Below are 57,671 nucleotides of genomic sequence, written 5' to 3' on the forward strand. Positions count from 1 at the left end.
TTCTTCTGCTCTTCTACTTTCTTCTGCTCTTCTACTTTCTTCTGCTCTTCTACTTTCTTCTGCTCTTCTACTTTCTTCTGCTCTTCTACTTGTTTCTCCTTTTCTGCCTCTATCGCATCATTTAATTGTTGGTGAAGAGCCTGAATTTGTCCATCAATGGCTTGCAAACTAGCTTCTTTCACAATATAATCGCGCTTCTCTTTTATACTTTGAAAACCTTCATTCACATATACGGCCACTTGTTGAATCGATTCACTTTTATTCACTTTTAATTCTTCTTGTATTTGATTATAAGGAATTTCTATTGCAGTATATACATTTTGCAGCGCTTCCTCCTCAGAAGCAATTTTCTCACGTCCTTGTTGCCACACTACAATTGCCTGTTCAATTTCTTCTATAGAAGTTACTGCCAACTTCCCCTTCATTTCTCCATACTCATGCTCAATAAACTGTTTATGTTTCTCAGCTTCCTCTTTTAATGTATCAACTGTTTTTGGAAATATAATCGCTGTAGAAAAAGCGGCTTCCACTTTCGTTTCATGAATAAATGCAGCTTCTGTATACGTCATTATTTGAGAGCCTAAATAAAACGTAATGGAGCACATACAAGGCAATATAAGCATCTTTTTTAATTTGTGAGGTGTTTTCAGCATCTTAATCTCTCCCATCGAACAATATGTTCTTTATACAGAACGTTACTTTTATTATAATAAAGACCTGTAAAAAATGATAGCCATATACTAGAAAAATACGCTCCAATCAAACTATTTAACTATAAAAGGGGCTATCAAATTGATAGCCCCTTTTACAATATATTTATCTTTCTGTACCTTCTGTTTGTTGTGCATCAAACGTCCAAGTTAAATTTAGTTTATCGCCTTGGAATTGGTTTTGGTCTTTTTTATTATCAACAAACTCGAATTTCACTGTGAATTTATCAGATTTACCTGCTGAAATACCTTTTTCATCCCAGAACCAAGCAGCTAAATCATTATCTACCGCTGTAAGTGTGTCACCTTTCAATTTATCTAGCGTTGTTTCTTTTACAATTGTTTCATGCTTGTCTACATTTTTTAAGAATGTTACTTTAATATGTTTACCAAAATCATCTTTATTATCTTGCTTCACATCATCTACATTATAATCTGTTTTCAATAGAACCTTTTTAATATCTAAAGATCCTTTATTTTCTAGTTTAAAATCTCTTTTAATTGTATCGCCAGGTTTTAAATTCGATACATTAACAACTGTTGTTGGATTGATCGCTAAATCAAGTGTACCAGACGCAAATGTATTGTTTGACACTTCTTTATCACTGAAAAATGCAAATGTTCCTCCACCAACTAATGCTGCCCCTAACACTGCTGATGCGATACCCATACCTAATTTTTTCTTTAAAGTCATGTCCATATCCCCTTAATCTATATATTTGTTAACTTCCTAAACGGAATGTATAACCAAACGAACTAGACGGATTGTTCTACTTTTTTCTCTTTCTTTTCCCCGTCAATACTACGAATCGCGCCAAAAATAGAAATCGCGGAATAGCCTAGTAAAAAGACCCCTGGAATAATAAGAAGCAATGCGGCTCCAGCCTTTGAACTAGCATAATTTAATGCATATCCTGCATAAGGAACTGTAATATCCGCATATTTCCCAATGACATTCTCCGCAAGTACTGGTTCTAAATCAGCACCGTTGTTGTTATCCCCTTTTGTTTCATACATTACTTTTCCATTTGTATCTTTCACACCGATAATACGGTGAGTGATAATTTTTTCATCTTTCTCTTTAAAGGTAATAACATCGCCTTTTTGATATTTAGAACCATCTTTCGTCGGCTCTATCGCAATGATTGATCCTGTTAAAAATGTCGGTTCCATCGATCCTGATAACACTGATTTAAATTGATATCCCATCACCGTTGGATCCCCACCACTCGCTTTTGAAGAAATAACTACAAAAGCTAAGCAAATCATCAATGCAAATAAAACAAATGAGATAACGTTGCTAATCACCTTCCAAATTAATTTCATCGTTTCTCTCCCTCTCCGTTGTTTTATATTATTTGAAGTATGCAATATTCACCTTCGTTCTTTAACAAGAACACAACTAAATAATATAACGAACAATACATAAATGCAATAAGAAAATTTACAATTATTAGTTATTTTAAACATATAAAAAAGGCTGTTACAAAGTCTCTTCACAGCCTTTTAACTAGTATTTTATTTTTCTTCTGATTTCATTCCTTTTGTATTTCGGCGTAGCACTACAAATAAAATTGCTCCCAATAATACAACGGCACCTATCCCAATGCTTATTATTTTCACATTTGATTCATTTACTTCAGGTTCAACCGTATCTTTTTTAGGCATCGCAAAAGTAACATCTTCTTTAGAAAGAACATTTACCGTCGCAATTGTTTGATTATTTTTCGTAATATCAACTGCCCCAACTACTTCACCACGATGAATTCCTTTATGATATAAAGAATCTTTATCTAATGAGGCCGCACGGAAAATCGTCCTCACATTTTTCCCTTCATCTTTCTTAAGCATAAGCTCTGCACTTTTTTCAAGCTCGCTATCGATATCTTTATTTAAATACGTTGCCTTTTGATGCCAGCTATGTTTATCTAGTACAGTTTGCTTCACAAATTGACCGAAAGAATAGTCCGCCATCTGCTTCAAATCTTCATAAATTTCAGGTCTTTGAGAAGCCATTACTACATTTATAATACGATTTCCATCCTTCTCATTTAATAAAACGAGCGTATTGCGCGCTTCATTTGTAAAACCCGTCTTACCGCCAATACTATATGGGTTTTCAAAATAAGTAGACTTGTTAAAAATAGACACCGTCTGCCTAGATGTCGTAACTGTCGTTCTTTTCGTATTCATTGCTTGCAAAATTTCTGGATACTTTTGCACACCTCTCGTAATCATAGCCATATCAAATGGTGTTGTATAATGATTCGGATCATGCAATCCATTTGGTGTGACAAAGTGACTATCTGTAGCCCCTAATTGCTTCGCTTTCTCATTCATCATATGAGCGAAATTCTCAACACTTCCGCCAATACGCTCTGCAATCGCATATGACACATCATTCGCACTCAGCACCATTAAAATCATAAGCGCAGTATTACGATTAATCGTCTCACCAGGTTGAAACTCAATTTGATAATTACTCTTCTCTTGATCTAATGCTAATTGTGAAAACGTAAATTGATCCTCTGGCTTCGTATGCTCCATAAGTAAAATTGCTGTTAACACTTTCGTCATACTTGCTGGAAATGCGCGATGATGTGCATTTTTGTCATACAAAACATCTCCTGTTTTCGCATCAATCGCAGTTGCAAACTGACTAAAAACATTTGGTCCTTCCGCAGGTGGTGGTGCCACTTGCTCTGGATTCACTCCAATATTCGTCTCAGCACGTAACGTCATAGGTGTCAAAAAAAATAAACAAATAACGGTAAAAAAAGCCAAAATTTTCTTAAAATTTACCATATGACTCTCCCTTTTCACTATACTCTCACAGCTAAAAAACTGAATCTACCAATCCATATGTAATTTGTATTAAATTGGAAGAACATTCACTGTTTTTTACTATATCATACTTTTACGATGAAGAACATAAATATACAGTAAAAAATAAGAAGGAATTATTCTTTCTTATCCTTCTCATCAATCAATGAATCTATTAAATTTTGACTAGCTTCCTCGGGTGTAATCTCATCTGTCATCCCCATAAACGACCAGCCTTTAGAATCGACCCACTCAACAAACTCTTGTAAAAATTCATCATGTGTAACATCCACATCAAGAATCGAGCCATTAATCGAAATCGTTCTATTTCTAGATACGCGCATCTTGAACGTTTTCCTTACCATTACAATAATTCTCCCTTTACTTCTGAATAATTATAAAATAATCTTGTATCTCTGTTATACATGATTTTAAGTAAATTGTAAAAAGGATATATTGGCCAATTTGTATATTGAATCCAAAAACCTATCATCCTGCAAAAATAGCAAACGATATGTAAATGATCATAAATGACTAAATAAATCCACATAAAAAACAAAACAACTTACATTTTATCACACCAAATACAAATGACTTCAGTACAACAAAATGGAATATACTAGAAGAAACCTTACAATGAGGAGGAACCCCATGGCGCGTTGTACGTATTGTAAAACGAAGTGGACAATAACAGATGTATGGTCAATACTCGTGACATTTGAAAAAGATTGTCCATATTGTTTCGGAAGGCAGTATCTATCAAAGAAAACATTGAACGCTATGCCAGAACTTATTAGCTTACCTTTACACTTCTTATTCCCTTTTCTTGTTGATTTAAGTGATGAAGGTCCTTTAGATTGGCATCGAAAAAAATAATATAACCACTTTATTCGAACTCACTTTTCATTACATTCTCTATTTATATATTCCTTAATACACGACTAGCGCCATTCCAACTACTTTCCCTTCAAAAATTTAATATAAAAATATTGTAAAATTTCAGTCAATTATATATAATTACTTTAGCATAAAGATTAAAGATGCTGTTACATACGCATTTTTAAAGATCCCGTAGCTCAGCAGGGAGAGCGCCACCTTGACAGGGTGGAGGTCGCTGGTTCGAGGCCAGTCGGGGTCATAGGAGAAACCCCTTGATAATCAAGGGGCTTTTATTTTGTTTTTCTCAATTCTAAGGCCTTCGCAAACTCTCTGGTCACAAATTGGTCACCCTACCATCAAGTTGTTCATTTACTACCGCGCTTCGCTTGCTCCCCTTTACGAAATAATTTAGGACTACGTCCTAAATTATTTCGTAAAGGATACAATTCGGTTATTTATTCCACGGCTTTTTCCAAACTACAAATCCTATAACAGGGAACATAACTTTGCATAAAATGTGGTTTTATGCTTCCCTTGAGTTATTGTTTTTTATTTAATTAAAAGGAATACAAAACAAATTTAGTATAATTTTACGAAAAGTTATGGGGGATTGTTATGCGAATCTATGAGTTAAGTTCTACTTTGATAAAAATATAAAACGAAAATCTGTATATATATCTAAAGTGCAGATTTTCGTTTTATTATATACAGATTTATTTTTAGATATTTAACAAAGGCTTTCTAACCAATTGAATTGCTTGGACGGGAATTGAATCTAAATAAAGATGTTCTGCATATGAGTAATTATCAGTATCTTCATTATAATCTTTTATATGTTTAAAGTGTTCAACATATTTCTGTAAATTCCATTCTATATCCTTTTGACTTGTAGCCACTCCATCGAATATTTGATTGAGATAATGTTGATCAGATACATACATCTTATTAAGATCCAATTTCTCTGGTAATATACGGAATATATAAGCATTTCGATCCATCTGATTAAGTATAGAAGGTAAGTATCTATCGTAATAAAGGTAAATTGCTTGTTTTCTTGCTTGAACAACTTGATGATTTAAACCATATTTTCGAATGAACATTTTATCCAACTCAATTGTTCCGTCGTTGGGAAGTGAATTATTTAATCCATTATCATAAATTGATAAAGCTTTATTCGGATCAAAGGTAAGATGATATAACATAAATAGCCCCCGATTTCTATATTCTAAATATTTTGAAACATATCAATTAACTTAGTCATAAGTTCAATATATTTTATAAAACTCACAAACAATAAGAGCGTTTCTGTATAATCTTTCTTTAAATCATTTGGATGGCTTACTTCGTTTCTTGTTAGGCGAATATATTCAGAGAATACATTTCTTGAAGAGGTATCTATACAACTTTTTACGTCCTTAGGATGGTTAATAATTGCATCATAAAATGTCTGGAAGACTTGGTATTTTTGAGAAATCATCCATGTGCTATCTACTTTAGTAGAAAAATTTAAATCAAGTGGAATATTAATTCCAGCGTTCTGTTTTATCTTAAGGTTCGCCTGATGTTTTTGTAAATAAGTTTTGAACGCATCAATCAAATTAAGAGTTAACTTTTCAGCGCTTAATCCTATCATAATAGTTGCTGCATGGTGACAATTTGAATTAAAACACCGCACTGCTTCTGTCATATAAGACTTTACCCATTCGTCAATCTGATTAATAGAATAGATCTTTTTTAAATAGCCATCTATATCATATGGTAATATTTCTTTTGTGTCTAGGCATGTTAATCCATGTGGAGTAACGTGAAAATAAGGTAAATTTTCGCTTTCACCAAATGCCCCTGGAGCAATAATATTCTGATTGAGGAGCAACCAAAAACCTTCAAATAGCCCTTGGATTTCTTGAGGCATAAAATTTGTGTTGCTCTGTGGATAAAGTTTACGCCCTTCAGCTCCCCATGCAATGATAGGAATCTCCACCGTTTTTTCTATAAGTCCATGCTTAATAGCTAAAAGCTCTGTAATTGTATACAGGTTTCTTTGACTTCCACTATATCTATATTTTTTAAAATTATCATCGTCTAAACCAAGGTCATTTTCTTTATAACCAAGTGCTTCAAGCATTAAATTCCGAATAACTAAACTGCTCAATGGTCTTTTGGAATCAGTCATAATATCGGCTCCTTAAAATTAATATATCAATTTTAGCATTTATTTATTTGGAAGAGGTAGAAAAGTGTACATAGAATAATTTGAAAAGTTGAATGATTTTTTATAACTTTCTGTAGAGTTATGCTTCCAATATATACTTTCTGCAAGTTTATAGGTTATTTCAAATTAGAAGTTTTCTATATTTGTGCTAAAAATTCGCGTTTTTATGCAAAGTTATGGGTTATTCACATGCAACTTTATGACTCAAGCTATAAATCCTTTAATTTTTACATTACGTTATTACATTTCTAATTCTAATACTTATTTATCATTTTTATTTTTTTAATTCAATCTCTTTCCAACCATTAAACTCATAATAAAAAAGTTCAGGATTATATGCCCTAAGATCATACATAGATTTAGCATCTAAACGTTTATATAGATCCAAATGAAACCCAACATATTTCTTCTTAACAGGATATAAAGGATATCCCATAATAAAAGCAAATTCTTCCCAATCAATTAAATTATTTTTATTACCACAACACATTTTTATATCTTCACATCTATAAACACTCTCACACTTCGTACAATAGCAATAAGACATCAATAATCTCCTTCTAATGCTGTTGTTCAATCGTCGTTTCACCCTTAAATAAACTCTTGAAATGCCGGATTAGATTCCCACTTCTGATCACTTATTAATTCTATGAAATAACGTATTACTTCCATATTATTTTTATTGCGAATGAATCCAATAGGGTCATTATCCTTCAACAATTCAGCAATTGAATTAAGCAAAAGAAAAGCAATTTTTTCGTTAATTAAAAAGTCCTCTGTATCTTTTTGAATAAACCCTACAGGCAACTCATCAATCAAAAGTTTTATTGCCTTAATACCTGATTTCCATCCTTCATTTTGAATGTCATCATCTTGAATAACAACCCTTATATCCTTGCCTTCAATAAAATTAATTGGCGTATTTTGTTTTAATAAACCATTTAAAATATTTTTCTCCATTTTAAACATCCTCCTGTAAAATAACTTAAAATATTAGATCATTTATTTTATTTGCAGTTTCAAGTTGCATACTCGGTAATACATGACTATAAGTATCTAATGTGACACGTATATTTGAATGCCCCAGCCGTTCTGCAACCACTTTAGGATGAACACCTTCTTTCAATAACAAAGTTGCATGTGTATGCCTTAAATCATGAAATCTAATCTTTGTTATATCTATTTTCTCTATTAAGCTATAAAAAGACCTTAATAAATTTCTAGGTAAACATGGTGTCCCAATATTTGTGCATACAACAAGATCATGGTTTGTATATAAAATCCCTGCCACTCTTTTTTCATTATCAATGGTTTCTTTATGCTTTACTAAAAAATTTATTGTTTCATTAGGTAATGCAATGCTTCTTTGTCCAGACTTTGTTTTTGCTCCTGCTATTATTTTGTTCCCTGCATGATTTAAAGTCTGCTTAATTGAAAGTGTATTATTATTAAAATCAATATCTTTCCATCTTAGAGCTAATATCTCACCCTGTCGCATTCCTGTAGTAAGTGCCAAAAGGAATGCAATATAATATCTACTACTTTCTGCTACCTTTAGAAAACTCTTAACCTCTCCTATATCCCAGACTTTCAATTCACTTTTATATGCTTTAGGTCTATCAACCAAAGAAGCAACATTGCGTTTTATTAATCCCCACCTTTCAGCTTTTTTTAAAGAATCATTTATTAAAGAATGTATTTTTTGTACATTCTCCCTTGATAATAAATTATTCTTTATTATCTCATTATACAATTTTTGGATATCTATAGGTCTTATTCTGGAAATTTCTATATTTCCTAGATTAGGAATAATATATTTATTTATTAACCAACTATAGGTTTTAAAGGTGGATTCTTTTATAAGTATCTTTTTATCATCAAGCCAACTATTTAAATATTCTCTATACAACATTTTAGACGGTTCACTAAATGTACCATCTTTTAAAAGAGCATGTTCTGCTTCAGTCAAAGCATTTTGTGCTTCCTTTTTTGTTTTAAAGCCTCTCTTCTTTTTTTGCCTTCTCTTCCCGTTTACTTTCCCTAGTTCTAGTACATAATACCAACTGTTACCGTCTTTTTTTACAGAGCCAGCCAATTAATTTCCCTCCTTTACATCGCTACCTTCTAGCCAAGATATAAAGACAGTCTTTAATACTTTAATTCTTCTTCCTATTCGAACTGTATGAAAATCTCCAGAGTTAGCTAATTCATAAGCTTGCCTTCTTCCAATTCCTAATATTTCTTGAATATGTACAACATCTAATACTGATGGGTATTGTTCTAATGTATTCATAAAATCCTCCTGTTTTAGCACGAATGAGTTGATAGAAAGCGCCTATTCCTTTGTATTTTTTCTTGATCAAAAGTAGTGTTTTTCTTATTTAACTTCGATTCAGTCCATCTCTTTGCAATTTTAGTAGTAACCTCTAAACTATCATGATTATTTAAGGCTCCCACTGAAATAAGTAAACCAGCAATTTGATCTAATAGCTGTTCTGTATTCCCTATTTTCACTTTTTTTCTTATAATAGGAGAAAAATTTTGTGTTAAATCTGCTTTTTGAACGATAGTCCACCTAGGATCTAGCGGCCACCTAGTTTTATTTTTATCTGATAATGGAACCTTAAGGGTTAACCATTCCATTGTTAAGTAAGACCAAATGTTATTTTCCTTTAGAATAAAATCTTCTATAGAGCTAACTCCAAATTCTTTTAGACATTTTCTTCTAATTTGAAATTCAACCCTCCATACAGATTTTATTTCATCCCATAAATGTTCTTTCCACAAATCATAAAACCAAATTTTTTGAGATTTTTTCACTTCAAGCGTTTTATTATATATACGTGCCAACAATGGATCGCCACGCCCTATTGTAAAACCACTAAATTCACTTCCATTGTAATATTCATCATTTACAAAATGATTTACTTTCCCTCTTGCTCTAGTTACTACTTTCTCCAAATCATATTTAGTAAAAGGAGTTTCATCACTATCTACACATACATCAATCCTTGATAACTTTGTATCTGTTATAGAGACTCCAAAACCACTTAACCAATTAAGAAATTCTTTAACAGCCTTTTCAAAGCCAAGTGACCATAAATAAGATGCAAGAAACCGTACCTTAATCGGTGACGTATTTTTTACTTGCTTATCCATAAAGTACATTAGAAAATCATTACATGATACCTTATAGGAATAGAAAGGAATCCCATTTCTATGTACTTTTAAACTAATTCCGTTTATTTCAACTTCATACTCTTTGGATTCTTCTTGAGCTTTAGATTTTAATAAATCTAGCATATCTAATGTGCTTTTAAAAGATTGAAAATAGTCAAAGACTTCAACTCCAAATTCAACTGTATCAATACCTTTAATAATCAATATATGTTCCTCCTTACCTGATGTTGTAATTAGAACCCCGCATGTTATATGGTTGCGGGATTCTTAATCAATGAAACACTTCATTCCTAACATTGAGTCTCTGCAAGTCCCAGGCTAGCCCCAGGCCTTTAAGAGACCTTGGTCTAGCCAACTAACAACAGCCTAGTATGCCTTCCCTCTCCGAATTAAGATCTAGTTGATACTCTGCTTCGCTCCCTTTAGATATCCTCCTAAACCTTTTTTATTTTTTCACAAGTTTCTCCTCAACTTTCCGTTGAATTATTCATAATTTTTCTAACTACTTTTAATATTTTTCAACATCTTCTAAAAGCTATACACACTACTATAAAACATAAAATAACGAAATGCGTTAGTTTTACACCAAAAAATATAATATTAAATATAAATAACGGATTCAGTTAGATTATACTAACATGATCCGTTATTTTCAACCTTATTTTATATTATTTTTTCAAAATCCGTTAATAATGCTAAAATAGAATAGAAATAAAAAGGAATGGAGCGAACATTATTTATGAAAGAAAAAGAAATCCTCGAAAATTTTTCAATTGGACCTCAAATTAAGTTATTGAGAAAAGAGCGAAAATGGACTCAACAACAACTTGCAAAAAAACTTAATGTTTCCTCCCAAGTAATCTCAAACTGGGAAAGAGGTTATACAATTCCTACTGCAAATGATATAAAAAAACTTGCAACAGAACTTAATGTTGATTCGAATATGATTCTTACGGGGCATAGTACTGAAGAACTTACTAATTATGTTACGGGGACAATGGCAGTTAGTACATGGGTTCAAAGTTTTGCAGACAATTTTGGATACGAACTAGTAGCTCAATTCTTAAATAATGATTTAAATATTGAAGAACTATTAAATTCCAATGTAAAGGTCAATTTCAATGGACGAATTCTAACGGATTCTGATAAACAAAAAATCCTTAATCTTATTAATGTATTGTATCAATAAAACCCTTTTGAAAATAATATTTTTAGATCCAATTGTACCTCTAAATTTTTTGAGGACAATTATTATACGTTCTAATAATCACCCTTAAACACATTTTAATTATCATTTCTTCTTATAAAATCTATGGATATATGTGGAGAGACAATAGCGTTATTACATATATATTTAAAAGGAGATGTATTTGTGGATAAAGTAAAATTTTATAGCACCACAGATTTAGCTGCTAGTCATTATTTATTAAAAGCAGAAGACTTAATATTAAACTTTAAAGAAGACCAAGGACATACAATTAATGATATTCTGGAACTATATAATTGTACAATTTACATAGGAAATAAAATGTTTTTTGCTCAATGGTCAAATGAGCATCAAGAGCAGTTAAAAGGAATTTGTAAAAGTATAAAAGGCTATATTGCACGTTATTTTTCAAGTATTGATAAATTAAATATCGAGTTATTAGCTGAAACGTTACATTGGCAATATAGAGAAGACTTTTTAAAACTTTTTGTGCAATATCAGTTGAAAGATCGGATAGATGAAAATACTTTTGCTACTCTACTATCAAAGAATCTATTTTCAATCCCTCAAGTAAGTCAACAACTTCAACTTGTTGAGAATTATGGAACGTTGGTAAAACACTTTTTATTAAAAGATCCATCTAATATAGAATTATTATTTGATAAATATGTTATCGATGCTAAAACAAATAAAAAGCAGTTATATTTACCTAAATCGTTAACAAAAGATGAATTGAATGTGTTAATTAGTAATTATATTGACTCTCCAGAAGCGAATACTAGCTATTTACAGCTAATCATTAACAATCATAATACAAAAGATTTTTCCGTTACAGATGAACACAGATGGAAAGCTAAAAAAAGAAAAGAAAATATTGAGGAGTTACTGTTTAAAAATAGTTCTGATTTATCTACCACGTATACGTTTTTACTGCAAAAAGATGCACCTAAATTAGTAGAACAAAAATTAGATAGTACTGGGATTGAAATAGTATATAATAAAAACTATTTAGAAAAGGAATTAGAATATGAAACTATTTTAAATAATTTCATTTGGTTATTTGAGTTTATTGATAGTAATGGAAGAATTAACTTTGTAAATAAGGTATCTACTAGAACCTCATTTCTAGATATTATTCAATTAAAATCCAAAAGGGACTATCATGTTAATGCAAATTTCGAAAGTAATGAAATATTAACAGATGCTTCGCTAGCATTATATTATTCATTATTAAAAAATCAAAATGTTAGATTAGAAGCTGTAATCGAATGGTTTTTTAAAACTTATCTCAAAGACGATTTTTCCATTTCAGGCTACGTTTTTACAGCTCCTTCTGAAGGATCATCATATAAAGAAAAATGCAGAGATATTTTGCCAGAAATAGAATATGCATTACAACAATTTAAAAGCTATGTTGATTATGGGGTAATTAATCACGAAATGCTTTCATTATCATCCAATGGGATAACATTCGGTCAAGTACCTAGCTTAATAAAGAATAAATATATATATGCAAAGGATATTTTAACTCCAGTATTTTATCTTTTATTTTCAGACCAAACGCTCCTTGGATACTTAGGAAACCCACAGAAAGATAGTGAAAGATTTTTTGATTTGTTACAAAATCATCAAGTGGGGATAGATGAATTTGAAGACTATCAAAAATCAGAACTGCAATATCTTATAGATAATGATTACGTAGCTATTATTGATGGATTTTTAAGTTGGAAAAATCCTTTAAGAATAAAAATTCTTTATGAACTTTACCATTGTAATGTAATTAGTATGTACAGATTGTCTAATAAACTACAAGCGGAAGTAAAATTAATGCATAAAGAAAATAAAGTAGAATTCGAATCAACTTTATTTTCTAAATTAGAACAAGATATGTTTGATTACTATTTAAACAATAGTAAGTTTCAAAATGGTCCTCAACTAAGAAATAAATATGCACACGGTAGATTAGGGAATACAGCCAATAGCAATGAAGAAATAAACTATAGAAATTACTTACTGATTTTGAAATTATTAATTGCAATTGTAATAAAGATTAATGAAGATTTTGATCTTTATGAAATTGTCAATAAAAAAGAAGAATTAAACAAATAAAAATGTAGAAAATACCATATTATTCATTCCCCTACAATTAAACAACTTTAATATTACAAAAATGTAAAATAAAAAAAGCTAATCTTTTAAACATTTTTAGTAACCATTTATCTATCAGCATTCCAGATAAATGGTTACTTTATTTCTAAAAGTATAATTAGACGGCTTTTTTTCTCTATACACTCTCTAATACTCTATTATTAGCTTTTTGAATGATCTCTTCCATAATTTGAGTAAAACCAATAGGCCACTCTTCCTGAGATAGATCATCAATTAAATATCGGACATTCTTTTCATTCTTTTTATATGTAAGGTTCCCTATATTTTCACAGAATTTAATTAAAAACTTATCCCCCGGTACAACCTCATCTAATTTATTTTCCCACAGAGCATCAAACTCTTCGACAATGCTATCAATATCAACAGCTAAATCTAAATCTTCCCTCATTTTATTTCTTTTTTCATTAAACCATGCTTTTAAACCATCAACATCATCAACAGAATCCTTAGTATTTTTTTGGGGATATATAGCTTTCAAGTATTTTTCACGAATATACTTTCTTGAAGATTCTATTTTTATATCGGCATAAGTCTTTTTCATTATCTCTTCTATTTCATCTAATTCCCTAGTTTTTGTCTTATCTTTAGCGGTAATAAACTTATCTAAAACTACTGGGTTTAAAAATAGATTTTCAATGCAAACTCCTGGCCAAAAAACCAAACTACTTTTTTCTGGATGCTGACTAATCTTTCCGCTTTTTTCGTCTTGTGTTTTATAATCCGAATCTAAAATAAAGAATGTTTCTACACCACTTTTCTCAAAGATTTTTAATGATTCAGCGTTTGCAAAATATTTATATTTTGTTTCACCCTTCATATCAATGCAACCTATTTTAGATAACATATGAGGATGAAATTTTTGTAAGTATGTATCTACAATCACTTTATCTGTCTTACCCTCTACAAATATCAACATCTTTTTTATTAGCAATGCTTGAGCATTATAGCCTAATTCGCTAATAATCTCATCTAAGCTTTCTGAGTCTAATAATTGGATACTATTTTCTTTTTCTTCTTTTCTTTTAATCAAATAAACAGACTTGTCATGTGTCTCTTCTACAAATGCTGTTGAGTGGCTTGTAATAAATATTTGAGCATGTTTTGCTTTTAACTGTAGATATTCACTTAATCTTTGTTGGAGCTCAAAATGCAAATGAATTTCTGGTTCTTCAATCAATATAATTTGAGGGCTCAGGAGCTCTATATCCAATATAATTCTAAAGACTTCTTTTATTCCAGTACCATTAATATTTATCCAGTTATTACCAATGTCGATAATCGGCTGATTTTCCCTATTTAAAAAGACATCTATTTCTATATCTAATACTCTTCTACACATTTCTTTTAAATTCAACCAAACATCAACTGTTTCTTTTCTATTTTTTAGTGAAAAAATCCTTTTTGCATCTTCAAGATTTATTGCTTCTTTTTTTTCAGCCTGGAACATTGTCTTAATTCCGCTTATAACACCTTGATTAATTACAATATTTTCATTCTGATAACAAATAGTTTTAATGTTTATTTCATCCAAGTTATATTCCCATGCCATTTTTATTTCTTTTTCTACTTGCGTTATTTCATAAATTAAGCTCTCAATACTTTGGTCATACATATCTATCATTTCCTCTAATTTCGATATGATAAACTTTTGAATATTATCCATGTCAATGTTTTGCTTTTTCAGTAAAATCATTGTTTCATCTGATAAATTTAAATTGTCTTCTATATACTTATGAACATTTATAATTTCTTCCACCTTTAAATCTATTTCTAAAGATGAAACATACTCAATATCCCTTTTATATTTTTCTAATACTTTATTATGTATTTTGATTTGATGAATATATTCCAAGAATCTTTCTATATAATCACTATACAAATCAAATGATCTTTGATACTCCATAGGGATACCTTGAAGTTCCTTCTCCCCAAATCTAGGAGAATATATAATGCAATGATATGTATAAACTTCCTTATCTTTTATTTTACAACCTACACCTGCCACATACCATTGTCCGTTATTTTCCAAAACGCCCATTAATAGCAAATCTTCTGCAGCATTACCACTCATTATATCTTCTCTCTTTAGAATATCTTTCTTATATATACTTTGAGATTCTATAGCACTAAAAAAACAACGTACTGCTCTTAAATAATTAGATTTCCCTATATTATTTTTACCTATAAAAAGATTCACATCTTTTAAATTATCTATCCAAACATCTTTAATATTACGAAAATTTTTTATATACAAATGTTTTAATGTCATATTTACTCTTTTCTCCTTACAAAATTAATCTATTTTATAAATTGATAATACTGATACTTTCCTCTCTATTATATCTATTTTACACATATTAGCACTCATCCTCTAAACTTTTATTAAATATAGAAAAATACCCTCTTGACATTTTACCATGTAATTACTGGTCACCTAAATGGTCACAAACTACTAATAATTCTAGGAAACCACACATCATTAGAAGTGGCATTTAAATAAAAAAGTAGAACTAAAACAAGCTAAAGAACACTAATGAGTACTTAAGGACTTATACCGTTCTACCTTGACAGGGTGGAGGTCGTGAGTTCGAGCCTCTCCGGGGTCATTACCTTATGTATCATGTGTTGAAAAATCTAATATTTAATCAAAACCATAGTTGAGCACCGCTCAAGTTTTGATTGAAACTCCTCCTTTAATTCTGAATAGGAATGAAGGAGGTTTTTTTATGTCCTTAACTTACTTCACTGAAAAAGAAACCGTAAAAAAACGACAACCTCACAAACGAAAAACTAGCAAAATTTCAAAAGAAGATTCTGTTGAGCGTGTATTCGAAAGATTCATTGATACCAAAGTGAAACAGAATTTACGTCCCAAATCTTTAAACCAATTCCTTCTTATGTTTAATAGTATAAAAGCATTTCATGAAACACAAAATGCTCAAACATTTTATATGACTGACATTACAACAAACTTTATTTTTGATTGGGTCTATTGGTTGAAAAATGAATATGTGCGTTATGAAGGGCATGCTTACGTGCCTGAAAGTGCTCAAACTGTTGGATTAGCCGATGAAACAATTTCCAGTTACAACAGTTTGATAAAAGAGAATTTGCTCGTACAGAAATTTTGGTTACTTCCGAAGCGATTGAGATACTGGGCATCAGTCGTTCACGTATGAATATGCTATTGAAAAAAAGTCAACTAGAACCAATTAAACGGACGATAGGCGTGAATCTATTTTTACGTGTTGACATTATGAAGAAAAGAGATGAACTCGTCAGGAAACGCAAGCAATACGGTTATACAAATGATTGATTAAAACTATCAAATTACTAAAAGGAGAAATATGATATGGGAATTAAAATAATTTACAAAAAAACGCTCGCTATGGATTTAATAAAGGCGGGTCATGATTTGGAATATACGACACGTAATAGGAAGAATAAGAAGTACCAATGTTACGCATTTAATGATTCACCTGAATTGCAAAAAAGTATTGCTCGAATAAATAATCAAAGTTACAATGGATACCCAATAAACGATGAAACGGAATAAGAAAATATTAATATCGGAACGAACAAAGACGATCTTGTTATTTCTGTCAGTTGTGATAATGATGATGTTTTTTATATATCAGGTGTGGAATAATCTATTTGCCAAAGATCATGAGACGAAACGTATTGAGAGGGAACGGGAAGAAAGACAAATTGAACGAGAAACGTGGATAAAGAATATGAAATGAAGGTACGAATCTATAATTGAAAATGTAAAAAAATCGTATCATCAAAAAATTGAAGAAAATGTTAATGAGGCTTTATCGGGCTTAGCTTGGTGAAAAACGAACTATAGTATTGGTTCGTTTTTTATTATGCACTTTTGCATACAGGATTATTCTCTCTTGTAAATAGGTAATAATAGTATATAATAAAAACAATGTTTTACCAATAAAAGGTAGCAAGGAAGGTGGGATAAGTAAATAACCAAAACGTATTAATTGATTTATTCTATGTAAATCATGATACATACATGGAATCAAAACTATGAAATTTTATGTAGAAATTAGATTACTACAAGATTAATAGCGAATACACTCGAGGAAAAAAAGCGCTCGATTAGATTAATGTTATAAAACTACTTAATGTGATATCTATCGAACGAATTGAGAATATACTTAGGGGGAATTTCAAGTGAAAACATTTGGTAAATTATTATTAACTGGTGCGTTAGCTTTAGGCGGTTTAACGGTTATGAATTTAGATACACCAAAGGCACATGCTGATGATTGGGATGGCTGTCATTATATCTGTGGTCCTGGCGAAACAGTAAACGGTGTTACAGTTAAAATACATTCTACACAAGTTACTTTTGGTAACAGCACAATTGCAAGAATCACAAATGACCGAGCAGAAGAAATTCATTACAATGTCAGCATCGAAAAGAAATATGGAGATAATTGGGGTTATTATGATTCTTCCTTCAATTGGAAAAATCAATGGGTTCCAGCTGGAGGATATGATGAAATTTCTACTTTCACAGGACCTGGTGATTACATTGGGGACACAGGCACATATCGTTATAAAGTTGAAGTAGTAGGCGCTGATGGCTCTGTAGATACAATTTACACAGCTGGAATGACGGTAACAGGGCGATAGCTCATGACTGAGCTTCATTATTTATGATTGTATTATCAATAATATCATTGATAATTGCGGTGATATAAAAAGAAGGTTCGGAATAGTATTCCGAACCTTTGATATTTCATCAAGGGTCGTATCGTTATTACGAACCTTTAAGGAGGTCGTGTTTCACGACACCCTTGTTCATACGCATACTAAGCGTACATACACCGCAATATTGCGTCCAACTCGGTAATCAGGTTACCGAGTTCGTATCAACAGTAATGATACAAGGTAGTAACACGGTTACTACCTTTTTAACTATAGAAATAATTCACACTAAAACTTGAAACATACACTATACGTGACAGGTTGCTGGCTTATCTCTTATTCATATTCGAAAATACAATAACAATTGCTCCAAGTACATAATGCCCCGCTACCATCCACATACTCCGATCAAAGATCATAAGCGATAACCAAAGTGATAGATTAATAGCAGCAAATAATACATATAGAATGAAGTCTCTCTTTTGTAGTGCTTCTCTATTCATCAAAATATATATCGCACCGATTGGTGGAAGGATGAAGCATAGGAAAAAACAAACATTTTTCTTAACGACCATGGATATGAAGTTACTGTCTGCATATGAGTCTCCTTTTCACTTTATAGTACTTGTAACATCGGTCTTGCTACTCTATATTCATCACTATAAGGCTCCTTTATGATTAAAGGTGAGTGAGGATTTTTTTCTTCTTCTATCATTGTGAATACTTCTGTTTTTTCTTGTAATATGTTGGATTCACTGTTTTTCGTAGGTTTTTTACTTGTTTCGATTTTCTTTGTTACTTCTCCGATCCTTTGTCCAACTTTTTCAGCTTCGGCAGGTTCATTCGTAACGTAGTATTCCTGACCCTCCCATACTAACATAGGTGGCACTGGTTCGCGTTTGTTACATATTATATAAGTAATACTAGCTATAAGTAGTAGACATGTTAATAAAAAGAAGATAGTTTTTTTGTTCATATAGTATGCTCCCTAACTATCATTTTATTAAATTATATAATATCCATTATATGTAGCAAATGGATATCGTAGGAATTTTCGGATTTTATACCAAAAAGAAAAACCTTACTCAAGTAAGGTTCATTCTATAGTGACTGATTTATTAAAACGATCATTACGATGATCGCTATAAACATAACGACTAAACAGCCGATCATTTTATAAAAGCCTCTTTTCGTTAACGTCCCACCTTGAACGTCTTTCCGAATAAATAAGAATACGGCTAAAAATAATACAATTCCAATGCCAAAAGCATACATCATTTGCATATGTTAATCTTCCTTTCTCTCTTCCATCTTAATATCTTTTCGCTAAAACAACAAATGAGATAAAAACTGTACTCATCGTAAGTGCCATTAGTATGTTTAATAGTTCAACCGCAGATAGTGTAATTACGTGTAGATTTAAACCGATAGAAAAAAGAAGGTAATATGCCGTTAGCGCAAAGAAGCTGAAGAACATTCCTTTATAACGAATAAGTTTCATCCGCTCATCTTTTTCTTTAAATTGTGGGTGTAAGTAACTTAAGCAGAAGCACATTATCATCATCGCAAGTACTGTATAGGTTGGAGCCGGTGGTGCGGAATGCGTCATTATGCCTGCTAATACCATAGTTCCACTCATAATAAAGAAAATAATTCCCATAATTAAAAAGTACTTTTGTGAATAATTCATTCTGATTCCCCCTCTTCTTTTCCTTCATAAATAAATACATGTTCTATCGTTGTCTGAAATGTTTTCGCTATTTCAAATGCTAACGGAAGTGATGGATCGTATTTTCCCTTTTCAATTGAAATGATAGTTTGCCTAGAAACTCCAAGTTTCTCTGCCAATTTTTCTTGAGATAGTCCAAATTTTTTTCGGTATTCGACCATTTTATTTTCCAAGGAAATTTCTCCCTCCTCCCTTATACCGAGTATATATGTAAAGTAAACTTTACGTCAAGCTTCCTTTACATTCATTTTATTCATTTTTCGTTCTATTTATATAGAAGAAACTTTTTCAGTTTCAGCACGTCTATTTTGAAATGAAACGCGGAACACTGTAAATAACCGTTACTATATCTCCTCCTCTCTTTTTTTAAAATTTAATATCTCCCTATTTGTTTTATCCTTTTAAAATATTTCATTTCTCTCTTTATTCCACGAAATGCGTTACCCGTTTTACAGTGTTTTTCGTCATATTTATAGAAACTAACTGTTTATGAAGCATTTTTTATGTTTAGCAACTTTTTTTGTAGAAATCCTTCACTTTCCTTTCGATATTTAACACTATCTAAATAAAGTTTACGATAAATTCATAATTTTTTATTTTTTATACTATATTCCGTTATATTGTTGTATAATATCAATGAAAGCGCTTATTATTTCAATATACATAATTCGAACTCTCTTTATCAAAACATTCTAACTATTATACTTATATTTACATGCAACAATTTTAGTTATTCGTATAGGTATACCAAATATATCCACCCCATTTTTCTGTAAAATTACTTTATAACATGAAAGATTAACTTGGGTGATAAGTTATTGTGAATGTTTTTTTACAAAACAGATAAGTAATAGTGTTTGGTATTATGTAAATTATTGTAATAACATAAGAGTAAAGAAAACATTTACATTGATTATTGGTTCATCAATTATTGAAAAGAGCAAAATGCACCTTTTGTATGGAAAAGGATTATATGCATTGGGAGGTTTAAACAAATGACGAGGAAGAATACAACGACAAACCCTTGGGCCAAGTTCCACGGTCCGAACCTTGGTTATGTTATTGAGCAGTATGATCTTTACGTAACTGGAGCAGGTTCTGTTGATCCGGAATTACAAGAGCTTTTTGAAATTTTTGGAGCTCCTTCGTTTCAAGATGATGTCGTAACAGGGGACAACACAGCAACACATTTTTCTCCTCAAAACACAGGGAACATTGAAAAAATTCTTAAAGTCGTTCAGCTTGTTGAACAGATTCGTTCTTTCGGGCATACGTTGGCTCACATCAATCCGATGGAAGATGCTGCAAATGGACAATCTCTTCTTGAGAAAGCAATGAACGAACTGAGCGATGCTGACTTGAAAGCGATTCCAGCAAAGACAGTATGGCAAGATGCACCAGAAGGTATTCACACTGCACTTGATGTAATTCATAGATTAAAAGACGTTTATACAAAATCTTTAGCTTATGAATTTTCTCATATACAAGATAGTGAAGAACGCGCGTGGTTGCATCAAATGGTGGAATCAAATTCATTGCGTCAACCACTATCAAATAAAAAACGAACTGCTCTTTTAAAACGTTTAACAGCTGTTGAAGGTTTCGAGCAATTCTTGCATAAAACATTCGTTGGGCAAAAACGTTTCTCTATCGAGGGCGTTGATATGCTTGTACCTGTTCTAGATGAAATTGTGCTAGAAGGTGCTAAAAGCGGCGTAGAAGATGTCATGATTGGTATGGCTCACCGCGGTCGTCTAAGCGTACTTGCACACGTATTAGAAAAACCATATAGTCACATGTTTGCTGAGTTCAAACATGCAAAAATAGAAGGCGCAGTGGCTAACTCTGGCTGGACTGGCGACGTGAAATACCATTTAGGTAGAGAACAAGTCGTTAGTAACGAAGAAGTTAGTACTCGCGTTACATTAGCAAATAACCCGAGTCACCTTGAGTTCGTTAACCCTGTTGTGGAAGGTTTCGCACGTGCGGCTCAAGAAAATCGTAAAAAATCTGGTCTTCCAGAACAAGACACTTCAAAATCATTCGTAATTTTAGTTCATGGTGATGCTGCATTCCCTGGTCAAGGTATTGTATCTGAAACGTTGAACTTAAGCAGATTGAACGCGTACCAAACGGGTGGAACAATCCATGTTATCGCAAACAATGCAGTTGGTTTTACAACTGATAGCTATGATTCTCGTTCTACGAAATATTCAAGTGACCTTGCAAAAGGTTTCGATATTCCAATTGTTCACGTGAACGCTGATGATCCAGAAGCTTGTCTTGCTGCTGCTAACCTTGCGATTCAATATCGTACACTGTTCAAAAAAGACTTCTTAATCGATTTAATTGGTTACCGCCGCTACGGTCATAACGAAATGGATGATCCAGCAGTTACGCAGCCACAAGTATACAAAAAGATTAAAAACCACCCAACTGTAAGAGCGATTTATGCAGATCAATTACAAGCTGCTGGTGTTCTAAATGCAGATGAGGTTGAAACAATTACACAGTTTATACAAGAGCAATTAAAATCCGACTATGCACAAGTACCACCAGCTGATACGAGCGATGCAACAATTCATGTTAAAGTGCCAGATGTTGTTGCAAAAGGCATTCAGCCAATTGATACTGGTGTTGAGATTGACTCACTTCGTGCAATTAATGAAGGTCTACTATCTTGGCCAGAAGGCTTTAACGTATATCCAAAAGTGAAGAAAATTCTTGAGCGCCGTAAAGATGCTCTTGAAGAGAACGGTAAAATTGAATGGGCACTTGCTGAGTCATTAGCATTCGCTTCTATTTTACAAGAAGGTACGCCAATTCGTTTAACTGGTCAAGATTCACAGCGTGGTACATTCGCACACCGTCATATCGTATTACACGATACTGATACAAATGAAACATATTCACCATTGCATCGCTTACCAAACATCAACGCTTCATTCTCTGTTCATAACAGTCCGTTATCAGAAGCTGCTGTTGTTGGTTACGAGTATGGTTATAACGTATTCGCTCCAGAAACTCTTGTTATGTGGGAAGCGCAATATGGCGACTTCTCAAATACTGCGCAAGCATTATTTGATCAATATGTTTCAGCTGGAAGAGCAAAATGGGGTCAAAAATCTGGTTTAGTTCTTCTATTACCGCACGGTTATGAAGGTCAAGGACCAGAGCACTCTAGTGCACGTCCTGAGCGATTCTTACAGTTAGCTGCTGAGAATAACTGGACAGTTGCAAACTTAACGAGCGCGGCACAATACTTCCATATTTTACGTCGCCAAGCATCTATCTTAGGAACAGAAGCTGTTCGACCATTAGTATTGATGACGCCGAAGAGTTTATTACGTCACCCACTTACGCTTTCAACTGCTAGTCAGTTAAGCGAAGGACGTTTCCAGCCTGCTCTAGAACAAGAAAACCTTGGCACGAAACCAAATAAAGTAAAACGTCTTGTTTTAAGCACAGGTAAAATGGCAATTGACTTAGCAGCAGAAATTGAGTCTGGTAAACATGAGTATAACTTAGATGAAGTTCATGTCGTTCGTATTGAACAGCTGTACCCATTCCCTGCTGAGAAAGTTCAATCTATTATTAAACGCTTTAAAAACTTAGAAGAAATTATTTGGGTTCAAGAAGAACCTCGTAATATGGGCGCATGGCATTACATGGCTCCAATTCTGTTTGAACTTGCTGGAGATAAAGTGAAAACAGGTTACATTGGACGCCCAGATCGCTCTAGCCCATCTGGCGGCGATCCATTCGCTCACAAAGCTGAGCAAGAATTAATCGTTGCACACGCTTTAGATGTGAAGTATAACTTCCGTCAAGATAAACAAGAAATTGAAGTTTTCAGCAACTAAAAAGTAACAATGAAGGTTTCTAGCTTGCTCCCCGGACAGATATTCTGCCGGGTGGCAGGCTAACAAATGGAGATTACCGAAGACAAAAGAAGAAAAAACACACCGTTAGGCAAATAAGGGGAGGACATTTAAAATGATCGAAATTAAAGTACCTGAGCTTGCAGAATCTATTACTGAAGGAACTATCTCACAATGGCTTATCAACGTAGGCGACAAAGTTGAGAAAGGTGGCAGCGTTGTTGAGCTTGAAACTGATAAAGTCAATGTAGAAATCATTGCAGAAGATTCAGGTATTGTATCGAAGTTACTAGGCGAACCTGGGGATACAGTTGAAGTTGGCGCAACTATCGCAATTTTAGATGCAAACGGAGCACCAGTTGCAGTAAGTACACCTGCACCAGTGGCTGAGCAACCCAAACAAGAAACAACTGAAGCACCGAAAGCTGCGGCTCCAACTACTGAGCAAGCTGCAACTTTACAAGGTTTACCAAATACGAACCGTCCTATCGCATCACCAGCTGCTAGAAAAATGGCTCGTGAATTAGGAATCGACTTAAATGACGTACGCAGCACAGATCCACTTGGACGTGTGAGACCACACGATGTACAAGCTCATGCTGCAGCACCAAAAGAAGCACCAGCTGCTCCAAAAAGTCCAGCTCCTGCTCCAGTTGCAAAAACGGAATTTGAAAAACCAGTTGAGCGCGTGAAAATGTCCCGCCGCCGTCAAACAATTGCAAAACGCCTTGTAGAAGTTCAACAAACATCTGCAATGTTAACAACATTTAACGAAGTTGATATGACTGCAATCATGGAATTACGTAAAGAGCGTAAAGACGCTTTCGAGAAAAAACATGATGTACGTCTTGGTTTCATGTCATTCTTCACAAAAGCTGTTGTTGCAGCATTAAAACAATTCCCATTATTAAATGCTGAAATTCAAGGCGACGAGCTTATCATTAAAAAATTCTATGATATCGGTATTGCAGTAGCAGCTCCAGATGGATTAGTTGTTCCAGTTGTACGCGATGCTAACCAATTAAACTTCGCTGAAATCGAAAGCGAAATTCGTAATTTAGGTATGAAAGCACGTGACAACAAACTTTCGTTAAAAGAACTACAAGGTGGTACATTCACAATTACAAACGGTGGTGTGTTCGGTTCTCTTATGTCAACACCGATCCTAAACAGCCCACAAGTTGGTATTTTAGGAATGCACAAAATCCAAGTACGTCCAGTTGCAATTGATGCAGAACGTATGGAAAACCGTCCAATGATGTACATCGCTTTATCTTACGATCACCGTATTGTTGATGGTAAAGAAGCAGTTAGCTTCCTTGTTGCTGTTAAAGATATGCTTGAAGATCCAAAATCATTATTATTAGAAGGTTGATAGATTAATAATCTATTACAGGCTGTAGAATGAATCATTCTACAGCCTTTTTTTATCCCGCTTTAATGGGCAGTAAGACCCCCACCTCAAAATTCAGCGAAAGCAACGAAGTTAGGTGGGGGTCGGGCTGCCCATTAAAGTCCGATTGGTTCAACTAATAATCAGTGGGGGATGAAGACCCCCCCACTGATTAAAGTTTCACTTTATTGCGTTCATACGGGACAAATTTCATAACATAAGCTAATAATGTATGCTTAAAACGTAAGGAGGATTAAAATGAGTAACCTTCCAATTGATGCAAAGCTTAAAGCTAATAAGGATACTTTCTTCCTCCCCGACTCAAACGGGGGTGTCTATTTTCGAAATAACGCCAGTTCGTTTCGTATGGACGGTGATGGAATTTACAACTGGATTGAAAAATTAATGCCAATGTTTGACGGTAATTACTCTTTAGCAGAAATAACCGATGGTCTCCCTCTCCCCTATCAAAATCGTGTATTTGAAATCGGAGAGATTTTATATGAAAATGGTTTCGTTCGGGATGTCAGTCAAGATGCACCTCATGAATTAAATAGCGCATTACTTGATAGATACGCTTCACAAATTGAATTTTTAGAAGCTGATTCTCATTCAGGTGCTCTAAAATTCGAAACGTACCGCGAGGCAAACGTCCTTATAATTGGTTCTGGAGATATGCTTACTTCCTTAGTTTCTTCTTTATTAGAATCAGGATTACCTACCTTTCATTACCTTGTTACAGATTATGAGGAAACAAATTACGACCGCATTCATGAGCTAGTAGAACTTGCAAATGAAGTTGATGATACTGTACTTGTTCAAGAAATTGATACGACAATCGATCGTCCCCTGCATGAAGTGTTCGAGCCTTTCGACTGGATTTTGTACGTTTCTCAAAATGGAGATATTGAAGGTTTAAGAGCAGTTCACACGATTTGTAGAGAAATAGGAAAGAACTTCATACCAGCCGTCTGTTTATCAGCACTTGGTATAGCTGGTCCTATCGTAACAGCTAATCATGAAGAATGCTGGGAGTCCGCATGGCACCGGCTACATGAAACGACTTTACAAAATGAACATTCATCAGCATCCTTTTCACCACTTCCATCTGCAATGTTAGCAAATGTAATCGTATTTGAATTACTTAAGCATGTCGCTGATGATTCTTACCGAGAAAAAGAACCACAATTCTTTTTATTAAATTACGAAACACTCGAAGGAGCATGGCATCCTTTTATAAAACATCCTCTCGCAACTGATGAAAGTTTTACAATTGATACGATAGAAAATCTTTCTGAAAAACTTGAGCATCGGTCCAACCAACATACCTCAACTGATTTATTCCGTTTTTTCGACTCATTAACTTCTAAAGAAGCTGGTTTATTCCATGTATGGGATGAACAAGATCTATATCAATTACCGTTATCACAATGCAATATTCAAGTAGCTACTCCACTATCAGATGGCCCTGCTTCCCTCCTGCCTCTTATGACTTGTGGTGGTTTGACTCATAATGAAGCACGCCGAGAAGCTGGTTTAGCAGGAATTGAAACTTATGTCGCGGAAATTATGCACCGCCTTATTCCTGAACATAATGATATCGGTATTGGCGCTGGAGAAACGATGACAGAAGGTGTATACCGGGCGCTACAACAACATTTAAATAATAAATTATATGAGCGACAGTCACATATGCTAGAAGAAATTACGACGGTCGACTTAACCGAAATTCATGATAAACATTGTAGATTTTATTACGATGCTCTCGCTACAATTCATGAAACACCTAAAATAGCAGTAAGTGAAGAGATTCTCAGCTTTCCAGTCGTTTGGATCGGTATAAATGATCGATGGTACGGCGCATCTAATATTAATACAACATTAGCGTTACGAAACGCACTACAACTATCCCTTCTTCATATTCAAAATGAAGAGACTCCATACAGAGCTAATATCTTGCCGGAATCCTCTATTATTTTATATGACACGGATTCTTTTAGGTTAGAAATACAAGCGGAAGAAGAGATTCCAAGCACGCAATCTGTACAGCTTGCCTTGCAACATTTAGAAGAACATAATTTTTATCCATTCGTTTTTGATTTGGCTATTGAACCATTTTTGAAAGAAAATTTAGATGGTGTGTACGGGGTATTAATTGCAAAGGAGGACAGTCTATGACTCAAAATATATTACTTATAGGAGATGGCTTACTTGCAAACTATGTACATGATCAACTATGCAAACAATATTCTATCATTCGTCAACATAGCCTTACAGAAGAACTCCCTGAAAATATTCATCTCGCTCTCGTACTATATGATGGCTCCCCTTCTTCTATTCATCATGATGCCGAGCTAATGTTTCGATCGAATCATATTCCATGGCTACGTGCATTCACTTCATTTGGTGAAGGTATTATCGGTCCTTACATTCATCCTCTTGCAACTGGCTGTTCCAACTGCTCTGATGGACGCCGGTTTATCGCTGGCTTTGATCAACAAGAAATGTGGGAACTACAACGGAAATATGCGTTAAAAGCAGACAATGTCACAAGGCGTGATGTACGCGCCACCCAAAATGGTATGTTACAAATGTGCCATCTTATTCGTGCAGAAACAGAGAAAATATTAACTCATCACCATTCTTCTTTAGAAAATGAACTCATTTTACTAAACTTACAAACACTGCAATGTTCGCGGCATTATTTTCTTCCCGATCCGCTCTGCCCTGTATGTAGCAATTTGCCTGATGATACAGCAGATGCAGCAACGATTTCGTTACAACCGAGCTTAAAAACAAGCGAAGCAACTTATCGCTGCCGTTCCATTCATGAACTAAACACATTTTTAACGAGAGATTACTTAGATTACCGGGTCGGTATGTTAAACGGAAAAATGCAGCATTCTTTATTACCATTTGCTGACGTTATTATAAACATGCCATTAATGTTTGGAAATGAAGGTGTCGCAGGCCGAACTCATTCATTCGCAATAAGTGAAGCAACTGCTATTTTAGAAGGTTTAGAACGATATTGTGGTATGTCACCTCGAGGAAAAAAGACAAATGTACACGGCAGTTTTCGTGAGTTAGAGGATCATGCACTGAATCCCCTCTCACTCGGTGTACATACCAATGAACATTACAATCGCGATAGTTTTCCATTTAAGCCGTTTAATCCTGATTATGAGCAAAACTGGGTATGGGGATATTCTTTATCACAAAACAGACCGCTTTTAGTTCCTGAATCAATTGCTTATTATAGCCTCGGTCATCGAGATGCTTACGTATATGAAACATCAAATGGGTGTGCTATTGGTGGTAGTTTAGAAGAAGCAATTTTTCACGGCATTTTAGAAATTGTAGAGCGTGACGCCTTTTTGCTCACTTGGTATGCGGAATTACCTCTCCCCCGCCTTGACCTTAGTTCAGCAAATGATACGGAATTACAATTAATGATTCAGCGGCTGTACACGATTACTGGATATGAGTTACATGCTTTTAACGCAACGATGGAACACGGTATCCCAAGCTTATGGGTAATTGCGAAAAATACGCGTGAAAATGGAATGAACGTTGTTTGTGCGGGAGGCTCTCATTTAGACCCTGTCCGCGCTTTAAAGAGTGCCATCCATGAAATAGCAGGCATGTTACTAATAACAGACGATGAACTCGAACAAAAAAGAGAGCACTACGAAAACTGCTTACAAGACCCTTATCTCGTAAATAAAATGGAAGACCATAGTATGCTGTACGGATTGAAAGAAGCGGAAGAACGTCTTCACTTCCTTTTACGTGACGATGCACCGGTGCAATCGTTCCAAGAAATGAACGGGTTACAATCATTTGATCTAGATTTAACATCCGATCTTCATCAACTTTTAAACCGTCTACAGCAAGCTGGACTTGAAGTAATCGTTGTAGATCAAACCGTACCTCTTATAGAAAAAAACGGATTACATTGTGTAAAAGTCATTATTCCAGGCATGCTACCGATGACGTTCGGTCACCATCTCACTCGTGTTACAGGACTAGATAGAGTGTATACCGTACCGATGACGCTTGGATATAGCGCTGAGCCTTTAACGAATGAACAATTAAATCCACATCCGCACCCGTTTCCATAGTAAAGGAGGGGATTCTATGCAGCTGGATACTTTTTTACATCATCTTCATTTTTCGATCGATGAAATTATGCCGAATCATGAAGTGGACTGGGAAGATGCACCGCTTCCTTATAAATTATATAGAAATGTACCTGTCATCCCTCTCCCTTTAGAAATCCCATTATCTTTACCTAACTCTTCTACTACACCTACTTTGAAGGAGATTGGTCATTACCTTTGGGCCTCATTTGGTTTAACACAATTATGTCAGCTAAATAGCGAAAAAATTTTATTCCGAAGATCTATCCCTTCAGGTGGCGCTTTATATCCGAATGAATTGTATATATATTTAAAGATTGACGATTATCCAGACGGTCTTTACCATTACGACGCTGCGCACCACCGACTTATTTTACTTCGCGAAGGAAATTTCGATTCTTATCTTTCGGAAGCACTCGGCAATCGTTGTAACATACAGTCTTGTTTCGGTGCTACATTCGTATCCACTATGTTTTGGAAAAACTACTTTAAATACAATAATTTTTCATATCGGCTTCAAGGATTAGATAGTGGTGTTCTCATCGGACAATTACTTGCATGTGCCAAACAATTCGGTTACACAAATGGCGTATATTTTCAGTTTCTAGACCGTGCAATCAATCATTTACTCGGACTGTCAGAAGGCGAAGAAAGCGTGTATGCTGTTGTTCCTTTAAGTACAGAGCCTCAAAATAATTGGTTTCACAATGATGATCATCATAATAACACGGTTACTTCTCATGAATTACTGCAGCAAATTCCGCCGTTAGCACACGAACATTTCGTTCGATCAAAGCAAGTAGATAAGCATCCTAGGATAACAAAAATAAATGAAGCTTCTATGATTGAATCGACAGCACACTTCCGAACACTACATCATGAAGAGCACTATCAACATCATGCGCACGCTATACAGTTGCCGCAAGTAGAACGGTTATCATATGATTTCTTACAACTTTGTAAAGAACGGTATTCCCCTGATGCTGACTTCACTGTAACGAAATGGGATGCAGCAGGGCTCGCTACTTTACTACAAGAAGCGAGCCTCTCCTTCCCTTACTACAACGACCTTGATGGTCAGTATGTAAATGCAAATGCGCGAGTCTCCTTATATGGATGCTTTTATAACGTAAAAGATATAGAAAACGGCGCTTATGCTTACAACAGTAAAACTCATTCCATACAACCACTTCGATATGGAGACCTTCGTTATCCCCTTCAATCGAGTATGACGATGGATAACGTAAATCTTTTTCAAGTACCGCTTTGCCTACATGTGGTCGGAAAGAAAGATTACTATACAAATGCATTAGGCTATAGAGGATATCGCATTCACCAAATGGAAGCTGGTATACTCGTTCATAGACTCGTTTTCGCCGCAACCGCGATGGGAATGGGCGGGCATCCATTACTAAGTTTTGATACAAATTCATGTGATCAGTTATACGGGATAGATGTCGGGAATGAAACGTCTCTCATTCAAATTCCTGTCGGGGCGTATCGAGCACGGAATTGGTTAAAAGGGGATTTACGTAATTAGAAGCACGCCGATGGACGGCGTGCTTTTTTTAAAGGACTTAATTTATAAAAAGCGAAATGAGTATATATTCTTACATAAAAGGAGAGCTTAACTTGAGTATTTTACAACGATTAATCCAGCAGGCAAAAAATCCTCGCGGGACAATTGGTTCTTCCATGCTTTGTATTATGAACAGTGCACATACGAGACTAACAAATTGGGCATTACAGAAAGTACATATAAAGAAAGATGCAATCATATTAGATATCGGCTGTGGCGGAGGTAAAACAATACATACTCTTTCAAAACGAATTCCGTTTGGTAAAATATACGGAATTGATTACTCCGGTCAAGCTGTAAAAAATTCTATACAGACGAATATAAAAGATGTTCAAAACCAAAAAGTCATTGTTCAACAAGCCAGTGTCTCTTCTATTCCCTATCATACGAACTTCTTCGATCTCATTACCGCTTTTCAAACACACTACTTTTGGCCTGATGTGGAACAAGATATAAACGAAGTATTTCGCGTCTTACAACCGAACGGATCCTTTTTATTAGTGGCCGAGACTTTCAAAATTCAATATCATATGGAGAAATGTAAAACGAATGAAGAATTAATAAACTTATTTTATAAAACAGGGTTTAAAAGTGTGAAATGTTACGAAGAAAGAGGATGCCTTTGTGTGATAGGAAACAAATAAAAAAGCAGGCCCTTTGAGGCCTGCTTTTTTACTAGATTAACTTAAAAATACTCTTAATTTGTCTCGCAAATAACCAATTTTTCGTACCGTAGTTATCATTTAAACTATCTAAATTGATAGATTGTCCGTTAGCAAACTTTAATTCTAACGTTGTATTTTTGTCATTTGTTTTTAAGTTACTATTTGTAATCGCATCATACTTTAATTTTTCAATTTCAACATATTCATCTTTTTCTTGTCCGATCACGACATGGTCTTGGAAGAAGAACAATACTTCTACTTTCTTACCGAAACAAAATACGTTTTTCGTATAAATTAATGTCGCATTATCAAGTCCGACGCATACTTCTTTCATCTCTTCCACAACATGTCCAAAGTCTTCTTCTTGTCTTGCGTTTGATTCAGCAATCCATTCTTCGATTGTTTTCATGTTAATTGCCATACTGTGCCCCCTGGTTCGTTCATTGCTTTATTAAAAATAAATACTATATGAAAATATAAGCGATAAGTACTATGTTTTCAAGGGTGAACGGTATATTCGCAATAAAGTGAAACTTTAATCAGTGGGGGTTTTGTTCATCCCCCACTGATTATTAGCCTTCACCAATCGGACGTTAACGGACAGTTGATCTCCCACCTAACTTCTTTGCCCCAACTGAATTTTGAGGTGGGAGTTTTACTGTCCGTTAACGCGGGATAAAGTTAAATTTCAAAGTAATATACTAGGAGCATCGATTTCATTATATTTTAAACGTTTGAACGAGACATTCTTCATCATCGATTAACTGTGTTTTCTCATCAAATTCGATGTTTAGCTCCCTATATACTTTCTTCCAAAAAGAAACTGCTGGTACATTTTTCACAAGTTCGATAACGAAATACTGTCCTCGTTTCTCTTTTAATACATTCTCAATAACTCTTTTACCGATTCCTTTCCCCTTGTACTGATTCAATATGAAAATGTCATTTATGCCAAAGTCGTTTTCCTTCTTCAAAAACGGGCGTTCCAGTAGTAATAAAAATCCTACAATCTCATTATCACTTTTAATAAAATACGGAGTGATTCCGTCATTTTGCCAAAACATGTGCAAATCTTCGTATTCAAAAAATCCATTTGCCCCAATCTTTATATTAGGAGTGAATGTCGAGAGGTCATGAAGATATAGTGCGTACAAATTACGTAATATTTCTTTTTCTGATTCTTGAACTGTTTGAAGTGTTACAAACATTTTTAATGATCCCCTTCCCTATATGTAACTGTTTCCCCCCTCTTTATTATTCGCTACAAAAGTTTACCTACCTTTGCAAAAAAATAGCACTTAAAAAGTGCTATTCCGCTCGCCTTGCCGCTTGCTGAATTGGATCCCAAACGCTGTTATATGGTGGTGCGTAACTTAGGTCAACATCTTCTAACTCGTGAATGCTCATTTTATTGAAAAGTGCCATTGCGATCACATCAATTCGTTTATCTACACCTTCTTCTCCAATTACTTGTCCGCCTAATAATTGTTTCGTGTCAGAGCGATATAGTAATTTCAAATAAAGTGGTTTCGCATTTGGATAATAGCCCGCCATATTTGTAGAATCTACTTTGACCGTTTTATACGGAATATGTAGTCCTTTTGCTTCTTTTTCATTTAAGCCTGTTCTTGCGAGCGTCAAATCCATAAATTTAATAATACCTGTTCCTAACGTACCTTTAAATGCTCTTCGTTTATCCAGCATATTTAGTCCAGCAAGTCGCCCTTGTTTATTGGCAGTCGTTCCAATTGGAATATGGTCATGAATTTCTTTTATAACGTGGTAATGCGTCGCGCAATCACCAGCTGCATATACGTCCTGCACATTCGTTTGCATATATGCATTTACTTCAATTGCCCCTTTATAATTTGTACGTATATTTGTTCCTTCAAGAAAATGAGTATTTGGCTTCACTCCAACCGACACTAAAACAAGATCTGCTTTATACGTTCCTTTGTCCGTTTCAATTTGTTCCACTCTTTCATTTCCTTTAAATGCTTTTACATTTTCATTCGTTAAAATTTCAATATGATGTTTACCTGCTTCTTTATGTATATATTCAGCCATATCTGCATCGTAAATCGTACCGATATGATCATTTCTCTCAATCATTCTTACTTTCTTACCCAGTTCGACGAATGTTTCTGCCATCTCCAGTCCTATCGCACCGCCGCCAATAATGGTTACATCCTCAACTTTATTCGTTTCCAGCGTTTTTAATATGCGCTCAGCATCTGGAATTGTTTTTAAAAGATGAATGCCTTGCAAATCTCGACCTTCCCATTCTGGCATAACAGGACGCACTCCAGTCGCAATTAATAATCGATCGTACGGAAATTCAAAAACATCTTTCGTCTTCGTATGCTCTGCGTACACGATTTTCTTTTCCGTATCTACTTTCGTTACTTCATGTCGTACTTTCGCATCAATTCCATATTTATCACGAAACGTCTTTACATTACGCGCAATTAATTTTTCCGTTGAAGCGATAGCACCACTAATGACATACGGTAGTCCACACTGCGCGTACGAATAAATTTCACCTTTTTCTAACGTCACAACATTTGCAGTTTCATCGTTTCTAACAATTTGCATCGCTGCACTCATACCAGCTGCATCTCCGCCAATAATGACATAGTTCACTTTACCACTCCTTCTTTTTTACATACTCTTTACGTTTTCCATATTTTATAGAAATAACACCTACTTCCATTGTAAAGAAAGAAAATTTCATCTTCAAATTTAGTGCACAAACCTATGCCTGAATAGGTAGCCGTCGTGTCTTATAAACAACATGTTTAATATGCTATAACAGTAGCTATGGAAAGTAGGTGAAACATATATGTGCGCTGGCCTTCTCGTCCAGCTTCCAGAGGAACCGATAGAACCGAGACCCGCCCTTCCGCTTGAACAAGAGTTTTCCATTAACACAACTTTATACAGTGCTCGTGCTTGGCTATCTGACAATGACACTTTCTCACAAACTATTTGGAAAGCGACTCGCTTCGCTTCTGCATCACACGCTGCCAAATCGATTTTCCCAGTCGGTACTGTTAAAATTGTAAATTTTTCTGAGGATACAATAACAGTTACTATATCATCAGAATCAGATGATGCTCTCAACATAATCGTTCCTCCTCGTTCCGAAGCTGCTTTAACGTCTAGCTCCTTATCTGATGTGCAAGCAAGTACGTCAGGAGGGGCAAGTAAAGTCACATTCCTCTTTCATATCTTTTTCTCAAGGGATCCTGGTCCAGCTAAAAAAACATAGAAAAGGTACAGTTATGCACTGTACCTTTTTCACGTGTTTTATTCTCTTGATTTGATTAGTTCCACATTATAAGACTCAATATCCGTTAACGTTCCTGAAAAATACGGATTTTCTCTATACCAAGTCTGTTTTGAAAAGTACGCTTGCATATCTTTCGTTTGAAAAATATGTCCATGTCTTGCGTATATTTCGTTTCTCGCTATTTTCAATTGTTCTTTCGATACATATGTTAAGTCCGTACTCGTTAACTTTCGAATATCACTATCCGGGAAGATGAAACCATTATATACATACCGAGTCGTGGGCGGAGGAGTAACATTATAAACAACTGTTTTTTCTGTGCTTTTCTTTTGGAATGGAAGATTATAAGACGGAAGTGCCGTTACCGTTTCTACCTTCGTCGTTTCCCTTCCATTTTCTCCATTTCGTTCTAAATAAATCGTCGTACTTCCATCAGTTGCTACCGGTCCCCACGTAATTTCTTCTCCCGCTAGCGCTGTAACTGGTTTTTGATTCACGTACAATGTTGCACCAGGTGCGTTCGTTTGCACTGTAATATATTTCCCTTGCAACGTTAAATCTATCGTTACGTTATTTTGACCTTGTTTCATAAGTACAACCTTTTCTTCACGTGATAGTTTCACATAGTCATTTTTATATTCTGCTTGAAACACTTGAGTCCCTGGAAGAAACGGTCCATATTGCTTCTCAAACTTTTTGTCATCTGTTTTATCAATTTCTTTTCCGTTCATTTTTAAAGATGTACCTTTTTCATTTGAAAGCAACGTCGTATAGTACGTCTTCGCTTTCAATTTATACCGATCAAATAAAAAGAAATACTTCCCATCTTTCGTTAACGAAAAATCTGCTCTTTCGATTCCGTCCCCTCGTTTTTCACCTTGCCTCAAATAGTCCTTCAATTCATTCACGTAAGATGGATTTTCTTTTATATACGAAAATAGTGGCATTAAACCCTCTCTCGTTACAATAACTGATGGATCATCTGCCGTGACGATTTCAGCTAACTTCTCCCCGTCCCGCTCTTGTACAATAGTAATCATCCGATCTACTTGCGCAGCCTGCGTATAATACGACGATCCATATACATACAAACCGGCAATCGCTATAACAAGTAGTGCTAAAAGTGTAATGCCAACTTTTGTACCGCTGCTCATTTTCTTCTTTATTACAGGTTTTTCCCTCTTCTTACCGCAGTTTTGACAAAATTGCACATCGTCTTCAAACTGAGTCCCACACTTTGTACATACATTCATCCATTCAACCACCTTTTCTTTAGAGGCCAGTTAATCCCTGTGTAAAGGTTTGAATTATCGTGTTTATGTAAGACCAAAACACGATAAACGTTGCAATTCCGATGAAAACATTTGCAATAAAAAGAGTGTAAACAAGATCTAATCCACCGTTATCTAGTTTTACTGTAGCTACAATAATACTAATTCCCACATACGTTGTAGCCAGCCCTAATAAGATTGGTAAGAAAAAGATTAATAAAAAGCTAAAAAGAAACGAAAGAACTAATATCGCAATAGCTGGCGTCGCTATCGTTCCCCATATACCGAATACTTCAAGAAACGAAAAAGATGATTTCATCATTTTCCCACTTACAAAAATAATAAATCCGACAAATAAAGTTAAAATTAGTAAAAATAAAAAGACCTTTATAGACTCCCCAAAGAAAGAAGGCGTAGATACATCCGGTGCAAATGTTCTTGTAACATTCGCCGCTGCGCTCATTATTCTATAAAAAATACACGCTCCTAAAAAACAAATAAGTACAAGGTTTGTAATTCCATTTCGCACTTCAATATTGCCGCTTTTCATAATCGCCGTCGGTGCTTGTAATGCGTGTTTAAAGAATTGAAAATAGCCACTCGCAAATCGCTTCGCTTGCTCTACCGTTTCATTTGGTCGATTTTCCTTTACTTGTGCTACGCGTGCTTGTTGCTCACCTTCTTCCTGTGCATCACTCGCTACTACTTCCTCCGTCAACGAATGTCCACAATTCCCGCAAAACTTTGCCTCTGCTGCATTTTCCGTCTGACACGCCGGACATTTCATTCTCTCATCCCTCCTTGAGCATATACCATATAGGGTGTTACAAATTCAATATATGACTTTGGACATAAAACATGACTACAAGAACAAGATTATGAAATCCTTCTTTCAAAAGAAAATATATATGCTAGCAATCTTGAAAAATAATGCTATTATGAAACAGAACAAATAACATTTTTAACAGATTGGATGAAAGACAATGGAATTGGTAAACTCAATTTTTCAAATACTCCTTACAAGCGTAATCCAATTATTTTCTTTAATTGGCGTTATCATTGTAATTGGATTTCTATTAGGCTATTTAGAATCTCTCACACGCATGTATTGGTCAAGAGCTTTCGGAAGAAAAGGATTCCTTTTAACGGCGTGGATTGGTGTCCCGATTCACGAACTTGGACATGCCATTATGTGTGTACTATTTCGTCATAAGATTGTAGCAACGCAGTTTTTCCCAACAGATACAAGTCAGGGTGCTTTAGGCTACGTACAACATCAATACAATCAAAAAAGTGTATATCAACGAATTGGGAACTTCTTCATTGGAATCGGTCCTATTATTTCTGGTATTACTGCGTTAATCCTTTTAATGCGCTATTTCGTGCCAAATTCATATTTCTTATTTAATACAACTCTCGAAAAAACAATTGCTTCTACTTCTATTAATATAGAAATGGTTCAAAACATGCTCTTGTCGACGTTTGTATTATTGAAAAGCTTATTTACAATAAATAATTTATTGAATCCTTCCTTTTGGCTATTTTTATTTATCGCTATTTGTATTTCTGCACATATCGCTTTAAGTAAACCAGATATTAAAGGATCAATAGACGGTGTGATCGTCATGTTTATCGTATTATTTTTATTCAACATAATCGCAGGACTATTTCAATACGACAGTAATCAGCTCATTGGCAAAGTGATGAAGTATAATATGTACCTCATTGCGTTTTCTAGTGTGGCACTGCTGTTCTCTTGCCTTTCTACACTTGTTAGTTTTGGGTTTTATAAAATAAGAGGAGGGCGTTCGTTTTGAACGCCCTCTTCTCCTCAATTATCCCTTTTATAATCACAATGCTCAACCGGCACACGAGCATGTCCTTCTTCATCCGTACACCATGACTGCGACTGAAAGGCAAGAAAAATACCAATCCATTCTTCTTTCTTTTCAAAGTGAATGAGTATACCTCCGTCTTGCCATATACCATTATCACCTTTCCATTTCTCTACATTCCCTTGATTCATATGAATATCGTGTATACCGTTTCCTGGTTCGAAATGAAAATAAGAATCGGGTGTATTTTCTTCTGGTCCCCATCTTTCACCGAACGCGTAAATAATTGCTTTTTCTTCTTTCGCTCGTTTTATATAATGTTCTATTTTTTCATTTAAGTCATTATCAACTCCTGCTTTTTCAGCAGGTAAAGGAATCATTTGCTTCGAATCAAATACATTACCTCTTACGTAGTCTAAAGCTACTTTCGGCTCATTATTTTTAACTTCTGTAAAACCGAATGGTAATGTCGGTAAAATGTGAATCGCCTCTGACCGAATATCGGTACTCGCAAAATATAAAACTTCTGACGGATAACTTTGCGATTTCACGTTAATTGCAATACGATAATCTACTTCTGCTTCGCCTTGTAAATGAACTTGATAATGAGGCGTTTTCCCTTTTCCAATCTTAGATTGTATAACTGTACCTTTTAACACACCGTAGTTTTTTAGGGGCATACATTTCATCTCCTATTCATTTAGTAGAAGCTTTTCATATTTAAAACATTATTCAATCATAAAAAAAATCCTCCTATGTTAGGAGGATTTTTAATTTCTCAACATATACCAAACAATAACCTCTACTACTACGAGCAAAATCGCACCAAAAATCATTAACGTTGTTTTCTTTAATAATTCATTTTCACGATAAGGGATGTTACATAAATAAGCACCTAATGTAATACGTGACGGGCAAGCAATTGTCGCTACTGATGATGCAGTGTTTTGCAGTGTTGCGACGTATTGCCACGGGAGTGCTACGTTCTGCGCCGTTTGCATTTGTAGTTTTATAAACATCGCATTTGATCCGGCGTTACTACCTGTTAAAAAGCCACCGATTCCACCGATAAACGGAGCAACGAAAACGAAAAATGTACCGAATGTTTCACCAGCTGTTTTTGCCAGTAATGAATGCATGCCAGATGCACCCATTAGTTCTGAAATGGCGATAAACATTGTCGTTGTAATTGCAAATGGAATCCATTGCTTTATCGTTTGCAAGAGTGATTGTTTAATAATATGAGATGGAATGCGGAAGAAAATAATAGTAAATAAGCAAGTCATACCGAGCCAAAATCCTGGTGAATATAGCATTTCTAATTTATAAGAGTATGATTTTAAATCAAGGACTGCATATGATCTGAATACATCATGTAATGCTGGTACGAGGCGAGAAAGTAAAATACAAACAGTTAAGAATATATAAGGGCTAATTATTTTTATAATAGATACTTCTCTCTCCGTTGCCGCAGCATGTTCTGTCATTACATTTTGCTCACTTTTTCCTTTTAATTTAATGATAAGAAAGCCAAATGTAATTGTAACGATAGAACTTAATATACCTGCTAGTTCAACACTTACGTATGCGTTAGAAAGATAGATTCCGAGAGAGAATAATAGAAAGAAACCGAATCCTTCTTTCCACTTTTCCATAACGGCCTGCCAGCCACCAACAACGTGTAAAGAAAGAATGACGAAATAAGCAAACATCGGAATGCTTAGTAGTGCCGTATTTGTGCCAAGTGTTGTAAGCGGCATATTTATAAGCTGCGAACCGATAATCGTACCAGTTGCCATTGCGCCCCATGAACTAGCTAGTAAACCAATAAATGAAAGTAGTACAGCTTGAAACGGTTTATAGCCTAATGATAGAAAGATAGGTGCTGCAACCATAAAGCCAATTCCGAATCCACTTACCGATTCAATTAGCGGACAAATACCAAAACACATAAGAAGCATTTGTAATAAACGATCGTGCGTCACTTCTTCTAAAAAACGCGCTACTTGATCGATGTACCCCATTTTATTCATGAGGTGAAATAAAAAAATACCGAAAAACAAAACGTACCCGACAATAAAACAAATTAACCAACCTTTAATCGTTGCGTGCACAGTTTCACTTATCCCTAATCGAAACATTGGCGAGAGTAAAACGATTCCAACAGACACAACGTAAGCAATTAAAGAGGACCGTAATGACGTTTGTTTAAATAAAAATAAACAAATGAAAATCATCATAATTGGGATAAGTGCCAACAATATGGCCATGTTATCATCTCTTTTCATTAAAAATACAATTTTTAACTATTATATAACAGATGTCATAATTTTCAATTGTTTTTACAACAGATTTAATAAAGGAGCCAAATGACTCCTTTCACTCCCATTTTCTTTTATCCTGAAAAACGCTCTGCTGTCCGACTATTTTGTCTAACACAACAAACACAATATAAGCACATATTACTTGCAATACAACATTTCCAAATTTCATTAATTCAAATGAATGGATCCAGAGAAATAATTCATTTAATAATACAATCGAAACGATACTAAATAGTTCTATACTAATCGAAAATATACATATTTCTAAAATAGATTGCTCTTGAATGCGACTTAAGTTGGAAAAGATGAATACATATCCTAAAAATAGAGCCATCAACTCTATTTTCGTCACGCTAATGAGCCAAGCGTATAGTGGTACAGTTAAAAGAAGATATAGTAGTTTTCGTCTTAGCATGCTTTCTCACCCTCGAAATTATATGTATTTTCTGTATATTTTAACATTTATTACGCAAAACAAAAAGAAGAGACTTACGCCTCTTCTTTTTGTTTTGTTGCCTGTATTAATTCACATATTTCTTCTCGCTTTTCATTTTCTAACAGCTCAATAACTTTACTTCCAACAACTACTCCATCACATATTGTAATCATTTCTTCTACATGTTCCTTTGTTGAAATACCGAACCCTGCCACTACCGGTAAATGTGTATGTGATTTTACTTTTTCTAAGTAACTATGAATCTCACCTTTAAAGTTTTGACGTACTCCTGTTACGCCCGCTACTGTAACGGCGTAGACGAATCCTTCTGATTCACTCGTAATTTTTTCGATTCGCTCAATTGGGCTCGTTACTGTAACGAGTGGAATTAGCGCAATGTTTGCCTCTCGAAGTAACGGAGCAATAATATTTTGTTCTTCATACGGTAAATCCGGAACGATCATACCGTCTACCCCTGCTTCTATACAGTTTTCGATGAATCTTTCTTTTCCGAATGCGAGTACTGGATTTAAATATGTCATGAGTACGAATGGAATTTGTACTTCTTTTCTTACCTCTACTAATGCTTGAAAAATGCCTTTTACTGTTACACCGCTATCTAGCGCTCGTTTCCCTGCTCTTTGAATCGTTGGACCGTCTGCGACTGGATCTGAAAACGGAATACCGATTTCAACGATGCTTGCTCCTGCTTCATCTAAAAAACGAATTCTTTCTTTTAATTTTTCAAGGCCACCATCTCCGCCCATTACGTACGGAATAAATGCTTTTTTACCATTTTCAAACGCTGCTGTAATTTTTTCTACTCCCATTTTTTACACCTCTTCCATATAACGTTTTATACTCTCTACATCTTTATCGCCGCGGCCAGATAAACAAATGACAAGTCCTTCTTCTTTCTTCATTTGCGGCGCTAATTTTAATGCATATGCGACAGCGTGCGAGCTTTCTAAAGCCGGAATAATCCCTTCTTTTTTCGTTAACAATTGAAACGCTTCTAACGCTTCTTTGTCTGTAATGGAATGATAAGAAACGCGGCCAATATCTTTTAACAAGCTATGTTCTGGCCCAACACCCGGGTAATCGAGTCCTGCTGAAATAGAATGAGCTTCTTGAATTTGTCCTTCTTCATTTTGCAGAAGGTACATCATTGATCCATGTAAAACACCAACGCTTCCTTTCGTTAAAGTCGCTGCGTGCTTTTCTGTATGAACACCTTTTCCAGCTGCTTCAACGCCGTAAAGAGCGACTTCTTCATCGTGTACGAACGGATAAAACATTCCCATCGCATTACTACCACCGCCAATACAAGCAACGACTGCTTCCGGTAACTTTCCTTCTAACGCTTCGTATTGTTTTTTCGTTTCTTTCCCAATTACACTTTGGAAATCACGAACAATTTGCGGGAATGGATGCGGTCCGAGAACGGATCCCATAATGTAGTGCGTATCATGCACGTGTGAAACCCAGTAACGAAGCGCCTCGTTCACCGCATCTTTTAATGTACCGCTACCTGCTGCTACACTTTCTACTTTCGCTCCGAGTAATTCCATTCGGAACACATTTAATTTTTGACGTCTCACATCTTCTTCTCCCATAAAGATGACGCATTCTAATCCGAGCAGGGCACATACAGTAGCGGTTGCAACACCGTGTTGTCCAGCCCCTGTCTCAGCAACAACTTTTTTCTTGCCCATTCGTACTGCAAGAAGTGCCTGACCGATTGTATTGTTAATTTTATGAGCTCCTGTATGATTCAAATCTTCACGTTTTAAATAAATCTTTGCACCGCCGCAATACTTCGTCATATTTTCAGCGAAATAAAGCGGTGTTTCTCTTCCGACGTACGTTGTTAAATAATGATTTAATTCCTTTTGAAACGCTTCATCTTGCATCGCTTCTTTATATGCTTCTTCTAGTTCTAATACAGATTGCATTAACGTTTCTGGAACGTATCGTCCCCCGTATATACCGTAGTGACCTTTTTCATCTGGATATGCGTAGTTCATTTGGAACACTCCTTCGCTTTTTTAATAAATTGTTTTATTTTCTTTACATCTTTCTTTCCTTCTGTCTCTACTCCGCTACTTACATCAACCATGTACGGCTGAATAGTTCGAATCGCTTCTTCTATATTAAGAGCGTTTAATCCACCAGCTAATATCGTTTTCTCTCGCAACTCTTTTGGCATATGCTCAAGTAGTGCCCATGAAAATTTCTTTCCATTTCCTCCGTGAAACTTTTCTTTCGGGCTATCAAACAATATATAATCCGTTTCATATGCTTGAGCATTTTTCATATCGTCTTCTGAAGTTACGCCGAGCGATTTTATAGACGGAATATTCAATCTTCTAATTTGATGATTATCTTCATCCCCATGTAGTTGCACATGCGTTAACCCGCATTCATCTGCAATTTTCTGGATCTCTTCTACTGATTCATTTACGAAAACACCGATTTTTAATATGTCCGCCGGAATCTCCTGAATGATTTCTTTCGCTAGCCCCGGGGTAATTTTCCGCTTACTTTCTGCAAAAACAAATCCGAGTGCATCAGCTCCGTATTCACAAGCACGTTTTGCTGTTTCAACATCAGTGATACCGCAAATTTTCACTTTCATATGTTCACCTTACAATCTTCAAAAAAGGTACGAATAGAAGATGATGTCATAAGTGCTTCTCCAACTAATACACCTTTCGCTCCAGCTCGTTTGACGCGAATAATATCTTCTTGTGAATGAATCCCGCTTTCACTAATCCAAAGTAATTTCTCCTCGTTTAATCGTTTTCCAAGCTTTTCTGTTTGGCTTAAATCGACTTCGAATGTTTTTAAATTACGGTTGTTAATACCGATAACGTGCGGATTTAATTGGATCGCAATTTCTAATTCCTGTTCATCATGAACTTCAACAATTGCTTCTAATCCTTTTTCTAGTACGTAGCTGTACAACTCTTTTAACTTTTCTTTCGTTAACGCCGCTACGATTAGTAAAATAATATCTGCGCCAGCTTCATACGCTCTATCAATTTGAATCGTATCGATTATGAAATCTTTGCATAAAAGCGGAATGTTACTTTCTGCTCTTGCCGTTTGTAAATCATGAAACGACCCTTTAAAAAATTGACCGTCTGTTAAAACAGAAACTGCTCCTGCGCCGCAGTCTTCATATGTTTTTACTTGTTCTCGTACATCAACGTGTAAATTGATATCTCCTTTTGATGGTGATGCCCTCTTTACTTCTGCAATGACAGTAAACTGCTGTAATGCTTCTACAAGTGAATGTGTCTTTCTACTTTCTTTTAATGGTGTATATGTTTCATATAATGCCGCAACTTCCTTTTTCTTTTGGTCTACAATTTTGTCTAAAATCGTCCCCACTTTAATTCACCCTTTCTAATTTTTCATGACTTGCTGCAATTAATAAGTTTAGTTTGACTAATGCTTTTCCTGAGTCAATACTATGTGCCGCTAGTGTAATTCCTTCTTCAATCGTTTCTGCTCTTCCATTTGCGAAAAGGGCTAGACCTGCATTGAATAAAACAGTATCGCGGTAAACACCCTTTTCTCCGCTTAACACCCCGAGCGTAATCTTTGCATTCTCTTTTGAATCTCCGCCTCTAATCTCTTCATTTTTCACTATTGAAAAACCATATTTCTCAGGTTCAATACTCGTTTCTACTATTTCATTATCTTTTAAAATGACAACATGATTTTCTCCTTGCAATGATGCTTCATCTAAAAAACCACTTCCATTTACAACAAGCGCTTGTTTTCTACCTAGTTTCTGTAATACTTGCGCAACTGGTAGTAACATATCTCGTTTATAAATGCCGACAAATTGTGTTTCTAAATTCACCGGATTCGTTAAAGGACCAATTAAGTTAAAGATCGTCGGCACATTTAATTCTTTTCTTATTTTCATAATGCGCCTTAATGCTGGATGCATCACTGGTGCGAATAAAAATGCGATCCCGACATGCTCTAATAAATAATCAATTTCGTTTGGCGTACTGCTAATATTTACACCGAGTTCTTCTAATAAATCTGCACTTCCTGTTTTACTGGAAACAGCTCGGTTACCGTGTTTTGCAACCTTTACGCCAGCTCCTGCCAGTACAAATGCCGATGTTGTACTAACATTAAACGTTTGAGCACCGTCACCACCTGTCCCGCAATTGTCCATCGCTCCTTGTATATGGTTCGAAAACGGTAATGCCTTTTCACGAAGAGCCCGAACGAGGCCGTATATTTCTTCTGCCGTTTCACCTTTCGCTTTCAGTAATACTAAGAAAGCTGCAATTTCACTTTCCAATATGTTTTCATTTAATAACAGAAGCCCTGCTCTATACATTTCCTCTTCGGTTAAATGTTGTCCCTCCACTAATTTACGAAGATAGTTATTCATACTCTTTCCTCCTCCTTTACTTCTGTTAAAAAGGCACGTATTAACTTTCCGCCTTCTTCTGTTGCGATTGATTCCGGATGAAACTGTAATCCGAATAGCGGATAATAATTGTGACGAACTGCCATAATTTCTCCGTCATCCATCGCTGTCGCTAGTATGTCAAAACACTGTGGCAAACTCGTTTGCGCTGCAACAAGTGAATGGTAGCGCATCGCCGTTAATGGCTGTGTCACATATGAAAAAATTGACGTTCCGTTATGTTTCACACGGGATGTTTTTCCGTGTTTAATACGCTCCGCTCGAACAATTTCTCCTCCAAATGCTGATATAATCGCCTGATGGCCAAGGCAAATACCTAATATGGGAACGTTCTTATAAAAATGACGAATCACTTCGATACAAATACCAGCATCCTCTGGTTTTCCTGGTCCTGGTGAAAGCACAATTCCTGTTGGATTCATCCCTTCTAACTGTTCTATCGTTATTTGATCATTCCTTACGACAACAATATCTTCTTCATATTCACCTAACAGTTGATACAAGTTATATGTGAATGAATCATAATTATCAATCAGTACAATCATTTCATTACCTCCAATAGTGCTCTCGCTTTATTTAACGTTTCTTCATATTCAGCTACTGGGTCTGAATCATAAACAATTCCCGCTCCTGCCTGAACGTATGCTTTCTCATCCTTGACGACCATCGTTCGAATCGCAAGCGCCATATCAAGATTCCCTGAAAAACTAACGTATCCAACTGCACCCGCGTACACATTTCTTTTTTCATTCTCTAGCCCATTTATAATTTCCATCGCTCTAATTTTCGGAGCGCCTGACACTGTTCCTGCTGGTAGACAATACGCTAATGCATCAAATCCACTCATCTGTTTTCGCAATGTTCCGTAAACTTCAGATACAATGTGCATGACGTGGGAGTATTTCTCTACTTTCATATATTTATCTATCGTAACTGAGCCAATTTCACTCACTCTTCCTATATCATTTCTTCCAAGATCCACAAGCATCATATGCTCCGCTCGTTCTTTCTCATTTTCTAACAGTTCTTTTTCAATTTCCGCATCTTCCTGCTTCGTTTTCCCTCTCGGCCTCGTACCCGCAATTGGGTTAGTCATTACTTTATCCTCTCTTACCGATAACAAACTTTCCGGCGAAGAACCGAGTACAACATAATCTTGAAAATCGATATAGAACATATATGGTGACGGATTTGCAATTCGAAGTTTTCGGTATAAGGCGAAAGGATCACCAATACATTCACTTTGCAAACGCTGAGATAATACAACTTGGAATATGTCCCCGGCTCTAATGTATTCTTTCGCCGTTTCTACCATCGCGCAAAATTCTTTTTCTGTTATAGAAGAAGTGAATGATAATGTTGATCTTATTTCAGTTACTTCCGCTTCTTCTCCCTGTAGCACTTCCTCTTTGTATACTTGCAGTCTTTCATATACTTCTTCATAAGAAGGGGAATCGTCTTCCCTGCATACATATACAAAAGATAATTTTTGGCGTAAGTGATCATACACGATAAACTCACGGTACAGTAAAAGGTGTACTTCTGGAATATTTAATGGATCGTGTAAATCTGCGCCAATGTTTTCATATTGCCGAATGACGTCATAGCCAATATAACCAACTGCTCCTCCGCAAAACGGGAATGGACTGTCTACTTGAGCTGACCGGATTTCTTTTTCTAACACTTGTAGTACGTTACCTTGCAGCTTTTCTGTTTGGCCGTAAATCGTTCGTTCTACTTCCGTACCAACACTTTTCACTTCGCTATATGGATTCCAACCTAAGTAAGAATAGCGTCCTTTATCTTGATGAAGCTGGGAGCTTTCTAATAAAAATTTTTTCTTTCCCTTCATACGTCTATATAAAGAAATTGGCGTAATGCTATCTCCTTCTTCTTCGGTAATTACTAAAAATGTTTTTTCTTCTCTTTTTCGTTTCATAAATTCTTCTTTCGTCATCATGTCCTTCACCTCACCCTGAAAAATAAAAAAGTCCTCTACATATCGAAAATATGTAGAGGACGATAAATTTACCGTGGTACCACCTCATGTTGGATACAAAAGCATCCCGCTTTGTTCAGGTACAAAATATATACCTTATCCTTGTAACGGCGGAACCCGGGTTGCCTACTGAAAATAATTGTTCAGCATACCTCTCGTAAGCCCATTCCGTATATGGCACCGCACCGGGCTCCCACCTATCCCCGGCTCTCTGTAACGTCTCCAATATACGTACTCTTCTTACTTCAACGATTTCATTTATTTATTTAATTTTTTGTACACAAAAAGGGAGTACTCATCCTATAGAAAGGACGGGTACTCCCGTGGTGCCACCTTAATTCGTTACAAATGTAACGCACTTTACCGTATCAAAAACAATACGTGTCTCTTGTATCGATGAGATCATGTCGCCAAAGCCTACTTCTTTCGTTTCGGTTTGGAAGCTCCGAAGCCCATTCCACATCAATCCCATACTGATTCGCACCAACCATCAGCTCTCTGACATGTTCATCATGTGTACTCTTCTTCATCAACGCTTGCATTTTTTTAAGTTGCACTCATTATAGACCTAACTTTTTTCATAAGTCAATACTTTTAAAAGAATTTTATTTTTCTCTCCTTTCAATATTATATTGACAAAACAACCTCTTTTTATGTAAATATAATAAATACTCTATTAAAAATAAGGTTTTTTGCATGAATATTATATATTAAAAAAGTAAAATGATGTCAAAAAACGCTTACATTTCTGAAAATTCGTATTTCTGTATGGATTTTTCAGAATAATCATGATAGATTATAAATATGCATAACGCATCAAAAGACATGACAAAAGGAAGGGGAACTTCATGAGTACGCAGATGTTAACTTTAACTTCTATCTCTATTTACATGCTCGGGATGTTAGTAATTGGCTATTTCGCCTATAAACGAACGTCCAACTTAACAGATTATATGCTTGGCGGGCGTACACTAGGCCCCGCAGTAACAGCATTAAGTGCTGGAGCATCCGATATGAGTGGTTGGCTTTTAATGGGATTACCCGGTGCAATGTTTAGCGTTGGATTAAGTAGTAGTTGGATTGCGATCGGCCTAACACTAGGCGCATACGCAAACTGGCTTTATGTCGCTCCTCGCTTACGTACCTACTCTGAAATTGCAAACAACTCTATTACTATCCCAGAATTTTTGGAACACCGCTTCCAAGACAAATCTCACATGCTACGCTTAGTATCCGGACTTGTTATTATGATTTTCTTTACTTTTTATGTAGCTTCAGGATTAGTTTCAGGCGCTGTATTATTTGAAAATTCATTTGGTATGAACTACCACGTTGGATTATTCATCGTAGCTGGCGTTGTTGTCGCTTACACATTATTTGGTGGTTTCTTAGCAGTAAGTTGGACAGACTTCGTACAAGGAATCATTATGGTAATTGCTCTTATTCTTGTTCCTATCGTAACAATTATGAATTCGAACGGACTTGGACCTGCATTTGATACAATTCAATCTGTAGATCCAACACGTTTAGATATTTTTAAAGGAGCCTCTACTTTAGGAATGATTTCTTTATTTGCATGGGGCCTTGGTTATGTTGGACAACCTCATATTATCGTACGCTTTATGGCAATTTCTTCTGTAAAAGAGATTAAAAGCGCACGAAGAATTGGTATGAGCTGGATGATTTTCTCTGTTGTCGGGGCTATGTTTACTGGTCTTATCGGTATTGCTTACTACTCACAACAAGAGTTAACATTATCTAACCCAGAAACAATTTTCCTTGAGCTTGGAAAGATTTTATTCCATCCACTTATTACTGGATTTTTATTAGCAGCGATTTTAGCAGCGATTATGAGTACAATTTCATCTCAATTACTTGTTACTTCTAGTGCTATAACAGAAGATTTATATCGTACATTCTTTAAACGTTCTGCTTCTGATAAAGAACTTGTATTTGTCGGTCGTATGGCTGTACTTGTTATTGCATTAGTTGGGTGCGCTTTAGCGTTTAAACAAAATGATACGATTTTAGCTCTTGTTGGATACGCTTGGGCTGGATTTGGTTCTTCATTCGGACCCGCTATTTTATTAAGCTTATATTGGAAACGTATGACGAAGTGGGGCGCACTTGCTGGTATGATTTCTGGTGCCGCTACAGTAATTATTTGGACTCAATTCGAATTCTTAAAAAAATTCTTATATGAAATGATTCCTGGTTTCACTATTAGTTTACTAGTAATCGTAATTGTTAGTTTACTAACACAATCTTCAAAAAAAGTTGAAGAGCAATTTGAGGATTTCGAAAAACAACATAGTCATAATCTATAAAGGAACAGCTCTGCTATCATAACAGCAGAGCTTTCTTTATATCAAAGTTCGACAATCTTCTGCTCGAATTTAACAATTTCTTTATGTTTCGTTAAATTAAACATAACACTACTCCTTTATAGTAGTACTATCAGCACTTATACAGAAAGGGGACTCCAACATGTTAGCAGCTTTCCAGCAACAACAAACACGAAAATTTTCACCTATCACAAATACTTCTGCGTCTTGTTTAAACATACAAACTAATCCACCCAAAATTACAATTGCTCCTTCTGTTATTTCAGTCATTGGTGTTCATATGGAAAAAAATAAGTTGAAAGTAAGAACTGGACAAAGCACTGAGTTATCAGCTTCTGTTTTGCCAGTGCAAGCAACGAATACAGAACTTATTTGGACAAATATGAATGCTGATGTTATCACAATGTATCCAAAAGGTGATACGGTAACAATTACTGGAAAAAGTGCCGGAAGAGCAGTCGTAATTGTCACAACTGCTGAAGGAAAGTTCCGTGACCTATGCATGATTCATGTACAACCTTATATGACAAACCCAAAGTAAAAGAGTGGCTACGTAGCCACTCTTTTACTTTGTTTCAATGTGTGAATTTTTACTTGTAACGAGATTGATGAATTGCTCTTTATCTTTAGGAGAAATAATTTCTGTTTGATGTGATCCATAAATAATTTCAAGTCGATCGAATGATAAGGCATGAGCTGCTACTGGATTTTTCGTATTTGAAATTTGTTTTATATCTCGTATAAATATGCGCTTTTTAACGAAACCAGATTTAATCGTAATTGTTTCTTCTCCGACGATATATCTTGTCGAAAACCAACTCCAAATAAATAATATGGCTAATGGAATCATAAAAAATAAAAGAAAATACTCTCTCCCTGCAAAGAGAGGAGCAAAACACGCTCCAATGACAACGAAAAAAATCGGATATAACCATACATCTTTTTTGATGGAAATTCCATTACACTTCCCCTCTCTTGATTTAAGTCAATGCTTCTCCTCCTCTTCCCTTTTACAATGAAAACAACATTAGAATAGGAGGACGTATTATGACTGAACGAACGTATGCCTTATTTGCTGGCTTTTCTCTTCTTGTTATGGCATTCATTGCATTTTTTTCTTACGGCTTTGTTCATGGAAATCTCGTTGTACAAGAAGATGCAAGCGCAACATTCCATAATATCCAAACTTCACATTCACTTTTCAAAGCGGAAATCTTCGGTTGGATTATCATTTTCATTACTGATATTGTCGCCGCGTGGGCTCTTTATTTCTTTCTAAAACCAATTCATACTAGCCTCTCATTACTAGCTGCCTTGCTTCGTCTTATGTATACAGCGATACTTGGAATCGCCATATTCAATCTAATATTGGCATTGCTACTTTCAAAAAGTACGATTGCGAATCCAGAAACATATGTGATGTTGTCTCTCAGTGTCTTCGAATACATTTGGTCTGTAGGGTTAATCATTTTCGGCTTACATCTTTTCGTTTTAGGTTATGTAGCTTTTCTATCTAAACATATACCGAAATGGATTAGTATACTACTATTCTTCGCGTCTATCGGTTATATCGTCATTCACGTCATGAATACGATGTTTTCACAATATGATACGGTGATTTCAATCATACAAACACTGTTCCAATTGCCAATGATTGCAGGTGAACTCGGATTTAGTATATGGCTATTGATTCGAGGTGGAAAAAACGCTACTGTTTGAGTCTTTTCTTAATTCTGCTTAATGATTCTGGCGTAATACCTAGATAACTTGCCAATTGATATTGAGGAACACGATTGATTAAATGAGATCGTTTTTGTAATAATGATTTGTAGCGCTCTTCTGGTGTCGATGCAATAAATAAGGAAAGTTCTTCTTGTACCTCACCGAAGTTATATTCAATCATTTGCCGTGTCATTTCTTCTAATTGTGAATATTTCTTATACATGTCCTTTTCACTATGCAGGTCGCCAACTACAACTAGACAATCTTCTAAACACGTTAACGTATGCGGGGATGATTTATCTTGTTTATGATGATTAAAATTTACGATTGCTTGTTCTTCTGTATAAAAATTTGATGTAACCTCTTTCCCTGTTTCATCTATACAATGTTGCCTAATGCATCCCTTTAATACAAAATAACATTTCGAAGGGACATCTCCTTGCCTTAGGAGCACTGTTCTTTTTTTATATTTTTCAATTTGTAATTCACTGAGGATCATGTGCTGCTCTTCTTCACTTAGTGTTGTAAGTTTCTGCATATACTGCTTTAATATTTCTTCCATTTCCCTCCCCCTTCTTCCTCTGTATTTCTATAAAACAAAAAGAGAAGTATCACAACTTCTCTTTTCTCCTCTAACATTATAATTCCTGTGTATACGCCGGCTCGTTTACTACATTTTTTGCTGTTCGTTTTTGTTGCTGTAGTAAGAAAACAGATACACCAAACAATACGAGCATGCTACCGATAATTTGCATTACATTTAGTCTTTCACCGAGTAAGAAGAACGCTAGTATAGATGCTCCAACGGGTTCTCCTAAAATACTCATTGAAATTGTTGTTGCATTTACGTAGTTTAATAACCAATTATTAATGACGTGTGACACTGTCGGGACAACCGCAAGTAAAAGAAAAACGGTCCAATCCCACTTCGTATAACCTGTAAAAGGCACTTGCAACACTATATTATAAATCCCCATAAAAATACCTGCGAATGCAAAAACTGTAAAGCTGTAAATCCAGTGTGATACTTTCTTTACTGTCGTTTGCCCGATAAATAAATAACCGACAACCGCTATTACACTTAAAAAGGATAATATATCTCCATAAATTGCTTGTTCACTTAGCCCTAAATCTCCCCAACCAATACACATTACGCCTAATATCGCAATTCCCATTGTTGCAATAGCTGAGTATGTTGTTCTTTCTTTAAATAAGAAAAAACCTCCAACTAAAGATACGATTGGTTGAAGCGCTAAAATAATCGTCGAACTAGCAACTGTCGTATGCTTTAAAGATTCAAACCATAATAGAAAATGAAGTGCTAAAAAGAAACCAGATCCAATTAAAAATCCCCAATCTTTTAGTTGAATCTTACTAAATTCTTCCCGCTTTTTCCAAACGATAGGCAGCATAATAAGTACGATAATCCATAATCGGTACATACTTAATATGGAAGATGGTGCTGAGGACATCTTTACAAAAACTGCTGCGAATGAAATGGCTATAATGGAAATGGCTAATGGTAGTGCGATTGATCTTTCTTGTTTCAAATTCCGTCTCCCCTCTCACCTGTCAAAAATCCCACTTCATTATATCCGTTTTCTTTCATAACTTAAATACTAATTTTTTAGATTCTTCGTACCATTATGGTAAAATAGAAACGAAAGCACCTATTAGTGAATATTTCTTGCTTTTTCACTACAAGCGTCGCTCTTACAATCATTACAGTAAATTTTTATTTAGGGGGATCTACATGAATCAAACAATCGGGAGAATTGAAGAAATTTCATTTTATAGTGCATCACTTCAAGAAGATGTTACACTTCTCGTTTACTTACCGGTAAATTACACACCACTGCACAAACATACAGTTGTAATTGCACAAGATGGTAGAGATTATTTTCAGCTTGGTAAAGCGCACCGTGTAATTGAGCGCCTTCGTGAAACTGAAGAAATTGACCGTACAATTATTGTCGGTATTCCATATAAAAATGTACACGATCGTAAAGAAAAATATTTCCCAAATGACGTAAAAAACGCTGCGTATATTCGTTTCCTTGCTCATGAACTTGCACCATATATCGATGAAAATTATCCAACGTACCAAATGGGAAAAGGTCGTGTGTTAATTGGTGATTCTCTTGGCGGAACAGTTTCCTTCATGACTGCACTTATGTATCCGCATACATTCGGTAAAGTCGTTATGCAATCACCATTTGTGGATGAAACAGTGATGAACTTAGCAAAAGACTTCAAAAATCCGGAGGCGCTAGACCTTTATCACGTTATTGGGACAGAAGAAACCGCTGTAAAGCGCACGGATGGACAAGTATCTGATTTCGTACAACCGAACCGTGAGCTTAATACGCTTCTGACAGATAGAAATTTCATCACGCATTACGAGGAGTTTGAAGGTAACCACACGTGGAAATATTGGCAAACTGATTTACCGAAAGCTTTCTCTCATATTCTATCAATGAAATAATAGAGAGCAGTATTCAGAATAATTTGATATAATAGATAGAGAGATTTGTTTTTCTCAAAATCTAACTAGACTTACAAAGGGAGGAATTGGAACATGAAATTAGGCATTGTAATTTTTCCATCTAAAATGATTCAAGATAAAGCGAACGGATTGCGTAAACGTTATGATCCGCACTACGCATTAGTTCCGCCACACATTACATTGAAAACACCCTTTGAGACGCAAGATGAACACTTAGAATCGATTGTAAACGAGTTACATACAATCGCAAGTAAAACGAACCCTTTCACCCTTCACGTCGGAAAAGTTGGTTCATTCGCACCTGTTAATAATGTTCTTTATTTTAAAGTAGAAAAAACACCTGAACTTACTTTCTTAAATGAAGAAATGCATAGTGAATTCTTTACACAAGAACGCGAATATGCTTTCGTACCTCATTTAACAATCGGACAAGGCTTATCAGATGCAGAGCATGCTGATGTATTAGGTCGATTACGTATGAAAGATTTCTATTATGAACAACCAATTGATCGCTTCCATCTTCTATATCAATTAGAAAATGGAACATGGACTGTACACGAAACATTCCACCTTGGAAAGGGGCACAACTAATTTGCACGCACAGATCGTACAAACGGACGAACAACTAAGAGACGCATTCTCTGTACGTAAGCAAGTATTTGTGAATGAACAACAAGTTTCTGCTGAAGAAGAGTATGATGAATTTGAAGAAACTTCAACACACGTTGTTATATATGATAATGATGTTCCAGTTGGTGCTGGTCGTTTTCGCATAATGGATGGAATAGGAAAAATGGAACGCATTTGCGTACTAGCTTCCCATCGTAAAAAAGGCATTGGAAAAATTGTTATGGATGCACTTGAAGCGTATGCGAAGGAAAACTCGCTACCAAAATTAAAGCTGCACGCCCAAACACATGCTGAAGATTTCTATAAGAAACTTGGATATGTAACGAATTCTGATGTATTCATGGAAGCAAATATTCCTCACATCGTTATGATAAAAGAATTGTAATTTGAAAACAGGAGGTATCCCCTCCTGTTTTTTACATTGCTATTTTCTTTTTCTTCCGCTAAAGTTAAATGTTGATGCTATAGTTTTGAAGGTGAATATATGACACAAGAAAAATTTTCACAAAAATCATTAACGCACGCTGATATTCCGCGTGCAACATATCATATTCCGAAAACATCTACTCATTTAATTATGGAAGAAGATGCGGATGCAGCGTATTTCCGCGCGCTCGAGCAACAAAATGTATTTTTAAATGAAAAACAATTAGAAGCCGTGCGAACGACAGAAGGCCCTGTCCTTACATTAGCTGGTGCTGGAAGCGGGAAAACGTCTGTTTTAACAACTCGCGTAGGTTATTTAGTAAATGTAAAACAAGTTCATCCGCGCAATATTTTATTACTTACATTTACACAAAAAGCAGCTGAAGAAATCCGAAATCGTGTAGCGAATTTACCAGGTATGAATCGTGCTGCAAGTAGCTACGTTGTTGCTGGTACCTTCCACTCTGTCTTTTTAAAATTGCTTCGTAGTCAAGGATATAATCAGCAAATTTTAGCAAACGAAAAACATAAACAAATTATGATAAAGAAAATTTTAAAAGAGTTACGCTTAAAAGACGATTATGATGCTGAGACGATGCTCGCTATGATTTCACTTGAGAAAAACAAATTGAATCGTCCGAAAGATGTAAAAGCAAAAACACCCGTTGAACAAGAATTTAAAGAAGTATACGAGCGTTTTGAAGAAGTGAAACAACGATATAATTATATTGATTTCGATGACATCTTATTAGAAACATATTATATGTTAGAAAATAACGCTCCTTTACTTACCCAATTACAACAACGTTTCCACTATATTGAAGTAGATGAGTTCCAAGATACATCGTATGCACAATATGAAATTGTAAAATTGTTAGCCACGCCAAGAAATAATTTATTTATCGCAGGTGATGACGACCAGGCGATATACGGTTGGCGAGGAGCAAGTCACCAAATTATTTTATCTTTTCCAAAAGAATTTGATAACACTACGATTATCGCACTGAATACGAATTATCGATCCAATCCTTTTATCGTCGGACTTGGAAATGAAGTTATCAAACTAAATCAAGAACGTTTTGATAAAGAGCTATATTCTGTACGCGAAGAAGGTGTACAACCTTTTTACGCAAGACCTGCTACGACTCTTGATGAAGCAAATCAAATTTTGCAGCTCATTCAAGAAAAAGTAGATAGCGGCGAACGTAACTTTAAAGATTTTTGTTTACTGTACCGCACACATTCTGTAAGCCGTTCGTTACTTGATCAGCTTACCATTCACAAAATCCCGTTTATTAAGCACGGGGCGAGTCAATCATTTTATGAACATTCTTTAATTAAACCTGTATTAGATCATTTAAGACTGGTGATTGAACCGTTTCGATTAGAATCACTTTCAAATATATTGCCAACGATGTATATTGGGCGTGATGATTGTATTTCATTTATTGAACGTGAACAATGGAAATATGGTGAGGGCCGCTTCCCTTCTCTTCTTCATTTCTTATTATTAAATCCGAGCTTAAAACCTTTTCAAGTGAAAAAGGTAAATGAGCGTATCGATTTTATTAAATTTATAAAAGAATTAGAGCCGAAAAAAGCATTAAAAGAAATTATTCATGGTAAAGGGAAGTATTTAGAGTACTTACAAAGTAATGATCGCTCTTCCTTTACGATGCATAAAGATATACAAGAAGAAATGTTAGAAGAATTAATGGAGTCTGCAACTCGTTTCACCGATATTCCAGCATACTTACAATTTATTGATGAAGCAATTCAAGGTCAAAAAGAAATGGAAGCATTAAAAACAATGCCGGAAAAAAATGCTGTTTCGCTTATGTCTATTCATAACGCAAAAGGTCTTGAATTTCCATGTGTCTTTTTACTTGGAGCGAGCGATGGTATTCTTCCCCATACTTCTTCTTTAAAAGATGCCAATGATCGTGTTACAGAGACTTCTGAAGCTTTAGAAGAAGAACGTCGACTACTTTATGTCGCAATTACACGTGCGAAAGAAGAACTTTACATTTCCTCTCCGCAATTTTTCAGAGGAAAAAAATTAGATATCTCTCGTTTTTTATATACTGCGCGAAAAGATTTACCTGAAAAGACATCCACTAAATAAGGATGTCTTTTTTTCATATTGCATTATGTACATCCCTACTATATAAATTCCCTGTTTTTATCATAAGAATTAACGTAATATCAACCATATCCCATTCATATTGTAATAGTGTATGTCAGAACTCACGATAAGGAGTGAACATAATGAGCTGCAATTGTAACGAAGATAATCAACATGATTTTGATTTCAATTGTGTATCAAATGTCGTTCGTTTTATACATGAATTACAAGAATGTGCCACGACAACATGTGGATCTGGTTGCGAAGTTCCATTTTTAGGTGCACATAACAATGCATCAGTAGCAAATACACGTCCTTTTATTTTATACACAAAAGCTGGAACACCTTTTGAAGCCTTTGCACCATCTGCAAGCCTTACTAGCTGCCAATCTCCAATTTTCCGCGTAGAAAGTATAGATGATGATGACTGTGCTGTATTACGTGTATTGACTGTAGTTTTAGGTGATGGTACCTCTGTACCACCTGGTGATGACCCAATTTGTACGTTTTTAGCCGTACCAAATGCACGACTCGTATCAAGCTCTACTTGTCTTACTGTTGATTTAAGTTGCTTCTGCGCTATTCAATGCTTACGCGATGTTTCTATATAAAACTGAATACTAATTTAAGCATGGATTGGGTGGCAGAGTTTTCTGCCACCCAATCCATGCTTAAAAGGTATTATTATGTATTTTTCATAAAATTGGGAACTTGTCTAGAACATAGAACCTGTCCTTTTCATTAACTGAAAGTAGAAACAGATAAAGGAGTGAAAAACATGTTCTCTTCTGATTGCGAATTTCCTAACATTGATTGTGAGGCGAAACCAGCTAGTACACTACCTGCCTTCGGTTTTGCTTTCAACGCTTCCGGCCCTCAGTTCGCTTCATTATTCACACCATTACTATTACCTAGCGTAAGTCCAAACCCAAACATTACTGTTCCTGTAATAAACAATACAGTAAGTGTCGGAGATGGCATTCGAATTCAAGTAGCTGGTATTTATCAAATCAGTTATACATTAACAATTAGTCTTGATAACGTTCCTACAGCACCAGAAG

General features: G+C 35.3%; 57 protein-coding genes, 1 tRNA gene, 2 pseudogenes and 2 other annotated features (1 of these 62 running past the window's edge). Of the genes and pseudogenes, 24 read left to right on the forward strand and 36 right to left on the reverse strand.

The genetic code is table 11. The features are described from left to right. The 5 genes from MR115_RS17575 to MR115_RS17595 form a co-directional block, all read right to left on the reverse strand. The coding region (locus MR115_RS17575; RefSeq protein WP_242242159.1) for a DUF4047 domain-containing protein at window positions 1-653 on the reverse strand (653 nt) is incomplete at its 3' end. A gap of 163 nt (window positions 654-816) precedes the next feature. Beyond that, window positions 817-1,404: a CalY family protein gene (locus tag MR115_RS17580; RefSeq protein ID WP_242242160.1), complete on the reverse strand. Its 588-nt coding sequence runs from the start codon at window positions 1,402-1,404 to the stop codon at window positions 817-819. Between the two features lie 62 nt (window positions 1,405-1,466). Continuing rightward, window positions 1,467-2,036 (reverse strand): signal peptidase I SipW, encoded by a 570-nt coding sequence (gene sipW / locus MR115_RS17585; protein WP_242242161.1) that lies wholly within the window; start codon window positions 2,034-2,036, stop codon window positions 1,467-1,469. A gap of 192 nt (window positions 2,037-2,228) precedes the next feature. Further along, window positions 2,229-3,515 (reverse strand): D-alanyl-D-alanine carboxypeptidase family protein, encoded by a 1,287-nt coding sequence (locus MR115_RS17590; protein WP_242242162.1) that lies wholly within the window; start codon window positions 3,513-3,515, stop codon window positions 2,229-2,231. 155 nt (window positions 3,516-3,670) lie between these two features. Continuing rightward, complete coding sequence (locus MR115_RS17595) at window positions 3,671-3,898, reverse strand: hypothetical protein (RefSeq protein ID WP_000251865.1); 228 nt, start codon at window positions 3,896-3,898, stop codon at window positions 3,671-3,673. Window positions 3,899-4,184: 286 nt separating this feature from the next. Between MR115_RS17595 and MR115_RS17600 the strand changes: the two genes are divergently transcribed. Both MR115_RS17600 and MR115_RS17605 read left to right on the forward strand, forming a co-directional pair. After that, complete coding sequence (locus MR115_RS17600) at window positions 4,185-4,409, forward strand: hypothetical protein (RefSeq protein ID WP_242242163.1); 225 nt, start codon at window positions 4,185-4,187, stop codon at window positions 4,407-4,409. Between the two features lie 189 nt (window positions 4,410-4,598). Next, window positions 4,599-4,671, forward strand: a tRNA-Val gene (locus MR115_RS17605). Between the two features lie 460 nt (window positions 4,672-5,131). On the opposite strand, the gene MR115_RS17610 is transcribed toward MR115_RS17605, so the two are convergent. The 7 genes from MR115_RS17610 to MR115_RS17640 form a co-directional block, all read right to left on the reverse strand. Continuing rightward, entirely contained in the window at window positions 5,132-5,614 is a 483-nt protein-coding gene (locus tag MR115_RS17610) for a hypothetical protein (RefSeq protein ID WP_205190541.1), read from the reverse strand. 23 nt (window positions 5,615-5,637) lie between these two features. Then, the gene (locus MR115_RS17615) at window positions 5,638-6,585 is read right to left on the reverse strand and encodes a hypothetical protein (RefSeq protein WP_205190542.1); all 948 of its coding nucleotides are present in this window, start codon (window positions 6,583-6,585) and stop codon (window positions 5,638-5,640) included. 313 nt (window positions 6,586-6,898) lie between these two features. Beyond that, a complete protein-coding gene (locus MR115_RS17620; RefSeq protein ID WP_242242164.1) occupies window positions 6,899-7,201 on the reverse strand; it encodes an aldehyde dehydrogenase in 303 nt (100 codons plus the stop codon). Between the two features lie 14 nt (window positions 7,202-7,215). After that, complete coding sequence (locus tag MR115_RS17625) at window positions 7,216-7,584, reverse strand: hypothetical protein (protein WP_225913359.1); 369 nt, start codon at window positions 7,582-7,584, stop codon at window positions 7,216-7,218. Window positions 7,585-7,609: 25 nt separating this feature from the next. After that, entirely contained in the window at window positions 7,610-8,719 is a 1,110-nt protein-coding gene (locus tag MR115_RS17630) for a tyrosine-type recombinase/integrase (protein ID WP_205190544.1), read from the reverse strand. Next, on the reverse strand, window positions 8,720-8,917 hold the full coding sequence (locus tag MR115_RS17635) for a helix-turn-helix domain-containing protein (protein ID WP_001093894.1): 198 nt from the start codon (window positions 8,915-8,917) through the stop codon (window positions 8,720-8,722). It lies immediately after the preceding gene. 14 nt (window positions 8,918-8,931) lie between these two features. Further along, the gene (locus MR115_RS17640) at window positions 8,932-10,008 is read right to left on the reverse strand and encodes a replication initiation factor (protein ID WP_205190545.1); all 1,077 of its coding nucleotides are present in this window, start codon (window positions 10,006-10,008) and stop codon (window positions 8,932-8,934) included. 535 nt (window positions 10,009-10,543) lie between these two features. Between MR115_RS17640 and MR115_RS17645 the strand changes: the two genes are divergently transcribed. Together MR115_RS17645 and MR115_RS17650 are read left to right on the forward strand one after the other, a co-directional pair. Beyond that, window positions 10,544-10,993, forward strand: a complete 450-nt coding sequence (locus MR115_RS17645; protein ID WP_225913360.1) for a helix-turn-helix domain-containing protein — start codon at window positions 10,544-10,546, stop codon at window positions 10,991-10,993. 183 nt (window positions 10,994-11,176) lie between these two features. Then, the gene (locus MR115_RS17650) at window positions 11,177-13,120 is read left to right on the forward strand and encodes a hypothetical protein (protein ID WP_225913361.1); all 1,944 of its coding nucleotides are present in this window, start codon (window positions 11,177-11,179) and stop codon (window positions 13,118-13,120) included. Between the two features lie 175 nt (window positions 13,121-13,295). On the opposite strand, the gene MR115_RS17655 is transcribed toward MR115_RS17650, so the two are convergent. Continuing rightward, window positions 13,296-15,449, reverse strand: a complete 2,154-nt coding sequence (locus MR115_RS17655) for an ATP-dependent nuclease (RefSeq protein ID WP_205190548.1) — start codon at window positions 15,447-15,449, stop codon at window positions 13,296-13,298. A gap of 457 nt (window positions 15,450-15,906) precedes the next feature. Here MR115_RS17655 and MR115_RS17660 point away from each other — a divergent pair, with 457 nt between their 5' ends. The 3 genes from MR115_RS17660 to MR115_RS17670 all read left to right on the forward strand — a co-directional run bounded on the left by MR115_RS17660 (window position 15,907) and on the right by MR115_RS17670 (window position 17,833). Further along, entirely contained in the window at window positions 15,907-16,359 is a 453-nt protein-coding gene (locus tag MR115_RS17660; protein ID WP_242242165.1) for a phage integrase SAM-like domain-containing protein, read from the forward strand. Window positions 16,360-16,532: 173 nt separating this feature from the next. Continuing rightward, entirely contained in the window at window positions 16,533-16,736 is a 204-nt protein-coding gene (locus MR115_RS17665) for a hypothetical protein (RefSeq protein WP_242242166.1), read from the forward strand. Between the two features lie 632 nt (window positions 16,737-17,368). After that, complete coding sequence (locus MR115_RS17670; protein WP_242242167.1) at window positions 17,369-17,833, forward strand: hypothetical protein; 465 nt, start codon at window positions 17,369-17,371, stop codon at window positions 17,831-17,833. Between the two features lie 344 nt (window positions 17,834-18,177). Here the strand turns inward: MR115_RS17670 and MR115_RS17675 are convergent. From MR115_RS17675 to MR115_RS17695, 5 genes and pseudogenes are all read right to left on the reverse strand, one after another. Next, window positions 18,178-18,446 (reverse strand): annotated as a pseudogene (locus tag MR115_RS17675) (hypothetical protein). An 18-nt stretch (window positions 18,447-18,464) separates the two neighbouring features. After that, entirely contained in the window at window positions 18,465-18,824 is a 360-nt protein-coding gene (locus tag MR115_RS17680) for a hypothetical protein (RefSeq protein ID WP_242242168.1), read from the reverse strand. 125 nt (window positions 18,825-18,949) lie between these two features. Next, the gene (locus tag MR115_RS17685; RefSeq protein ID WP_064476764.1) at window positions 18,950-19,132 is read right to left on the reverse strand and encodes a DUF3976 domain-containing protein; all 183 of its coding nucleotides are present in this window, start codon (window positions 19,130-19,132) and stop codon (window positions 18,950-18,952) included. Between the two features lie 28 nt (window positions 19,133-19,160). Further along, window positions 19,161-19,538, reverse strand: a complete 378-nt coding sequence (locus MR115_RS17690) for a hypothetical protein (RefSeq protein WP_063260290.1) — start codon at window positions 19,536-19,538, stop codon at window positions 19,161-19,163. Then, window positions 19,535-19,750 (reverse strand): helix-turn-helix transcriptional regulator, encoded by a 216-nt coding sequence (locus MR115_RS17695; protein WP_063260289.1) that lies wholly within the window; start codon window positions 19,748-19,750, stop codon window positions 19,535-19,537. The genes MR115_RS17690 and MR115_RS17695 overlap by 4 nt, the downstream gene beginning before the upstream one ends. Before the next feature lie 822 nt (window positions 19,751-20,572). On the opposite strand from MR115_RS17695, the gene odhA reads away from it, so the two are divergent. The 6 genes from odhA (at window position 20,573) to MR115_RS17725 (ending at window position 31,216) form a co-directional block, all read left to right on the forward strand. Then, complete coding sequence (gene odhA / locus MR115_RS17700) at window positions 20,573-23,440, forward strand: 2-oxoglutarate dehydrogenase E1 component (protein WP_242242169.1); 2,868 nt, start codon at window positions 20,573-20,575, stop codon at window positions 23,438-23,440. 133 nt (window positions 23,441-23,573) lie between these two features. Continuing rightward, the gene (gene odhB / locus MR115_RS17705; protein WP_073517495.1) at window positions 23,574-24,833 is read left to right on the forward strand and encodes a 2-oxoglutarate dehydrogenase complex dihydrolipoyllysine-residue succinyltransferase; all 1,260 of its coding nucleotides are present in this window, start codon (window positions 23,574-23,576) and stop codon (window positions 24,831-24,833) included. Between the two features lie 276 nt (window positions 24,834-25,109). Continuing rightward, entirely contained in the window at window positions 25,110-27,029 is a 1,920-nt protein-coding gene (locus tag MR115_RS17710) for a putative thiazole-containing bacteriocin maturation protein (RefSeq protein ID WP_242242170.1), read from the forward strand. Next, entirely contained in the window at window positions 27,026-28,975 is a 1,950-nt protein-coding gene (locus tag MR115_RS17715; RefSeq protein ID WP_242242171.1) for a TOMM precursor leader peptide-binding protein, read from the forward strand. The genes MR115_RS17710 and MR115_RS17715 overlap by 4 nt, the downstream gene beginning before the upstream one ends. A gap of 16 nt (window positions 28,976-28,991) precedes the next feature. Then, the gene (locus MR115_RS17720) at window positions 28,992-30,533 is read left to right on the forward strand and encodes a SagB family peptide dehydrogenase (protein WP_242242172.1); all 1,542 of its coding nucleotides are present in this window, start codon (window positions 28,992-28,994) and stop codon (window positions 30,531-30,533) included. A gap of 92 nt (window positions 30,534-30,625) precedes the next feature. Next, window positions 30,626-31,216 carry a class I SAM-dependent methyltransferase gene (locus MR115_RS17725; RefSeq protein ID WP_098586036.1) on the forward strand — a complete coding sequence of 197 codons (591 nt, stop codon included), beginning with the start codon at window positions 30,626-30,628 and terminating at the stop codon, window positions 31,214-31,216. A gap of 31 nt (window positions 31,217-31,247) precedes the next feature. On the opposite strand, the gene MR115_RS17730 is transcribed toward MR115_RS17725, so the two are convergent. The 3 genes from MR115_RS17730 to MR115_RS17740 form a co-directional block, all read right to left on the reverse strand. Continuing rightward, complete coding sequence (locus tag MR115_RS17730) at window positions 31,248-31,658, reverse strand: DUF3908 family protein (RefSeq protein WP_060489405.1); 411 nt, start codon at window positions 31,656-31,658, stop codon at window positions 31,248-31,250. 298 nt (window positions 31,659-31,956) lie between these two features. After that, the gene (locus MR115_RS17735) at window positions 31,957-32,445 is read right to left on the reverse strand and encodes a GNAT family N-acetyltransferase (protein WP_242242173.1); all 489 of its coding nucleotides are present in this window, start codon (window positions 32,443-32,445) and stop codon (window positions 31,957-31,959) included. Between the two features lie 100 nt (window positions 32,446-32,545). Continuing rightward, window positions 32,546-33,880 carry an FAD-dependent oxidoreductase gene (locus MR115_RS17740; RefSeq protein ID WP_242242174.1) on the reverse strand — a complete coding sequence of 445 codons (1,335 nt, stop codon included), beginning with the start codon at window positions 33,878-33,880 and terminating at the stop codon, window positions 32,546-32,548. Between the two features lie 199 nt (window positions 33,881-34,079). Here MR115_RS17740 and MR115_RS17745 point away from each other — a divergent pair, with 199 nt between their 5' ends. Then, a complete protein-coding gene (locus MR115_RS17745) occupies window positions 34,080-34,508 on the forward strand; it encodes a hypothetical protein (RefSeq protein WP_242242175.1) in 429 nt (142 codons plus the stop codon). 38 nt (window positions 34,509-34,546) lie between these two features. Here MR115_RS17745 and MR115_RS17750 read toward each other — a convergent pair whose 3' ends face one another. Both MR115_RS17750 and MR115_RS17755 read right to left on the reverse strand, forming a co-directional pair. Next, window positions 34,547-35,782, reverse strand: coding sequence for a TcaA 3rd/4th domain-containing protein (locus MR115_RS17750; protein WP_242242176.1), 1,236 nt, complete (start codon window positions 35,780-35,782; stop codon window positions 34,547-34,549). A 19-nt stretch (window positions 35,783-35,801) separates the two neighbouring features. Further along, entirely contained in the window at window positions 35,802-36,587 is a 786-nt protein-coding gene (locus MR115_RS17755) for a zinc ribbon domain-containing protein (protein WP_242242177.1), read from the reverse strand. A gap of 196 nt (window positions 36,588-36,783) precedes the next feature. Here MR115_RS17755 and MR115_RS17760 point away from each other — a divergent pair, with 196 nt between their 5' ends. Then, window positions 36,784-37,617: a hypothetical protein gene (locus MR115_RS17760; protein WP_242242178.1), complete on the forward strand. Its 834-nt coding sequence runs from the start codon at window positions 36,784-36,786 to the stop codon at window positions 37,615-37,617. Between the two features lie 14 nt (window positions 37,618-37,631). Here the strand turns inward: MR115_RS17760 and MR115_RS17765 are convergent, their stop codons facing one another. The 10 genes from MR115_RS17765 to trpE all read right to left on the reverse strand — a co-directional run bounded on the left by MR115_RS17765 (window position 37,632) and on the right by trpE (window position 46,817). After that, window positions 37,632-38,315, reverse strand: a complete 684-nt coding sequence (locus tag MR115_RS17765; RefSeq protein ID WP_242242179.1) for a DUF2278 family protein — start codon at window positions 38,313-38,315, stop codon at window positions 37,632-37,634. 90 nt (window positions 38,316-38,405) lie between these two features. After that, complete coding sequence (locus tag MR115_RS17770; protein ID WP_242242180.1) at window positions 38,406-39,905, reverse strand: L-lactate permease; 1,500 nt, start codon at window positions 39,903-39,905, stop codon at window positions 38,406-38,408. A 109-nt stretch (window positions 39,906-40,014) separates the two neighbouring features. Further along, window positions 40,015-40,374: a DUF4029 domain-containing protein gene (locus tag MR115_RS17775; RefSeq protein WP_242242181.1), complete on the reverse strand. Its 360-nt coding sequence runs from the start codon at window positions 40,372-40,374 to the stop codon at window positions 40,015-40,017. 74 nt (window positions 40,375-40,448) lie between these two features. Then, complete coding sequence (gene trpA, locus MR115_RS17780) at window positions 40,449-41,225, reverse strand: tryptophan synthase subunit alpha (protein ID WP_242242182.1); 777 nt, start codon at window positions 41,223-41,225, stop codon at window positions 40,449-40,451. 3 nt (window positions 41,226-41,228) lie between these two features. Next, window positions 41,229-42,422: a tryptophan synthase subunit beta gene (gene trpB, locus MR115_RS17785; protein WP_242242183.1), complete on the reverse strand. Its 1,194-nt coding sequence runs from the start codon at window positions 42,420-42,422 to the stop codon at window positions 41,229-41,231. After that, complete coding sequence (locus MR115_RS17790) at window positions 42,419-43,033, reverse strand: phosphoribosylanthranilate isomerase (RefSeq protein ID WP_242242184.1); 615 nt, start codon at window positions 43,031-43,033, stop codon at window positions 42,419-42,421. The genes trpB and MR115_RS17790 overlap by 4 nt, the downstream gene beginning before the upstream one ends. Beyond that, entirely contained in the window at window positions 43,030-43,791 is a 762-nt protein-coding gene (gene trpC / locus MR115_RS17795) for an indole-3-glycerol phosphate synthase TrpC (RefSeq protein WP_097816630.1), read from the reverse strand. The genes MR115_RS17790 and trpC overlap by 4 nt, the downstream gene beginning before the upstream one ends. 1 nt (window position 43,792) lies before the next feature. Next, window positions 43,793-44,818, reverse strand: a complete 1,026-nt coding sequence (gene trpD / locus MR115_RS17800; RefSeq protein ID WP_242242185.1) for an anthranilate phosphoribosyltransferase — start codon at window positions 44,816-44,818, stop codon at window positions 43,793-43,795. After that, window positions 44,815-45,402 carry an aminodeoxychorismate/anthranilate synthase component II gene (locus MR115_RS17805; RefSeq protein ID WP_097816628.1) on the reverse strand — a complete coding sequence of 196 codons (588 nt, stop codon included), beginning with the start codon at window positions 45,400-45,402 and terminating at the stop codon, window positions 44,815-44,817. The genes trpD and MR115_RS17805 overlap by 4 nt, the downstream gene beginning before the upstream one ends. Beyond that, entirely contained in the window at window positions 45,399-46,817 is a 1,419-nt protein-coding gene (gene trpE / locus MR115_RS17810; RefSeq protein ID WP_242242186.1) for an anthranilate synthase component I, read from the reverse strand. Before trpE ends, MR115_RS17805 begins: the two co-directional genes overlap by 4 nt. A gap of 52 nt (window positions 46,818-46,869) precedes the next feature. Next, window positions 46,870-47,114, reverse strand: a binding site (T-box leader). Window positions 47,115-47,160: 46 nt separating this feature from the next. Next, window positions 47,161-47,398 (reverse strand) — a binding site (T-box leader). Between the two features lie 306 nt (window positions 47,399-47,704). On the opposite strand from trpE, the gene putP reads away from it, so the two are divergent. Together putP and MR115_RS17820 are read left to right on the forward strand one after the other, a co-directional pair. Then, entirely contained in the window at window positions 47,705-49,183 is a 1,479-nt protein-coding gene (gene putP / locus MR115_RS17815) for a sodium/proline symporter PutP (protein WP_242242187.1), read from the forward strand. Between the two features lie 160 nt (window positions 49,184-49,343). Further along, a complete protein-coding gene (locus tag MR115_RS17820; RefSeq protein WP_242242188.1) occupies window positions 49,344-49,742 on the forward strand; it encodes an Ig-like domain-containing protein in 399 nt (132 codons plus the stop codon). A gap of 24 nt (window positions 49,743-49,766) precedes the next feature. Here MR115_RS17820 and MR115_RS17825 read toward each other — a convergent pair. Continuing rightward, window positions 49,767-50,161, reverse strand: a pseudogene (locus MR115_RS17825) (PH domain-containing protein). Window positions 50,162-50,248: 87 nt separating this feature from the next. On the opposite strand from MR115_RS17825, the gene MR115_RS17830 reads away from it, so the two are divergent. Beyond that, window positions 50,249-50,920: a DUF4386 domain-containing protein gene (locus MR115_RS17830; protein WP_242242189.1), complete on the forward strand. Its 672-nt coding sequence runs from the start codon at window positions 50,249-50,251 to the stop codon at window positions 50,918-50,920. Here the strand turns inward: MR115_RS17830 and MR115_RS17835 are convergent. Together MR115_RS17835 and MR115_RS17840 are read right to left on the reverse strand one after the other, a co-directional pair. After that, window positions 50,910-51,485 carry a Crp/Fnr family transcriptional regulator gene (locus MR115_RS17835; protein WP_242242190.1) on the reverse strand — a complete coding sequence of 192 codons (576 nt, stop codon included), beginning with the start codon at window positions 51,483-51,485 and terminating at the stop codon, window positions 50,910-50,912. The two genes, MR115_RS17830 and MR115_RS17835, sit on opposite strands and share 11 nt — an antisense overlap. A gap of 76 nt (window positions 51,486-51,561) precedes the next feature. Beyond that, complete coding sequence (locus MR115_RS17840) at window positions 51,562-52,473, reverse strand: DMT family transporter (RefSeq protein WP_063260262.1); 912 nt, start codon at window positions 52,471-52,473, stop codon at window positions 51,562-51,564. Window positions 52,474-52,676: 203 nt separating this feature from the next. Here MR115_RS17840 and MR115_RS17845 point away from each other — a divergent pair, with 203 nt between their 5' ends. The 6 genes from MR115_RS17845 to exsF form a co-directional block, all read left to right on the forward strand. Then, window positions 52,677-53,408 (forward strand): alpha/beta hydrolase, encoded by a 732-nt coding sequence (locus tag MR115_RS17845; RefSeq protein ID WP_242242191.1) that lies wholly within the window; start codon window positions 52,677-52,679, stop codon window positions 53,406-53,408. 93 nt (window positions 53,409-53,501) lie between these two features. Next, on the forward strand, window positions 53,502-54,020 hold the full coding sequence (locus MR115_RS17850) for a YjcG family protein (RefSeq protein WP_061678759.1): 519 nt from the start codon (window positions 53,502-53,504) through the stop codon (window positions 54,018-54,020). Between the two features lies 1 nt (window position 54,021). Continuing rightward, window positions 54,022-54,444: a GNAT family N-acetyltransferase gene (locus tag MR115_RS17855; RefSeq protein WP_242242192.1), complete on the forward strand. Its 423-nt coding sequence runs from the start codon at window positions 54,022-54,024 to the stop codon at window positions 54,442-54,444. Between the two features lie 99 nt (window positions 54,445-54,543). Next, on the forward strand, window positions 54,544-56,610 hold the full coding sequence (locus MR115_RS17860) for an ATP-dependent helicase (RefSeq protein ID WP_000191180.1): 2,067 nt from the start codon (window positions 54,544-54,546) through the stop codon (window positions 56,608-56,610). A 143-nt stretch (window positions 56,611-56,753) separates the two neighbouring features. After that, window positions 56,754-57,221 (forward strand): spore coat protein CotY, encoded by a 468-nt coding sequence (gene cotY, locus MR115_RS17865; RefSeq protein WP_061678757.1) that lies wholly within the window; start codon window positions 56,754-56,756, stop codon window positions 57,219-57,221. A 167-nt stretch (window positions 57,222-57,388) separates the two neighbouring features. Continuing rightward, window positions 57,389-57,671: the 5' portion of an exosporium protein ExsF gene (gene exsF, locus MR115_RS17870; protein WP_061678756.1), read on the forward strand. It continues 221 nt past the right edge of the window; only the first 283 of its 504 coding nucleotides appear in the window; it begins with the start codon at window positions 57,389-57,391; its stop codon lies off the right edge, out of view.

Source organism: Bacillus cereus group sp. BfR-BA-01309 (genome assembly GCF_022664315.1).
In the GTDB taxonomy this organism is placed as follows: Bacteria; Bacillota; Bacilli; order Bacillales; family Bacillaceae_G; genus Bacillus_A; species Bacillus_A mobilis.

Excerpts from the sequence above, each read along its gene's own strand:
- MR115_RS17580 (WP_242242160.1), bottom strand. The coding sequence starts at position 1,404 with ATGACTTTAAAGAAAAAATTAGGTATGGGTATCGCATCAGCAGTGTTA.
- sipW (WP_242242161.1), bottom strand. The coding sequence starts at position 2,036 with ATGAAATTAATTTGGAAGGTGATTAGCAACGTTATCTCATTTGTTTTA.
- MR115_RS17590 (WP_242242162.1), bottom strand. The coding sequence starts at position 3,515 with ATGGTAAATTTTAAGAAAATTTTGGCTTTTTTTACCGTTATTTGTTTA.
- MR115_RS17595 (WP_000251865.1), bottom strand. The coding sequence starts at position 3,898 with ATGGTAAGGAAAACGTTCAAGATGCGCGTATCTAGAAATAGAACGATT.
- MR115_RS17600 (WP_242242163.1), top strand. The coding sequence starts at position 4,185 with ATGGCGCGTTGTACGTATTGTAAAACGAAGTGGACAATAACAGATGTA.
- MR115_RS17610 (WP_205190541.1), bottom strand. The coding sequence starts at position 5,614 with ATGTTATATCATCTTACCTTTGATCCGAATAAAGCTTTATCAATTTAT.
- MR115_RS17615 (WP_205190542.1), bottom strand. The coding sequence starts at position 6,585 with ATGACTGATTCCAAAAGACCATTGAGCAGTTTAGTTATTCGGAATTTA.
- MR115_RS17625 (WP_225913359.1), bottom strand. The coding sequence starts at position 7,584 with ATGGAGAAAAATATTTTAAATGGTTTATTAAAACAAAATACGCCAATT.
- MR115_RS17635 (WP_001093894.1), bottom strand. The coding sequence starts at position 8,917 with ATGAATACATTAGAACAATACCCATCAGTATTAGATGTTGTACATATT.
- MR115_RS17645 (WP_225913360.1), top strand. The coding sequence starts at position 10,544 with ATGAAAGAAAAAGAAATCCTCGAAAATTTTTCAATTGGACCTCAAATT.
- MR115_RS17655 (WP_205190548.1), bottom strand. The coding sequence starts at position 15,449 with ATGACATTAAAACATTTGTATATAAAAAATTTTCGTAATATTAAAGAT.
- MR115_RS17660 (WP_242242165.1), top strand. The coding sequence starts at position 15,907 with ATGTCCTTAACTTACTTCACTGAAAAAGAAACCGTAAAAAAACGACAA.
- MR115_RS17665 (WP_242242166.1), top strand. The coding sequence starts at position 16,533 with ATGGGAATTAAAATAATTTACAAAAAAACGCTCGCTATGGATTTAATA.
- MR115_RS17680 (WP_242242168.1), bottom strand. The coding sequence starts at position 18,824 with ATGAACAAAAAAACTATCTTCTTTTTATTAACATGTCTACTACTTATA.
- MR115_RS17685 (WP_064476764.1), bottom strand. The coding sequence starts at position 19,132 with ATGCAAATGATGTATGCTTTTGGCATTGGAATTGTATTATTTTTAGCC.
- MR115_RS17690 (WP_063260290.1), bottom strand. The coding sequence starts at position 19,538 with ATGAATTATTCACAAAAGTACTTTTTAATTATGGGAATTATTTTCTTT.
- odhA (WP_242242169.1), top strand. The coding sequence starts at position 20,573 with ATGACGAGGAAGAATACAACGACAAACCCTTGGGCCAAGTTCCACGGT.
- odhB (WP_073517495.1), top strand. The coding sequence starts at position 23,574 with ATGATCGAAATTAAAGTACCTGAGCTTGCAGAATCTATTACTGAAGGA.
- MR115_RS17710 (WP_242242170.1), top strand. The coding sequence starts at position 25,110 with ATGAGTAACCTTCCAATTGATGCAAAGCTTAAAGCTAATAAGGATACT.
- MR115_RS17715 (WP_242242171.1), top strand. The coding sequence starts at position 27,026 with ATGACTCAAAATATATTACTTATAGGAGATGGCTTACTTGCAAACTAT.
- MR115_RS17720 (WP_242242172.1), top strand. The coding sequence starts at position 28,992 with ATGCAGCTGGATACTTTTTTACATCATCTTCATTTTTCGATCGATGAA.
- MR115_RS17730 (WP_060489405.1), bottom strand. The coding sequence starts at position 31,658 with ATGGCAATTAACATGAAAACAATCGAAGAATGGATTGCTGAATCAAAC.
- MR115_RS17735 (WP_242242173.1), bottom strand. The coding sequence starts at position 32,445 with ATGTTTGTAACACTTCAAACAGTTCAAGAATCAGAAAAAGAAATATTA.
- MR115_RS17745 (WP_242242175.1), top strand. The coding sequence starts at position 34,080 with ATGTGCGCTGGCCTTCTCGTCCAGCTTCCAGAGGAACCGATAGAACCG.
- MR115_RS17750 (WP_242242176.1), bottom strand. The coding sequence starts at position 35,782 with ATGAATGTATGTACAAAGTGTGGGACTCAGTTTGAAGACGATGTGCAA.
- MR115_RS17755 (WP_242242177.1), bottom strand. The coding sequence starts at position 36,587 with ATGAAATGTCCGGCGTGTCAGACGGAAAATGCAGCAGAGGCAAAGTTT.
- MR115_RS17760 (WP_242242178.1), top strand. The coding sequence starts at position 36,784 with ATGGAATTGGTAAACTCAATTTTTCAAATACTCCTTACAAGCGTAATC.
- MR115_RS17765 (WP_242242179.1), bottom strand. The coding sequence starts at position 38,315 with ATGCCCCTAAAAAACTACGGTGTGTTAAAAGGTACAGTTATACAATCT.
- MR115_RS17770 (WP_242242180.1), bottom strand. The coding sequence starts at position 39,905 with ATGGCCATATTGTTGGCACTTATCCCAATTATGATGATTTTCATTTGT.
- MR115_RS17775 (WP_242242181.1), bottom strand. The coding sequence starts at position 40,374 with ATGCTAAGACGAAAACTACTATATCTTCTTTTAACTGTACCACTATAC.
- trpA (WP_242242182.1), bottom strand. The coding sequence starts at position 41,225 with ATGGGAGTAGAAAAAATTACAGCAGCGTTTGAAAATGGTAAAAAAGCA.
- trpB (WP_242242183.1), bottom strand. The coding sequence starts at position 42,422 with ATGAACTACGCATATCCAGATGAAAAAGGTCACTACGGTATATACGGG.
- MR115_RS17790 (WP_242242184.1), bottom strand. The coding sequence starts at position 43,033 with ATGAAAGTGAAAATTTGCGGTATCACTGATGTTGAAACAGCAAAACGT.
- trpD (WP_242242185.1), bottom strand. The coding sequence starts at position 44,818 with ATGAATAACTATCTTCGTAAATTAGTGGAGGGACAACATTTAACCGAA.
- MR115_RS17805 (WP_097816628.1), bottom strand. The coding sequence starts at position 45,402 with ATGATTGTACTGATTGATAATTATGATTCATTCACATATAACTTGTAT.
- trpE (WP_242242186.1), bottom strand. The coding sequence starts at position 46,817 with ATGATGACGAAAGAAGAATTTATGAAACGAAAAAGAGAAGAAAAAACA.
- putP (WP_242242187.1), top strand. The coding sequence starts at position 47,705 with ATGAGTACGCAGATGTTAACTTTAACTTCTATCTCTATTTACATGCTC.
- MR115_RS17820 (WP_242242188.1), top strand. The coding sequence starts at position 49,344 with ATGTTAGCAGCTTTCCAGCAACAACAAACACGAAAATTTTCACCTATC.
- MR115_RS17830 (WP_242242189.1), top strand. The coding sequence starts at position 50,249 with ATGACTGAACGAACGTATGCCTTATTTGCTGGCTTTTCTCTTCTTGTT.
- MR115_RS17835 (WP_242242190.1), bottom strand. The coding sequence starts at position 51,485 with ATGGAAGAAATATTAAAGCAGTATATGCAGAAACTTACAACACTAAGT.
- MR115_RS17845 (WP_242242191.1), top strand. The coding sequence starts at position 52,677 with ATGAATCAAACAATCGGGAGAATTGAAGAAATTTCATTTTATAGTGCA.
- MR115_RS17850 (WP_061678759.1), top strand. The coding sequence starts at position 53,502 with ATGAAATTAGGCATTGTAATTTTTCCATCTAAAATGATTCAAGATAAA.
- MR115_RS17860 (WP_000191180.1), top strand. The coding sequence starts at position 54,544 with ATGACACAAGAAAAATTTTCACAAAAATCATTAACGCACGCTGATATT.
- cotY (WP_061678757.1), top strand. The coding sequence starts at position 56,754 with ATGAGCTGCAATTGTAACGAAGATAATCAACATGATTTTGATTTCAAT.